57 protein-coding genes and 1 tRNA gene (1 of these 58 running past the window's edge) are annotated in these 57,671 nt (G+C 35.6%); 31 read left to right on the plus strand and 27 right to left on the minus strand.

The window, feature by feature from the left end; genetic code table 11:
• Positions 1–232: 232 nt before the first annotated feature.
• Together H0X48_01025 and H0X48_01030 are read left to right on the plus strand one after the other, a co-directional pair.
• Positions 233–1,309 (plus strand): ankyrin repeat domain-containing protein, encoded by a 1,077-nt coding sequence (locus tag H0X48_01025; protein ID MBA3953891.1) that lies wholly within the window; start codon positions 233–235, stop codon positions 1,307–1,309.
• 162 nt (positions 1,310–1,471) lie between these two features.
• Positions 1,472–2,293: an undecaprenyl-diphosphate phosphatase gene (locus H0X48_01030; GenBank protein MBA3953892.1), complete on the plus strand. Its 822-nt coding sequence runs from the start codon at positions 1,472–1,474 to the stop codon at positions 2,291–2,293.
• 97 nt (positions 2,294–2,390) lie between these two features.
• Here H0X48_01030 and H0X48_01035 read toward each other — a convergent pair whose 3' ends face one another.
• The 3 genes from H0X48_01035 to H0X48_01045 all read right to left on the minus strand — a co-directional run bounded on the left by H0X48_01035 (position 2,391) and on the right by H0X48_01045 (position 4,979).
• The gene (locus H0X48_01035) at positions 2,391–3,251 is read right to left on the minus strand and encodes an ankyrin repeat domain-containing protein (GenBank protein ID MBA3953893.1); all 861 of its coding nucleotides are present in this window, start codon (positions 3,249–3,251) and stop codon (positions 2,391–2,393) included.
• 116 nt (positions 3,252–3,367) lie between these two features.
• Positions 3,368–3,952: a hypothetical protein gene (locus H0X48_01040; GenBank protein MBA3953894.1), complete on the minus strand. Its 585-nt coding sequence runs from the start codon at positions 3,950–3,952 to the stop codon at positions 3,368–3,370.
• 169 nt (positions 3,953–4,121) lie between these two features.
• A complete protein-coding gene (locus tag H0X48_01045; protein MBA3953895.1) occupies positions 4,122–4,979 on the minus strand; it encodes a prolyl oligopeptidase family serine peptidase in 858 nt (285 codons plus the stop codon).
• Positions 4,980–5,070: 91 nt separating this feature from the next.
• Between H0X48_01045 and H0X48_01050 the strand changes: the two genes are divergently transcribed.
• From H0X48_01050 to rsmH, 3 genes are all read left to right on the plus strand, one after another.
• A complete protein-coding gene (locus tag H0X48_01050) occupies positions 5,071–7,266 on the plus strand; it encodes a DNA translocase FtsK (GenBank protein MBA3953896.1) in 2,196 nt (731 codons plus the stop codon).
• A 147-nt stretch (positions 7,267–7,413) separates the two neighbouring features.
• On the plus strand, positions 7,414–8,811 hold the full coding sequence (gene murF / locus H0X48_01055) for a UDP-N-acetylmuramoyl-tripeptide--D-alanyl-D-alanine ligase (GenBank protein ID MBA3953897.1): 1,398 nt from the start codon (positions 7,414–7,416) through the stop codon (positions 8,809–8,811).
• Complete coding sequence (gene rsmH / locus H0X48_01060; GenBank protein MBA3953898.1) at positions 8,808–9,692, plus strand: 16S rRNA (cytosine(1402)-N(4))-methyltransferase RsmH; 885 nt, start codon at positions 8,808–8,810, stop codon at positions 9,690–9,692. Before murF ends, rsmH begins: the two co-directional genes overlap by 4 nt.
• Positions 9,693–9,780: 88 nt before the next feature.
• Here rsmH and H0X48_01065 read toward each other — a convergent pair whose 3' ends face one another.
• A complete protein-coding gene (locus H0X48_01065; protein ID MBA3953899.1) occupies positions 9,781–10,662 on the minus strand; it encodes an ankyrin repeat domain-containing protein in 882 nt (293 codons plus the stop codon).
• Between the two features lie 552 nt (positions 10,663–11,214).
• Here H0X48_01065 and H0X48_01070 point away from each other — a divergent pair.
• Positions 11,215–16,182 (plus strand): hypothetical protein, encoded by a 4,968-nt coding sequence (locus H0X48_01070; protein MBA3953900.1) that lies wholly within the window; start codon positions 11,215–11,217, stop codon positions 16,180–16,182.
• Between the two features lie 335 nt (positions 16,183–16,517).
• Here H0X48_01070 and H0X48_01075 read toward each other — a convergent pair whose 3' ends face one another.
• The 7 genes from H0X48_01075 to H0X48_01105 all read right to left on the minus strand — a co-directional run bounded on the left by H0X48_01075 (position 16,518) and on the right by H0X48_01105 (position 24,411).
• Positions 16,518–17,813, minus strand: coding sequence for an ankyrin repeat domain-containing protein (locus tag H0X48_01075; protein ID MBA3953901.1), 1,296 nt, complete (start codon positions 17,811–17,813; stop codon positions 16,518–16,520).
• 270 nt (positions 17,814–18,083) lie between these two features.
• Complete coding sequence (locus tag H0X48_01080; GenBank protein ID MBA3953902.1) at positions 18,084–19,937, minus strand: ankyrin repeat domain-containing protein; 1,854 nt, start codon at positions 19,935–19,937, stop codon at positions 18,084–18,086.
• A 59-nt stretch (positions 19,938–19,996) separates the two neighbouring features.
• Complete coding sequence (locus H0X48_01085) at positions 19,997–20,566, minus strand: hypothetical protein (GenBank protein ID MBA3953903.1); 570 nt, start codon at positions 20,564–20,566, stop codon at positions 19,997–19,999.
• On the minus strand, positions 20,536–21,552 hold the full coding sequence (locus H0X48_01090; GenBank protein ID MBA3953904.1) for an ankyrin repeat domain-containing protein: 1,017 nt from the start codon (positions 21,550–21,552) through the stop codon (positions 20,536–20,538). The genes H0X48_01085 and H0X48_01090 overlap by 31 nt, the downstream gene beginning before the upstream one ends.
• A 334-nt stretch (positions 21,553–21,886) precedes the next feature.
• Positions 21,887–23,035 (minus strand): ankyrin repeat domain-containing protein, encoded by a 1,149-nt coding sequence (locus H0X48_01095; GenBank protein ID MBA3953905.1) that lies wholly within the window; start codon positions 23,033–23,035, stop codon positions 21,887–21,889.
• A 14-nt stretch (positions 23,036–23,049) separates the two neighbouring features.
• Positions 23,050–23,382, minus strand: coding sequence for an ankyrin repeat domain-containing protein (locus H0X48_01100; GenBank protein ID MBA3953906.1), 333 nt, complete (start codon positions 23,380–23,382; stop codon positions 23,050–23,052).
• A gap of 291 nt (positions 23,383–23,673) precedes the next feature.
• On the minus strand, positions 23,674–24,411 hold the full coding sequence (locus tag H0X48_01105) for an ankyrin repeat domain-containing protein (GenBank protein MBA3953907.1): 738 nt from the start codon (positions 24,409–24,411) through the stop codon (positions 23,674–23,676).
• Between the two features lie 229 nt (positions 24,412–24,640).
• On the opposite strand from H0X48_01105, the gene spoVG reads away from it, so the two are divergent.
• Together spoVG and H0X48_01115 are read left to right on the plus strand one after the other, a co-directional pair.
• Positions 24,641–24,907: a septation regulator SpoVG gene (gene spoVG / locus H0X48_01110; protein ID MBA3953908.1), complete on the plus strand. Its 267-nt coding sequence runs from the start codon at positions 24,641–24,643 to the stop codon at positions 24,905–24,907.
• 9 nt (positions 24,908–24,916) lie between these two features.
• Positions 24,917–24,991: transfer RNA gene (locus H0X48_01115), tRNA-Gln, on the plus strand.
• 72 nt (positions 24,992–25,063) lie between these two features.
• Here H0X48_01115 and H0X48_01120 read toward each other — a convergent pair.
• The gene (locus H0X48_01120; protein MBA3953909.1) at positions 25,064–26,176 is read right to left on the minus strand and encodes a Fic family protein; all 1,113 of its coding nucleotides are present in this window, start codon (positions 26,174–26,176) and stop codon (positions 25,064–25,066) included.
• A gap of 328 nt (positions 26,177–26,504) precedes the next feature.
• Here H0X48_01120 and H0X48_01125 point away from each other — a divergent pair, with 328 nt between their 5' ends.
• Positions 26,505–27,128 (plus strand): Maf family protein, encoded by a 624-nt coding sequence (locus tag H0X48_01125; protein ID MBA3953910.1) that lies wholly within the window; start codon positions 26,505–26,507, stop codon positions 27,126–27,128.
• On the opposite strand, the gene H0X48_01130 is transcribed toward H0X48_01125, so the two are convergent.
• The gene (locus H0X48_01130) at positions 27,049–27,276 is read right to left on the minus strand and encodes a hypothetical protein (protein MBA3953911.1); all 228 of its coding nucleotides are present in this window, start codon (positions 27,274–27,276) and stop codon (positions 27,049–27,051) included. The genes H0X48_01125 and H0X48_01130 overlap by 80 nt on opposite strands.
• Positions 27,277–27,453: 177 nt before the next feature.
• On the opposite strand from H0X48_01130, the gene H0X48_01135 reads away from it, so the two are divergent.
• The 6 genes from H0X48_01135 to H0X48_01160 all read left to right on the plus strand — a co-directional run bounded on the left by H0X48_01135 (position 27,454) and on the right by H0X48_01160 (position 32,215).
• Positions 27,454–28,404, plus strand: a complete 951-nt coding sequence (locus H0X48_01135; protein ID MBA3953912.1) for an ATP-binding cassette domain-containing protein — start codon at positions 27,454–27,456, stop codon at positions 28,402–28,404.
• Between the two features lie 7 nt (positions 28,405–28,411).
• Positions 28,412–29,173 carry an ABC transporter permease gene (locus tag H0X48_01140; protein MBA3953913.1) on the plus strand — a complete coding sequence of 254 codons (762 nt, stop codon included), beginning with the start codon at positions 28,412–28,414 and terminating at the stop codon, positions 29,171–29,173.
• 96 nt (positions 29,174–29,269) lie between these two features.
• A complete protein-coding gene (locus tag H0X48_01145; protein ID MBA3953914.1) occupies positions 29,270–30,082 on the plus strand; it encodes an ankyrin repeat domain-containing protein in 813 nt (270 codons plus the stop codon).
• Between the two features lie 22 nt (positions 30,083–30,104).
• The gene (locus H0X48_01150) at positions 30,105–31,031 is read left to right on the plus strand and encodes an ABC transporter ATP-binding protein (GenBank protein MBA3953915.1); all 927 of its coding nucleotides are present in this window, start codon (positions 30,105–30,107) and stop codon (positions 31,029–31,031) included.
• Between the two features lie 13 nt (positions 31,032–31,044).
• The gene (locus H0X48_01155; GenBank protein ID MBA3953916.1) at positions 31,045–31,827 is read left to right on the plus strand and encodes an ABC transporter permease; all 783 of its coding nucleotides are present in this window, start codon (positions 31,045–31,047) and stop codon (positions 31,825–31,827) included.
• A 16-nt stretch (positions 31,828–31,843) separates the two neighbouring features.
• The gene (locus tag H0X48_01160) at positions 31,844–32,215 is read left to right on the plus strand and encodes a hypothetical protein (protein ID MBA3953917.1); all 372 of its coding nucleotides are present in this window, start codon (positions 31,844–31,846) and stop codon (positions 32,213–32,215) included.
• Between the two features lie 12 nt (positions 32,216–32,227).
• Here the strand turns inward: H0X48_01160 and H0X48_01165 are convergent, their stop codons facing one another.
• The 4 genes from H0X48_01165 to H0X48_01180 form a co-directional block, all read right to left on the minus strand.
• Positions 32,228–32,530 carry a hypothetical protein gene (locus H0X48_01165; GenBank protein ID MBA3953918.1) on the minus strand — a complete coding sequence of 101 codons (303 nt, stop codon included), beginning with the start codon at positions 32,528–32,530 and terminating at the stop codon, positions 32,228–32,230.
• Positions 32,531–32,644: 114 nt separating this feature from the next.
• A complete protein-coding gene (locus H0X48_01170) occupies positions 32,645–33,523 on the minus strand; it encodes an ankyrin repeat domain-containing protein (protein MBA3953919.1) in 879 nt (292 codons plus the stop codon).
• Positions 33,524–33,663: 140 nt separating this feature from the next.
• Positions 33,664–34,089 (minus strand): hypothetical protein, encoded by a 426-nt coding sequence (locus tag H0X48_01175; protein MBA3953920.1) that lies wholly within the window; start codon positions 34,087–34,089, stop codon positions 33,664–33,666.
• An 83-nt stretch (positions 34,090–34,172) separates the two neighbouring features.
• Positions 34,173–34,946, minus strand: coding sequence for a hypothetical protein (locus H0X48_01180; protein ID MBA3953921.1), 774 nt, complete (start codon positions 34,944–34,946; stop codon positions 34,173–34,175).
• 183 nt (positions 34,947–35,129) lie between these two features.
• On the opposite strand from H0X48_01180, the gene H0X48_01185 reads away from it, so the two are divergent.
• On the plus strand, positions 35,130–35,930 hold the full coding sequence (locus tag H0X48_01185; protein ID MBA3953922.1) for an ankyrin repeat domain-containing protein: 801 nt from the start codon (positions 35,130–35,132) through the stop codon (positions 35,928–35,930).
• Positions 35,931–36,032: 102 nt separating this feature from the next.
• Positions 36,033–36,797 (plus strand): rRNA pseudouridine synthase, encoded by a 765-nt coding sequence (locus H0X48_01190; protein MBA3953923.1) that lies wholly within the window; start codon positions 36,033–36,035, stop codon positions 36,795–36,797.
• 56 nt (positions 36,798–36,853) lie between these two features.
• On the opposite strand, the gene H0X48_01195 is transcribed toward H0X48_01190, so the two are convergent.
• The 4 genes from H0X48_01195 to H0X48_01210 form a co-directional block, all read right to left on the minus strand.
• Positions 36,854–37,315: a hypothetical protein gene (locus H0X48_01195; protein MBA3953924.1), complete on the minus strand. Its 462-nt coding sequence runs from the start codon at positions 37,313–37,315 to the stop codon at positions 36,854–36,856.
• A 27-nt stretch (positions 37,316–37,342) separates the two neighbouring features.
• Positions 37,343–38,233, minus strand: coding sequence for a zinc metalloprotease HtpX (locus tag H0X48_01200; protein ID MBA3953925.1), 891 nt, complete (start codon positions 38,231–38,233; stop codon positions 37,343–37,345).
• Between the two features lie 9 nt (positions 38,234–38,242).
• Entirely contained in the window at positions 38,243–38,677 is a 435-nt protein-coding gene (locus H0X48_01205) for a MerR family transcriptional regulator (GenBank protein MBA3953926.1), read from the minus strand.
• Between the two features lie 82 nt (positions 38,678–38,759).
• Positions 38,760–39,689, minus strand: coding sequence for a hypothetical protein (locus H0X48_01210; protein MBA3953927.1), 930 nt, complete (start codon positions 39,687–39,689; stop codon positions 38,760–38,762).
• A gap of 295 nt (positions 39,690–39,984) precedes the next feature.
• On the opposite strand from H0X48_01210, the gene H0X48_01215 reads away from it, so the two are divergent.
• Both H0X48_01215 and H0X48_01220 read left to right on the plus strand, forming a co-directional pair.
• Entirely contained in the window at positions 39,985–40,575 is a 591-nt protein-coding gene (locus H0X48_01215) for a hypothetical protein (protein MBA3953928.1), read from the plus strand.
• Positions 40,566–41,273, plus strand: a complete 708-nt coding sequence (locus tag H0X48_01220; GenBank protein ID MBA3953929.1) for a nucleotidyl transferase AbiEii/AbiGii toxin family protein — start codon at positions 40,566–40,568, stop codon at positions 41,271–41,273. Before H0X48_01215 ends, H0X48_01220 begins: the two co-directional genes overlap by 10 nt.
• A 155-nt stretch (positions 41,274–41,428) precedes the next feature.
• On the opposite strand, the gene H0X48_01225 is transcribed toward H0X48_01220, so the two are convergent.
• The 4 genes from H0X48_01225 to H0X48_01240 all read right to left on the minus strand — a co-directional run bounded on the left by H0X48_01225 (position 41,429) and on the right by H0X48_01240 (position 44,716).
• On the minus strand, positions 41,429–42,112 hold the full coding sequence (locus H0X48_01225) for a Bax inhibitor-1/YccA family protein (GenBank protein ID MBA3953930.1): 684 nt from the start codon (positions 42,110–42,112) through the stop codon (positions 41,429–41,431).
• Positions 42,113–42,170: 58 nt separating this feature from the next.
• Positions 42,171–42,971 (minus strand): ankyrin repeat domain-containing protein, encoded by an 801-nt coding sequence (locus H0X48_01230; GenBank protein MBA3953931.1) that lies wholly within the window; start codon positions 42,969–42,971, stop codon positions 42,171–42,173.
• Positions 42,972–43,099: 128 nt separating this feature from the next.
• Positions 43,100–43,549 (minus strand): NUDIX domain-containing protein, encoded by a 450-nt coding sequence (locus tag H0X48_01235; GenBank protein ID MBA3953932.1) that lies wholly within the window; start codon positions 43,547–43,549, stop codon positions 43,100–43,102.
• A gap of 120 nt (positions 43,550–43,669) precedes the next feature.
• A complete protein-coding gene (locus H0X48_01240; GenBank protein ID MBA3953933.1) occupies positions 43,670–44,716 on the minus strand; it encodes a M48 family metalloprotease in 1,047 nt (348 codons plus the stop codon).
• 214 nt (positions 44,717–44,930) lie between these two features.
• Here H0X48_01240 and H0X48_01245 point away from each other — a divergent pair, with 214 nt between their 5' ends.
• The 3 genes from H0X48_01245 to H0X48_01255 all read left to right on the plus strand — a co-directional run bounded on the left by H0X48_01245 (position 44,931) and on the right by H0X48_01255 (position 47,127).
• On the plus strand, positions 44,931–46,343 hold the full coding sequence (locus H0X48_01245) for a hypothetical protein (GenBank protein ID MBA3953934.1): 1,413 nt from the start codon (positions 44,931–44,933) through the stop codon (positions 46,341–46,343).
• Between the two features lie 88 nt (positions 46,344–46,431).
• Complete coding sequence (locus tag H0X48_01250; protein ID MBA3953935.1) at positions 46,432–46,845, plus strand: hypothetical protein; 414 nt, start codon at positions 46,432–46,434, stop codon at positions 46,843–46,845.
• A 135-nt stretch (positions 46,846–46,980) separates the two neighbouring features.
• Positions 46,981–47,127, plus strand: a complete 147-nt coding sequence (locus tag H0X48_01255) for a hypothetical protein (protein MBA3953936.1) — start codon at positions 46,981–46,983, stop codon at positions 47,125–47,127.
• A 71-nt stretch (positions 47,128–47,198) separates the two neighbouring features.
• Here H0X48_01255 and H0X48_01260 read toward each other — a convergent pair whose 3' ends face one another.
• Positions 47,199–47,432: a hypothetical protein gene (locus H0X48_01260; GenBank protein ID MBA3953937.1), complete on the minus strand. Its 234-nt coding sequence runs from the start codon at positions 47,430–47,432 to the stop codon at positions 47,199–47,201.
• Between the two features lie 227 nt (positions 47,433–47,659).
• Here H0X48_01260 and H0X48_01265 point away from each other — a divergent pair, with 227 nt between their 5' ends.
• From H0X48_01265 to H0X48_01295, 7 genes are all read left to right on the plus strand, one after another.
• Positions 47,660–48,556, plus strand: coding sequence for a DMT family transporter (locus H0X48_01265; GenBank protein ID MBA3953938.1), 897 nt, complete (start codon positions 47,660–47,662; stop codon positions 48,554–48,556).
• Positions 48,557–48,702: 146 nt separating this feature from the next.
• A complete protein-coding gene (locus H0X48_01270; GenBank protein MBA3953939.1) occupies positions 48,703–49,290 on the plus strand; it encodes an ankyrin repeat domain-containing protein in 588 nt (195 codons plus the stop codon).
• A gap of 15 nt (positions 49,291–49,305) precedes the next feature.
• Positions 49,306–50,688, plus strand: coding sequence for an ankyrin repeat domain-containing protein (locus H0X48_01275; GenBank protein MBA3953940.1), 1,383 nt, complete (start codon positions 49,306–49,308; stop codon positions 50,686–50,688).
• 27 nt (positions 50,689–50,715) lie between these two features.
• Positions 50,716–51,354 carry a macro domain-containing protein gene (locus H0X48_01280; protein MBA3953941.1) on the plus strand — a complete coding sequence of 213 codons (639 nt, stop codon included), beginning with the start codon at positions 50,716–50,718 and terminating at the stop codon, positions 51,352–51,354.
• A 41-nt stretch (positions 51,355–51,395) separates the two neighbouring features.
• Entirely contained in the window at positions 51,396–52,493 is a 1,098-nt protein-coding gene (locus H0X48_01285) for an SAM-dependent methyltransferase (GenBank protein MBA3953942.1), read from the plus strand.
• A gap of 130 nt (positions 52,494–52,623) precedes the next feature.
• Positions 52,624–53,175 (plus strand): DUF2975 domain-containing protein, encoded by a 552-nt coding sequence (locus H0X48_01290; protein ID MBA3953943.1) that lies wholly within the window; start codon positions 52,624–52,626, stop codon positions 53,173–53,175.
• A 14-nt stretch (positions 53,176–53,189) separates the two neighbouring features.
• Positions 53,190–53,396 carry a helix-turn-helix transcriptional regulator gene (locus H0X48_01295; protein ID MBA3953944.1) on the plus strand — a complete coding sequence of 69 codons (207 nt, stop codon included), beginning with the start codon at positions 53,190–53,192 and terminating at the stop codon, positions 53,394–53,396.
• A gap of 3 nt (positions 53,397–53,399) precedes the next feature.
• Here the strand turns inward: H0X48_01295 and H0X48_01300 are convergent, their stop codons facing one another.
• On the minus strand, positions 53,400–54,242 hold the full coding sequence (locus tag H0X48_01300) for an HAD-IA family hydrolase (protein MBA3953945.1): 843 nt from the start codon (positions 54,240–54,242) through the stop codon (positions 53,400–53,402).
• A 432-nt stretch (positions 54,243–54,674) separates the two neighbouring features.
• Between H0X48_01300 and H0X48_01305 the strand changes: the two genes are divergently transcribed.
• A complete protein-coding gene (locus tag H0X48_01305; protein MBA3953946.1) occupies positions 54,675–55,583 on the plus strand; it encodes a phosphotransferase in 909 nt (302 codons plus the stop codon).
• Positions 55,584–55,679: 96 nt separating this feature from the next.
• A protein-coding gene (locus tag H0X48_01310; protein MBA3953947.1) for a beta-propeller fold lactonase family protein crosses the window boundary here: on the plus strand, positions 55,680–57,671 show its 5' portion. 339 nt of this gene lie beyond the right edge of the window; 1,992 of the gene's 2,331 nt are visible here — the first part of the coding sequence; the start codon lies at positions 55,680–55,682; its stop codon lies off the right edge, out of view.

Raw genomic sequence — 57,671 nt, forward strand, 5'->3', positions numbered from 1 at the left:
CCCAAGCTCCCCTAAGGTTAAAATTCAACTATTTAGGCACTGCGAAGTATAGTCTGAAAACACATAGCTTGCAAGTTTTTTCTCTGTAAGAAGCAATAGCCCATGCTTACCTGCTAGAGTTTTTTAAGAATAATACTTTAATAATAATAAAAATTAATTATTGTATATCTGAAAATAATAGTGTAAGATTAACATAAAATACACATAAATCTCATAACAAGAGAGAGAACCTATGAAAAAATATATTTTAATCTTATTAACTGGTGTAGCATTTCAAAACTTAGTCGGTATGCAGAGAAAAAGCTGGGATGAAATGGCATTTGACGTTCTAGATTCAGATAGTACAGCTAATCCATTGTTTATTAATAGCCAGCAGGCTAAATCCTTGCCAGGCGCATCACTTGAAATACGTAAAAAACAAAAGGAATTACTAAAAAGTATGAGTCAAACTGAAGATAAGCAATATAAAGAAATGCTAGAAAAGCAAACAGTGGAAATAAAGAAGCTTTTAGAGCGGGGTGCTAGTGCCAACGCAGTAAGTAAAGATGGCTTTTCACTACTTGATGAAGCTGTTGCGTATAAAAATCTTCCTTTAGCAAAAGTGTTATTGGAAAAAGGTGCTAAAATTAATCAAGAGAATAAATACCATGATACCCCTTTAGTTAGGGCTCTAATGGTGGATGATATTCCTATGGTTAAATTTCTTATTGATAATGGAGCAGATATTAATGTATTAAGAACGAAAAGCCAAGGCGGCAAAGAAAGCTTACTTCATAGAGCTGTAAGACATGGTTATATATACCAGATTAAACCGTTATTGGCATTCGGTATAGATCCCACTATTAAAGATAGTAATGGCAAAACTGCCCTTGAACTAGCAAAAAGTGTTGCTCAAGCGGGTAGTCTGCCAGCTAATCCACTGCCCACTATTTCTTTAGAGGACCTAAAACAGATACCGCAAACTATAGAAGAATATATTAAAGTATTAGAGCAAGCTACTACTAAACCAACTAAAGATACTTTGCGTGAAGCTGTTAAGCAAGGGTATTTAGTTTTAGTTAAAAAGCTATTACAAAAAATGAATTTTACTTCTCAAGAGTTAAGTCAATATGGCTCATTGGCAGAACAACAATTTAAAAGGTCAGGTATAGGTATTTATCAGGATATAGCAGAGCTCTTAAGAAAATATCAAGAGGCATTAGATACTCTTGCACGAGCATCTTCTAAAACAGGCGATCAAATGCCTCCAGAAGTAGCTCGTCTAATTGCAAAAAAGGTTATAGGTTATACAGCTTCTTCTAAAAATTAGATAAAAGCTTTTCTAAAGTTAGATTCTATAAGAGAAGAGGTGGATACTAAAATATCCACCTCTTCTCTTATGAGCTTTAAAGTTCGACTATTTAAAAATAGGTAAGTATACTTTTTAACGTTAATGAGACCTGTTTTTCTAACCCCAAGATAGAGTATATTCATGAATTCTTTATTTTATTCACTTTGGTATATACAAATAATTTTTGAATCATTACCTATTAGCAGCTCTGGGCATTTAGAACTTATTCAGCGGTGGCTTGTCTGGTATAAGAAAATACAGAATAAATTAATCTTAACTGAGCAAGTGGAACATATAATGCATATTCCAACACTCTTTGTTGTTGGGGCTTATATGTTAGAAAAATGGGGCTATTTGCTTTTAGATATATCTAAATATGCTCATACAATTATATATATAAGTATTCTTGTTTTTACAGCTAATGCATGTACCGGACTAATGTATTATTTTTTTAAAATTCTCAAAGCTCGCGGTAAGTTGTTTATGCCTTTGTGGCTCGGCTTTCTTGTAACAGCACTTTTATTGCTTTCTCTCTACAGTGCACCATTAGGAGTAACTAGCATGCCGTCGTTACTACAAGCAGCGCTTATTGGTACAATTCAGGGCTTGGCCCTACTTCCAGGTATTTCTCGTCTTGCTAGCACTTGTGTAGCAGGTATATGGCTTGGTTTAACGCCACTGGCAGCCTTTGTCTTTTCATGTACTATACAGTTCCCCTTACTTCTAGTAGCTGTAGTCCGCGGCTTGTGGAGTGCGCGTAAAAGCAAAGATATTTCGCTGTTTTATCCAGTAACTTATTCGCGTACACTTTTGTTGATTTTATCTACTTTTCTGGCATACCTGCTATTGCAACTTATGGCCTATTCAATGGAATATGGCCTTTTTGCTCAATGGGGTTGGTATATGCTTAGTATAACCATACTTGCTTTTGCAAACAGAAAATACTTAAAGAGTATACTCTAGCTAAAGTTTATCTGGTACCCGTGGAGGCCTGTGTAAGACTTCATCTGAAGCTGCGGCCTATGAAGCGAGAAGCCTCCTCCTTTAGCTCGAGGAGATATCACAGAGTGTGTTTAGCTATAACACTAGCGACATTTAGATTTAATGGTTGCACAGTTGCTATTCTAGCATCTGTAAGAGATAGCGCTAGAGCATAGTTTTTTAATACCCTAACTATAGTGCTATAAGGTGCATTGAATTGTACCGATAATCTACCACAAAAAAGAATTTCTTGGAGCGTTGGTTGTAATATAACTAATAAAGACTTAATGAGTGCAAGATCGCTGATTATAATAGCTGCCTGAAGAGTATTAAGTGTAGGTTGTGTTTGAGCTTCGTGCATAATAAGATTTTTATACTGATTCATTCTGATTTCTAATAACTCAGCAGCTCGTTTTTTGTTTCCTCGAGGACTTGCTATCTCTTCAAAGTTTATTATTTGAGCTAAGCTTAAAGCAGCTTGATAACTTTTATTTTTTAAAAAAGGATTAGCTTTGTAGTTTAATAGAGTTTGTATCATACCATCGGCACCTTGGGCTGCAGCTAAATGCAGTGGTGTTTGGCCGCCCTGTGTAGAGCTATTTACGTTAGCACCTTTAAGAATTAAGAGCTGTGCTATGTCGCAACGACCTTGCTCTGCAGCTACGTGAAGAGGAGTATAGCCATAGCTATTGACGGCATCTACAAGCGCACCATATTCTATTAATAATTCGGCTATTTTTAAAGGTCCACGACTGTGAGCAGCTGCATGGAGGGCGGTCCATCCTGTACTGTCAGTTGCTTTGGGATCTACGCCTTGTTTTAAAAGACATTCAACCTCTTGGGTTTTTGATTGGATAGCAGCAGCGCGCAGTTGACTCTCCAAATCCATTGCATTGCAATTAAGAGTATAGGCAAGTAACAATAACAAATAATTTTTCATTGAGTTCCTTAAGCACGGGATTAGGTTTTTTTAACTAGGTAATCAGTTTGCCAGTTAATGGTATATTAGTCAAAAAACATCAATAGCTAAGAAATGACTATAAAAAATTAAATAAATTAAATAACATACTGAGTAATAATTTTGGCTATATCAGCAGGAAATGGCCTATCGCCTTTATGCCCTTGAATAAACATAAGAACATAAACATAATTAGTTAACATTGTGTATATTTTTTTGTAATTGGTTTTTTGAGTAAGAATATACTTTTGTTGAGCTAAAGTATTGAGCTCACGTATTTGTTCAAGGCTTGGTAGTAATTTTAGAATAAGCTCTTTTACAAGGCTACAATAGCATTTTTCAATTGCTGTATGGAGCATATCAAAAGTAGCGGGTTTAGTTTTAATAGCAGTAAGAAATTGAGTATAGTCTTCCAGAGCGTTTAATTTTTCTCCAGTTAGTTCAGCATTGTTATTTAGTAATAATTCTTGCATTTCTGGATGATTTTGTAGAGCAGTATAACAAGATGGTAAACAAGAAGGACTAGGTACTTTAGTAGCCTGTGCGTTACTGTTATTTAATTTTGCGCTGTTGAGAAGTTTATTTGATGAGCTTAACAGTTGTGGCTTAAGCATCTGCTGATTGTCGTGCATGGTAAAGATAAAAGAGGGAAGCAGCGTAAGAGCACACAAAAATAATTTCATAGCTGTATCCTTAAATAAATAGACTTAATATTTTTTTAACATAGTATTAATTCTACTTATTTATTTTATATTTGTCAATAATGTTGTGCCAAAATATACCAGGTAAAAACTATTATGTGCTCTAGTAAGAACTATTAATAACTATTTTTTTGTTAAATTTTTAAGCTCTTTATGGTTGTGCAGCATCAAGAAATATGTGGCCTTGAAGAGCTAGTTGCTCATTATGCGTAATGCCGTATCTTTTATAAAAAGCATGCACCGTAGCTTGATATTTAAAAGCATCTTTGCCTGATTGGTAATTAGCATGTTCGCCGTGATCGAGTTCAAGTAAATACACCTGTGTGCGGCCAGATTTTTTAAGCTTTGTATATAAATTACGGCAACTTTCTAGCGAAATTAATTTGTCTTGTTTGGAATGAATAAATAATACAGGTAGATTTTTATCTAATTTATCTATAACGTCTATAGGTTTAATGCCGTGTTTATTATAGGCAGCAAAGTGCCATTGCAATTCAATTGCTTCTTGCATGCTTGTATTGTTATGAGCGTATTGGGCTTTTAGGTACTCTACAATATGTTCTAGGCTATCAAAAGGTGCTTCAAGTATCAGTGCTTGTATATGTTTAGGCTGCTCAAGGGCAGTAAAGGTAATAGTAACTGCTGCGCCACGAGAAACGCCCATAAGCACTATGCCCGATGAAGTGGAGCTTTTTAATACTTGTTGGTAAGCTTGTTTAAGCGCATGAATATCAGCTTCTTGTGCTAAATTTACTTTAGCCTCATCCATAGGAAGCGGTAATCGTTTGCCGTTAACTACTTGGTAGCGCATCTCAGGAAAATCAAAGGTATGAGTGTGATTGTCTAAAATAAACCAATGAGCAGGATTGCCCGGCTTGTACCAATAGACTTGCTCTGCGCCACCACCAAGACCATGAGAAAATATAAAATGTGTTGGTTGCGTTTGGCTGTAAGAAAAACGTGTAGTAACTACAAGTAACATAAAAAGTATAAAGCTTACGCCGTACATAGGATCTCCGCGGTTAAGATTTTTGAGCGATTCTTGAATAGCATAGAATTTTTAGTATAGATTTGAAAGTATATTACCAAGGAGATCTGCAATGGTTACTCTACTTAAACTACTTAAACACTGGTTATTCAGTTTTGGTCTGCTGGCTAGCACCGTGTTTATGATGCTTGCGCTTATATCTTATAGTCCATATGATAGTTCTCTTATTTACGATACCACTCAGCCAACGGTTATCCATAATTATATGGGACCGTTTGGTGCCCAGTGCGCGGGGTTGCTTTTTTACGTATTTGGGCAATCAGCCTTTCTTATAATTTACCTTTTTGGTATGCTTACGTATAGTTTTTTTCGCTATCACACTATGAGGGTTTTGCAATTTCGTGCTTTAGCTCTTATAGGCCTTTTGTGTATAAGCAGTTGTATTGAATACACTTATACCTTAGGTGTAATTAAGCGTATATATCCAGGAGGTGTGTGTGGTGTTGCGGGTACCTATCTGTTATCAAAGTGTCTTGAGTCATGGCAGGTATCTTTATTTTTATATACCGCTTGCTTGTCACTGGTAGTGCTTATTGTTCAGTTCTCTTGGATAAGTCTCTGGTACCCACTAGGTAATTATATAGCGAGTGGTAGATTATTTGTTTGGCTGCAGCAGCTTGTTGTAAGTTGTATCGAGCACATAGTAGCTGTTAAAAAAGTGGCTAAAGAGTGGGTTTATAGTGGTTTTTATACGCAAGAAAAAGCAGTAATATACGATGATCCTTTTTGGGATCTGTTTATTCACCCAGCACAACAGTATAAAGAAGAGCCAAAAACAGCGCACATTAAAGCGGCTGCCAGTAAAAAAGAGGCTCTTGAAGACGTTGTGTTTGAAGATGAAGAAGTGGTATTTGATGTGTATAGGCTCCCTCAGCTTAAAATGTCTGCTAAAGATAAAGCTGTTCGGCCTGAGCGTATGGGCAAAGATGATAGTGCTCAACAAGCACGTGCACTTGAGTTTAAACTTGAGCAATTTGGTATTGAGGGAAAAGTAGTTCATATTATGAATGGCCCTGTAGTAACTCTTTTTGAGTACCAGCCTTCAGCAACCACCAAAATAAGTACTATTATTGCTCGCGAAGATGATTTGGCTTTAGCACTGCAAGCATTAAGTTTACGTATTATTGCCCCTATACCAGGCAAATCAGTTGTTGGCTTTGAAGTTGCTCAAATTATAAGAGAAACGGTCTACTTTTTTCAACTTGCTGAAAGCAAGCAGCTGAGTGAATTTAAAGGTGAATTGCCTCTTGTTTTAGGTAAAGATACCCAAGGCCGCGACAGTATTATAGATTTAGCCTCTACCCCACATTTACTTGTAGCAGGATCGACTGGTTCAGGAAAATCCGTAGGGCTCAACAGCATGCTTGTTAGTTTGCTTCTTACAAGAACACCTGATGAGGTGCGATTGATTTTAATAGATCCTAAACGTTTAGAATTTGCTGGTTACAACGACATAGCACATCTGGTATTTCCTGTTATTGTTGAACCGCAACGTGCTATTTTGGCTCTTAAGTGGGCACTAAAAACTATGGAAGATCGGTATACTCATATGGCTAAAGTGGGTGTGCGTAATATAAAAGAATATAAAGCAATACGTGTTCAAAAGCAGCTTGAACCTATGCCGTTTATTGTTATCATGATCGATGAACTTGCTGATCTTATGATTACTGCTGGCAAAGAAGTAGAACAACTTATTACACGGCTGGCGCAGATGTCTCGTGCAGCAGGCATACATCTAGTTATAGCAACTCAGCGTCCTTCAGTTGATGTTATTACCGGGCTTATTAAAGCAAACTTGCCTAGTCGAATAGCATTTAAAGTTGCTTCAAAAATAGATTCACGCACCATACTTGATGCACAAGGAGCTGAAAAGTTACTTGGTCGTGGTGACATGTTATATTTAGATTCTCAGGGAACTCTTAAGCGTATTCACGGAGCCTATGTAACTGATGAAGAAGTAACAGCAGTAGTAAACCAAGTTAAAAAGCAGCGTTCAACCGATTACTGTTCTTTAGAAACATTTGGTGGTCATAACGTAAGCCAAGATGTTGAAGATACCTTACTTCCAGAAATAGTAGCATTTGCGCAACAAAAAGACGAAATATCTATTTCCCTTGTACAACGAGTGTTTAAAATTGGGTACAATCGCTCGGCACGCATTGTAGATCAGTTAGAGACTAAGGGCTATATTTTTCCTGCAAATGGTAGTAAAATGCGTAAAGTTAATAAGACCCTTCTAGACAGATAAGATGCCAGTTGCAAGTATTGAAAATAAAAGCTATCTTGGATAGGAGTTATATTTTAAATTTAATTATTGACAAATGTTAAAAATCAAGCCGCTTTGGCCTCAATTAATTTTTGTTTCATGTTAGTTGTAAAGCATGGAGTTTGAGCAATGCATTTAGACCAGAATTTCTTAAAAACCGTTTTAACTAATGGTACCTTTTCCGATGTAGCAATACCAGCTGATGCTGAGTTTAGCGTTGATTCGCGCTTAGTAACGCCTGGATCTATTTTTATTGCACTTAAAGGTACACGTGTTGATGGTCACGATTTTATCAAAGACGCACTTAGTCGTGGAGCTGCAGGTATAATTATTAGTAATGATCGCAAAGATGTTATTAAAACTCTTGGCGCAACAGCTCTTAAAAAAATAGCGCTTATACAAGTACCGTCTCCACAAGAGGCCTTACTGCAACTAGCTACTGCATGGCGTGAAAAGTTTTCATGCCCTATTATTGGCATTACCGGTTCTATTGGTAAAACATCAACCAAAGAGATGCTTGCTAATATTTTACGTATACAAGGCTTACCCTTTATAGCGTCTTATGGTAACCAAAATACCACTATTGGTATGTCTCTTAATATCTTACGTATGCGCAGTGAGCATAAGGTAGCTATTTTTGAAATGGGCGTAAGCCGTCGTGGCGAAATGGCACGTATGGCAGCTATAGTAAGGCCAACAACGGGTATTATAACCTCTATTGGTCATAGCCATATGGAAGGTTTAGGATCACTTGCTGATATTGCTAACGAAAAACGGGATATTTTTAAGTATTTCAAAGAAGACAATATCGGTATTATAAACGGTGATCAACCAGTTCTTGCAACTATTTCGTATATGCATCCAATTGTAAAATTTGGTTGTAAAACAACAAATCAGGTACAAGCACGTAAAATACAAGCTAATAACTTAAATAGTTATTTTATGCTTAAGCTCTATAAAGAGCGCTATAAAATTATGCTTGATACTAACCATGCTGGACGTGTAATTAACGCCCTAGCTGCTTCAGCTGCAGCCTATTTGTTAAATATACCGCATGACACTATTGTTAAAGGTGTTGAAGTACCGTTAACAATAACAGGGCGCTTTGAACAAGCACAGTTAAAAGCTGCCAAAGGCATTTTAATTAACGATTGCTATAACGCAAGCCCTGAAAGTGTAAAAGCTGCATTACTTGCTTTTGAAAAAGTTGAATCAAAAGGTCAAAAGATTGCCGTTATTGGTGATATGCTTGAGCTTGGTGTTAATAGCGCATTTTGGCATCGTCAAGTAGGTCGCTTTTTGCGTAAAGTGCCTTCATTGCATCATGTAATTTTAGTAGGTGACTTAGTGCAATGGACCAAAAAAACATTGCCTGTAGGGCTTACTCATGAGCATGTAGCTAGCTGGCAAGAGGCCGTTGACTGTGTAAAAGTAAGACTTGATCGTGAGGCTGTTATTTTAGTTAAGGGCTCTCGTGGTGTAGGACTTACTAACCTTGTTACTCAATTGGTTGATGCTTCACTATGACAAAAATCTATCATAAAACGGTATTGATTAACGAAGTACTGCAGTATTTAAACCCACAACCAAACAAAGTATACATCGACGCTACATTTGGTGGTGGCGGTCATACGCGTGCTATTTTAGATGCTGAACCTAACTGTAAGGTTATTGCAATCGATTGGGATAAAAACGCTATAGAGATTAATGCTCCTGCTTTAGAGGCAGAATATGGCGACCGTTTTACTATTTTGTTTGGTGGCTTTGGTAATCTTACTCAAGTGCTTAAAAAAGCAAAAATAGGTAAAGTTGACGGTATCCTGGCCGATTTTGGTACATCACAGTATCAGATAGCAGAGCTTCCTGGTTTTTCATTTAACGTTGATACTCCTTTAGATATGCGTATGTCTCCTGGTTTTTATAAAACTACAGCAGCTCACATTATTAATCATGGTCAAGAAGAAGAAATAGCACAGATTTTATTTGAGTATGGTGAAGAATATAGTTCTCGCAAAATTGCCCGTACTATTGTTGCTTACCGCAAAGAGCAAGGCCCAATACGAACAACCAAGCAGCTTGCTGAAGTTATTACCAGTATTATCCCGCGCTTTAGCAGACCGGTGCATCCAGCAACTAAAACCTTTCAGGCATTACGTATTTTTGTTAATGATGAGCTAAGTCACATAAAATCGCTGCTTTCTCATTCAGCTGAATTGCTTCATGATCATGGTCGCATTGTGTGTATTAGTTTCCATTCACTTGAAGATCGTATAGTCAAACAGTTTTTTAGAGATCATAAAGATACCTATACTATTTTGACACCCAAAGTAGTAACAGCAACTCAAGAAGAGCTTGATTTAAATGCATCAGCACGATCTGCTAAACTGCGTGCAGCTGAAAAGAAATAGTAACTTAGTTTTTTTATAACTCTAGATTTTAAAGCAGAAAGAGGCTCACGATATAGTGTGAGCCTCTTTTTTATTGCTTATTTTGGGTTTACTGAACAGCGCAGTAAGATAGAATCTTATTGATATTTTCCATAACTGTTGATTGCTGAGGTCCTTTGTCTAAACCAGCTAATAGTTCTTGTAGAAATTCAGCATAATCAATGTGTGTAGTAATAGTTAGTTCTATTGGCGTTAGGCCTAACTTGTTTTTAGCACCTAAATTATCAGTGCCACCAGTAATATGCCACAAGAGAAGTTCTAATACGTTTCTGCTTTTGTGATAAAAAGCTTTATGAAGTAAAGTATTACCTGCTTCATCGGTGATATTTAAACTAAAACCCATTTTTAAAAATTGTTTTACCGCGTCGCTGTCATCAGCAGCTACTGTATCAAACAGTTCTTGGGCTTTAGCAGAAAGATACTGTCTTGCAGTGGCGTTTGCGTAAGCTTTGTTTTGTAATAGTTTCATTACAGCAGGCGTGTTATTGGTAGCCACTGCTTTAAGTAAGGCTTGTTGATTTTCTTGAGCTTTTTTAAGGTTACGCATATGGGCTATATCGTAATGTATAGAAGCGCCATGAGCAAGTAACTGTTCTATTACATTTGCATTCTTAGAATATGCAGCTAGAGCAAGTGCTGTCTCGCCATTTCCTCTTTGAGCATCAATAAGAGCACCATATTTAAGAAGTATTTCTATTACCTGTGTATTGCCTTTGAACACAGCATAACAGAGTGGTGTGTTACCATTACCTAAAATATCTTTGATATTAACATCAGCATTTTGCTGAACTATAAGATTTTCAATTCTCGTTATATTGCCACTTTTAACAGCTGCTAGTAGTTGTTGGTCTACTGTCCTAAGAGTCATGCCCTGACTAACAGAGGCAACGCTTATAATAAGAGCTAAAGGTATAAACTTAAATATCTTCATGAAAAGATCTTTCTTTTTTATAAATTATTATTAATATATAATTAAATATACAATAAATAACATATTTGTCAATTAATTAAGTGGTTAAGAGCGCTGGTAAATGCTGGAAATAAAATTTTAGTTGCTTATTAAGTTGAATTACTGGTAAGTGTAATATAGCAAAACAGTGACTTTTAATTGTGATGGATTAATATACTTAGCTAACAAGCAAAGTCTGCTCATCATGTAGCATAGAGTAAGACATGCCAGTTAAGCTTAGAACATATTGTAATTCGTGCTCTCTAGTAATTGATAGAGATCTTAATGCAAGTAAAAATACTAGATTATTACGGGGTAATCTGGCGACTAGAATATCCATCCTAAAAGTATGTCGAGCCAATACCATTATCTTACGCAATTAAGTTAAGTATTACTAGCTTAAAAGCCGGTTGAGGTTTACTATTTGATAAGTACTTAGATATGCTTTAAATAATTGACAATTTGACAAATCTGCGCAATATAGTACAATTTATTAAGTAATATAGTAAAACTAAAAAATAATTGGATGTAGAAATGAAAAAAATATTACTATTTTTAGTCCTAGGTAGTACTTGTCTAACCTATAGCATGTCTCTCTTTCAGATAACAGTTGATCACATAGAGCATAAAACTAGTTTTCAAAATTATTTACTAAATATATGTAATGATCTTAATGCACAGTTTCTAACTCAAGAGTATGCTTATGATTCTGATTATTGGATACTGCTTACAGCCATTAATCAATTAACAAGTAATATAGACTTTATAGTGCAACAGTATGGTAGTGTAGACTCCTTAATTACTATAGAAACAGCATCTACTTTAGAAAAAGCTCATTTATTAGTTGAAAAGTTAAGAAATATTGAACCATTACAAGCTATTTTTAATTCAACGCATACAAAAATAGCATATGATCAGTCGTTTAGAGCTTTAGGTATAACTACTCAATTGAGTGATAACTTACTAGATACTATGCCTTTACCTAGTCAAGATCAAACATTTGAAATGTTAAATATCAATGAAACTATGCATGATACAGAACTAGAAGATATACTGTCTGCATTAAGTAATTCTTTAAATGAAGATCAAGCTATTAATTACAGTGAATTGCCAACTCAAGCTGCTTCTTATAGTGAGTTAGACGAAAATAATTACTTAGGGATTAACGAAGATAGTAGTAGTATGACTATAACCGATAGCTCTAAAAAACGTTTATCAGAAAATAGTGACCTTGGACCAACTTTGCGTAAAAGAAGAATCCGGCGTAAAAGCAGCACTATTACACCCCATAGTGGTATTAGTATTGACAGTAATAGTAACAGTAACTCTAGTGATAGTAGTATGCAAGATTTAGGTATACTACAACAGCTATTACAAGTAAACTCTGCTTTAGTAGAGCAGCTTATAAAAAAAATGTTTGAGCATTCGAATGTAAAAGAAGCTTGTATAGCTGGTAGTGGTTCAGAACAGCAGTACAAACAAAAACTACTTGCACGAAACTATTCATCAGATGAATTACGTAAGTGGTTAGAAATAATGGACGCAAAAACATCAAAATGGTGTACTGAGGCTCATAATAATACTCATGGTAAACCTGCTTATCTTTTCAGTAAAAATCCATCTTTTAATAGTACAAATAATTATATAATTGTAGCTTGTATACTTCCTTATTTAACTAAAGAAGACAAAGATTTTCTTTTTGCTCAATATTACACCCAATACACTAACAATGAACTAAAAAATAAAGCATTAGTGACACTGTATAATAAAATTAGAACTCATAAGAGTAGTTTTCGCAATATGTATAGCTCTTATTTACCTGATAAACTGAAACAAGTGAAAAGTATATTGAGCAATAAAGCAGTAAATACAACAGCTATAGGTGAGCAAGCTCAGGAGATGGCATTAGTAAATGCTTATGATGACAGTAATAGTAATAGCAACTCTATTGATAGTAGTGTACAAGATTTAGCAGCAATACAACAGCTGTTACAAGTAAACTCTACTTTAGTAGAGGAGCTTATAAAAAAAATGTTTATGCATTTAAATGTAAAAGAAGCTTGTATAGCTGGTAGTGGTTCAGAACAGCAGTACAAACAAAAACTACTTGCACGAAACTACTCAGATGATGAATTACGTAAGTGGTTGGAAATAATGGATGTAACAACATCAAAATGGTGTACTGAAGCTCATAAAGATAACCAAGGTAATTCAGCCTATGTTTTAAGTAAAAATCCATCTTTTAATAGTACAAATAATTATATAATTGTATCTTGTATACTTCCTTATTTAACTAAAGAAGACAAAGATTTTCTTTTTGCTAAATATTACACCCAATACACTAACAATGAACTAAAAAATAAAGCATTAGTGACACTGTATAATAAAATTAGAGGTCGGAGTAATAGTTTTCGCAACATGTATAGCTCTTATTTACCTAATAAACTCAAACAAGTAAAAAGTATAGTGAACAATAAAGCAGTAAATACAACAGCTATAGCTGAGCAAGCTCAGGAAATGAAAGTAGTAAATACTCATGAGGAAACTACTAATTTACAGTTGGCTTCTCAATCTCCGACAGAAGCAGAAGATATAGTAAGCTTATTGAGAACCTATGGCAATATTAATAATAGTGCTAGTAATAACAGTAACAGTAATGGTACTGGCCAAGAAATAACTCCAAGACAAGAAGCATGTAATACATATCCTGATGCTCTATTGCAAACAGCTTATGATGAAAGTAATAGTAACAGCAACTCTGTTGATAATAGTGTGCAAGATTTAGGTGTAGCACAACAGCCGCTACAAATAAATTCTAATTTGTTAGAGCAACTTATAAATAAAATGTTTCAGCATCCAACTGTAAAAAGAGCATGTATAGCTGGCAGTGGTTCAGAACAACAGTACAAACAAAAACTACTTGCACGAAACTATTCAGCAGATGAGTTAGATAAGTGGTTGGAAATAATGGATGTAAAAACATCAAAGTGGTGTACTGAGGCTTATACTAGTTGTCAAGGTCAAGTAGTCTATGTTTTAGGTAAAAATCCATCTCTTAACGCGACAAATAATTATATAATTTTAGCTTGTATAATTCCTTATTTAACTGAAAAAGATACAAGTACTTTGCTTGATTGGTATTATGAGTCTTACCTTAATAATGATGACAGAAACAGAAAACTACGGGTTGTTTATAATAAAATCAAAGTGATCACTAATAGCTTTCGGAAAATATATAGTTCTTATTTACCTAGTGAATTAAAACAAGCAAAAAAAAAATTGGGCAATGTAGCTAAACGAGCTAAGTCTATACCAGTGGTAAATGCTCATGATGAAACTACCAACTTACAGTTGGCTTCTCAATCTCCGACAGAAGCAGAAGATCTAGTAAGCTTAGTGAGAACCTATGGTAATGTTAATAATAATGCCAGTAGTGGTACTGGCCAAGAAATAAATCAAAGACAAGAGGCATGTAATACATATCCTGATGCTTTATTGCAAACAGCTTGTGATGAAAGTAATAGTAATAGCAACTCTGTTGATAAGAGTATGCAAGATTTAGCAGCAATGAAACAGCCGCTACAAATAAACTCTAATTTGTTAGAGCAACTTATAAACAAGATGTTTGAGCATCAAGCTGTAAAAATAGCGTGTATAACTGGCAGCGGCTCAGAGGAGCACTATAAGCAAAAATTACTTGAACGCAACTATTCAGTAGATGAATTAAGTAAGTGGTTGGAAATAATGGATGTAAAAACATCAAAGTGGTGTACTGAGTTCTATAAGGATAGTCATGGAGACAAGGCCTATGTTTTAAGTAAAAGGACATCTACTAATAGTACAAGTAACTATATAATTGTAGCTTGTATACTTCCTTACTTAACTAAAGAAGATAAAGATTTTATTTTTACTAAATATTACACCCAATACACTGATAGTGAATTGAAAAATAAAGCATCACTGGCACTGTATAATAAAATTAGAACTGGTAATAATAGTCTTCGCAACAGGTATAGCTCTTATTTACCTGATAAGCTGAAGCCAGTAAAAAGTGTATTGAGCAATAAAGCAGTAAATACAACAGCTGTAGGTGAGCAAACTCAGGTAGCGCCAGTAGTAAATACTCATGATGAAAGTATTGTTTCTCAATCTCAGAGAGCAGGAGAGGACTTGTCAAACTTATTAATAGACTGTGATGCTGTTAATAGTGGTATTAGTTTGGATAGTAACAGTAATGGTACTGACCAAGAGATAAATGAATGGCAAGAAATGTGTAACATGCAGCCAGAGGCTTTATTGCAAACAGACTTTAGTGAAAGTAATAGTAACAGTAATTCTATTTATAATACAATGCAACATTCAAATTTAGTACAACAGCCGTTACAGGTAAGTGCTCCTTTAGAAGAGCAGATTATAAACAAGATGTTTGAGCATCCAACTGTAAAAACAGCGTGTATAGCTGGTAGTTGTTCAGAAGAGCAGTACAAGCAAAAGTTGCTTGCACGAAACTATTCATCAGATGAATTACGTAAGTGGTTAGAAGTAATGGATGTAAAAACATCAAAGTGGTGTACTGACGCTTATACAGGTTATCGGAGTAAGCTTGCTTATGTTTTAGGTAAAAAGCCATCTAGTAATAGTACAAATAACTATATAATTTTAGCTTGTATCCTTCCTTATTTAACTAAAGAGGATAAAGATTTTATTTTTGATAAATATTACACCCAATACACTGACAGTGAACTAAAAAATAAAGAATTAGAGGCACTGTATCATAAAATTAGAGATCGTCGTAATACTAGTTTTCGCAACAGGTATAGCTCTTATTTACCTGATAAGCTGAAGGGAGTAAAAAGTGTATTGAGCAATAAAGCAGTAAACACAACGGCTATAGCTAAGCAAGCTAAGCCAATGCAAGTAGTAAGTGTTTATGATCAACAACCTATAAGCACTGCTCAAGATCAGGCAGCAGAGGGGCTTTCAAGTTTATTAAGAGGCTATAATACAGTTAATAGTAGTGTTGATTCTGATAGTAACAGTAATGGTACTGGTCAAGATATAAATCACGGGCAAGAAACGTCTAATATGCAAACTGATGTTCTATTGCAGAGAACTTCTGGTGAAAGTAACAGCAACAGCAACTCTGCTTATAAGAGCTTGCAAGGCTTAAGCGTAGTACAATCACCCTTACAGATAAACTCTGCTTTAATAGAACAAGTTGTAAAAAAGATGTTTGAGCATTCAATTGTAAAAGCAGCATGTATAGCAGGTAATGGCTCAGAAGCGCAATACAAGCAAAGTTTACTTGCACAAAACCATTCAGCAGAATACCTACTAAACTTATTAAGAATATATAGTACATCTATTACTAGTGATAGTAATCGTACTGGTCAAGAGATAGACCAAGCGCAAGAAGTCTTTAATGTAGAGTCTAATCCTCTATTTAAGACAGCTGCTAGTGAAAGTAATAGTAACAGCAATTCTATCGATAAGACTACGTAACATTCAAATTTAGCAACAGTTATTACAGATAAATTCTATTTATGAATCTTGTGTTAATAATTATGATAGAAACAGAAAACTAGGGACTGTTTATAATAAAATAAGAGCAGACAGTACTAGCTTTCGGAACATTTGTGATATCTCCTCGACCTAAAGGAGGAGGCTTCTCGCTTCATAGGTCGTAGCTTCAGCTGAAGTCTTACACAGGCCTCGACGAGCAGAGACGGTATATCCAGCCGCCTTTAACTTTTCTATACCTTGCTTTTTTATATTTAACGCAGCATTAGTATCTCTTGATGCTTTCCAACCACAACTGCAACTGTATATTCTTTAACTTACTGAACGGCACAATAGCATAGGATCTTTTCTATGATTGTTAACTGCTGAGTGTCTTTGTTTAGACTAGTTAAAATTACTTGTAAAAATTCAGCATAATCAAGACTTGTGGTAACCATAAGTTCTATTGGTGTAAGACCTTGGTTGTTTTTAGCATCTAAATTATCAGTTCCCTGGGTAATGCTTAGTAACAGTTTAAGCACATTCTTGCTTTTATGATAGAAAGCTTTATGAAGTAATGTATTACCTGCTCTATCAGTGATATTGAGACTAAAGCCCATTTTTAAAAACTGTTTGACTAGTACGCTATCATCCTTAGCAATCGCATCAAAAAGCTCTTCAGTTTTAGTAGAAAGATACTGCTTTACAGTAGTATCTGCATAAGCATTATTTCTCAATAGCTTTATCACAGCAAAAGCATCGTTGTTATTTACTGCTTTAAGTAAAGATTCCCGATTTGCTTGAGCTTTTTTAATTTCAGGTCTATGGGCAATATCAGGTGCTATAACACAGCCAAAAGCAATGAGCTGCTCTATCACCACATTTGCAGTGCCATTTATTGCAGCATGATGGAGTGGTGTCTGTTGGGTAGTATCTTCAGCATTAATGTCAGCGCCGTGTTTAAGAAGTAGCTCTATTGTATGAGTATAGTTACTTGTGTAGTTGCTGTACGCAGCAAAATGTGCAGCAGAATGCAGTGCTGTACATTCTTTGTTATCTTGAGCATTAACATCGCTAGGATGCTTAAGATGTTTAAGAAGTAACTCTGTTGCATTTGAGTGCCCTTTTATTGCAGCAGAGTGTAGAGGTGTCTTTTGACTAACACTTTGAGCATTAATATCAGCACCATGCTTAAGAAGTAGTTCTATGACTTTTCTATGGCCATATTCTGCAGCAAGACGCAGTGGTGTAGATTTATCATTAGATTGAGCATCAATGTTAGCACCGTGTTTAAGAAGCAGCTCTATTACATCTACATGTCCCTCTAATGCAGCAACATGTAATGGTGTATCCTTGTTAAAATCTTGAGCATTAATATCAGCACCATAACTAAGAAGGATCTCTACTGCATTTGTGCTTCCACCTGCTGCAGTAAGATGCAATGGTGTTCGGTTATCCATATCTTGAGTGTTAATATCAGCATCGGGCTCTGTTATAAGGCTTTCAATTTTAGCTCTATCACCATTTCTTGCAGCTTTTAATAGTTGTTGGTTTATTGTTCTAGGAGTCATGCTTTGACTAAGAGGGGTAATGCTTATAGTAAGAGCTAAGGCTATAAAAGTAAGTATTTTCATAAGAACAGCTTTCAATTTTTTATAAATTATTGATATATATAAAAAAAATATAACATAATTAATATATTTGTCAATTAAAATAGAGATGGTGAAGGTCAGTAAATGCTAGAGGCAAAAGTCTGTATAGAGCTATATAATAAGAAGGTAGCCTGGTTGCAGCAGCATATTAAGATAAGCTATGTATGGCTAAAAAGAAGTTTTAACTTATACTAGATTAAAAAAAAGAGGTTCAAATTATATTGAGCCTCTTTTTGTTATGTTCAATTTAATTTATTGAATAGTGCAAGAAGATAACATACTGTTATTAGTGGTTAACTGTTGAGGCCCTTTGTCTAGATTAGCTAAAATATCATGTAAAAACTCAGCATAATCTGAGCTTGTAGCAATAGTCAGTTCTATTGGAGTTAAGCCTTGTTTATTTTTAGCACCTAAATTATCAGTACCACCAGGAATGTGCCAAAAAAGAAGTTCTAGTACTTTTTTGCTTCTATGAGAAAAAGCTTTATGCAGTAATGTATTGCCAGCTTCATCAGTAATATTTAAGCTAAAGCCCATTTTAAGAAATTGTTTTACGACATTACTGTTATCAGCAGCAACTGCTTCAAAGAGCTCTTTAATTTTAGCAGAAAGATGCTTTTTTACAGGACCATTTGCATAAGCTTTGTTTCTTAATAGCTTAATTACAGCAGAAGAGTTATTGCAAGCTACTGCTTTAAGTAAAGACTGCTGACGTTCTTGAGCTTTTTTGATGGTAGGAAAATTAGCTATATTAGAGGGTACCTGACAGCTAAGAGCAATTAATTGTTCTATTACATTTGTATGGTCATTACTCGCAGCCATACTGAGTGGTGTCCAACCATTTTTATCTTGGGCATCAATGAAAGCACCATTTTCAAGAAGGATTTCTGTTGTATTTGTATGTCCATGTACCGCAGCATAATGAAGTGGTGCATGACCATTTTTATCTTGAGCATTAATAAGAGCCTCATGCCTAAGAAGCACTTTTATTGAATTTGTATGCCCCTGACCCGCAGCTATATGGAGTGGTGTGCAACCATTTTTATTTTGAGCATCAATAAGAGCGCCATGCTTAAGAAAGGTTTCTATTACATTTGCATGATCTTTAGTCGCAGCATAATGGAGTGGTGTGCAACCATTTTTATCTTGAGCATCAATAAGAGCACCATGTTTAAGAAGGGTTTCTATTACATTTGTATGTCCCAGGCTCGCAGCTATATGGAGGGGTGTACTTCCATTTTTATTTTGAGCATCAATGAGAGCATCATTTTCAAGAAGAGTTTCTATTGCATTTATATGTCCCAGGCTCGCAGCTAGATGGAGTGGTGTCCAACCATTTTTATCTTGGGCATCAATGAGAGCATCATTTTTAAGAAGGGTTTCTATTGCATTTGTATGCCCCTCTATTGCAGCAGAATGTAGTGGTGTTTTGCTATTTTTATCTTGAGCATCAATAAGAGCGTCATGTTTAAGAAGCACTTTTATTACATCTGTATGGTTTTTACTCGCAGCTAGATGGAGTGGTGTTGCGCCACCTTCACCTTGAGTATCAATAAGAGCACCATTATTAAGAAGGATTTCTGTTGTATTTGTATGTTTATGTCCCGCAGCATAATGAAGTGGTGCATTACCTTTTTTATCTTGAGCATTAATAAGAGCTCGATGGTTAAGAAGCACTTTTATTGAATTTGTATGTCCCTGACCTGCAGCTAGATGGAGTGGTGTGCAACCATATTTATTTTGAGCATCAATAAAAGTACCATGTTTAAGAAGGGTTTCTATTATATTTGCATGGTCTTTAATCGCAGCTAGATGGAGTGGTGTGCAACCATATTTATCTTGAGGATCAATAAGAGCATTATGGTTAAGAAGGATTTCTATTGCATTTATATGGTCATTACTCGCAGCCACATGGAGTGCCGTCCAGCCATTCTCATTTTGAGCATTAATATCAGCATGTTGTTCTGTTATAAGACTTTCAATTTTAGCTCTATCACCACTTTGTATAGCTATTAATAGTTGTTGATCTACTGTATGAGAATCAATACTGTGACTAAGATATGTAAGGCTTATCAATGATAAAACTATAAAGCTAATTATTTTCATAACATTGTCTTTCTGATTATTTTTTTATTTTAATTATTGTGAGTTTTTATTATAAGTATTTATTGAATAGAACAAGAAGATTTCGCGCTTTGTGCCGCTTGTATCTGTTGAGGCCCTTTGCCTAGATTAGCTAAAATATCATGTAAAAACTCAGCATAATCTGAACTTGTAGCAATAGTCAGTTCTATTGGAGTTAAGCCTTGTTTATTTTTAGCACCTAAATTATCAGTACCGCCAGGAATGTACCAAAAAAGAAGTTCTAGTACTTTTCTGCTTTTGTGATAAAAAGCTTTATGCAGCAATGTATTGCCAGCTTCATCAGTAACATTTAAGCTAAAGCCCATTTTAAGAAATTGTTTTACAGCACTGCTGTTATCTTTAGCAACTGCTTCAAAGAGCTCGTTGATTTTAGCAAAAAGATACTTTTTTACAGTAGCATTTGCATAAGCTTTGTCTCTTAATAGCTTAATTATAGCAGAAGAGTTCTTGCGCCCTAGTTCTTTAAGTAAAGACTGCTGATTTTGTTGGGCTTTTTTAATAGTAGGGTAATTAACTATATTAGATGGTACAGAGCAGCCAAGAGCGATTAATTGTTCTATTACATTTGTATGGTCATTACTCGCAGCCATACGGAGTGGTGTCCAACCATTTTTATCTTGGGCATCAATGAAAGCATCATTTTTAAGAAGGATTTCTGTTGTATTTGTATGTCCTGACCCGCAGCTAGATGGAGGGGTGTACTTCCATGTTTATCTTGAGCATCAATAAGAGCGCCATGCTTAAGAAGGGTTTCTATTACATTTGCATGGTCTTTAGTCGCAGCTAGATGGAGTGGTGTCCAACCATTTTTATTTTGGGCATCAATGAGAGCATCATGTTTAAGAAGGGTTTCTATTACATTTGTATGTCCCAGGCTCGCAGCTAGATGGAGTGGTGTTGCGCCACCTTGATCTTGAGCATCAATGAGAGCATCATGGGCAAGGAGCGTTTTTATTGCATTTGTATGGCCCTCAATCGCAGCTATATGGAGTGGTGTGCTGCCATATGTATTTTCAGCCTCAATAAGAGCACCATTATTAAGAAGGATTTCTGTTGTAGTTGTATGTTTACATCCCGCAGCATAATGAAGTGGTGCATGACCATTTTTATCTTGAGCATCAATAAGAGCGCCATGTTTAAGAAGCACTTTTATTGAATTTGTATGCCCCAGGCTTGTAGCTAGATGGAGTGGTGTGAAACCATTTTTATCTTGAGGATCAATAAGAGCGCCATGGCTAAGAAGGGTTTCTATTACATTTGCATGGTCTTTATTCGCAGCTAGGTGGAGTGGTGTGCAACCATATTTATTTTGAGGATCAATAAGAGCACCATGGTTAAGAAGGATTTCTATTACATTTGTATGCCCATTTATTGCAGCATAATGGAGTAGTGTCATTCCATTCTCATTTTGAGTATTAATATTAGTATGTCGCTCTGTTATAAGACTTTCAATTTTAGCTAGGTCACCATTTTTTGCTGCTTCTAGTAGTTGCTGATCCATTGTAGGAGAATCCATACTGTGACTAAGATAGGTAAGGCTCATCAATGATAAAGTTACCAATTTAATTATCTTCATAAGATTATCTTTCTAATTATTGCTCTAAGTTATTATTGCTATTATGCACTATAAAGCGTAGCATATATAGTGCAATTGTCAATTATAAAATCAGAAGCATAGAGTATGTGTTTAATCATTAATCAAATGGGCAGGGTGCCGCTATGTTTTGGGCCTTTGGTGCATTTAATCGGTTTGTTTTGATGAAACAAGAGCTTTAAAGTGATAGTAGAGAAGTTCAAGTACATTGTCTTTATCTCTTGCAGACTCGCCAGTATTGTTTTTTGTGCGTGGATTGGCGCCATGTACCATTAGTAATGTATTGTATGGGATCCACTATATTTTGGGTCTCTTTTTATACAATTTCGCACATACACTCTCTTGAATTGCTCGGTTGCGGTGGTCCTTTTAGCAATTTAAAGATAAATTCTTTTAAAAACTCAAGATGAGTAGTTGTAGCGACAGTGAGTTCTATAGGCGTTAAGCCAAGCTTGTTTTTTTTATCTAAAATAGTCGTACTGCCGGAAGTACTTAAAATAAACTCAAGCGCTTTTTTGCTTTTATACAAAAAGGCTATATGTAGCAATGTATTTTTATTTGCGTCAACTATATGTATACTAAAACCCTGTTTAAGAAGCTTTTTTAATTCGCTAATATCATCATGTTGTACGGCATAAAATAAATCTCTCACTTTAGAAGCCAAATATGCTTTAGCTGTTGGTGTTGCATAGACATTATTTTTTAAAAGGCTAATTATTTGAGCAGTATTATTTGAAATACAGGCTTTTACCAAGTTTTGTTGATTTTTTTTAGCCTGCTGGATACGAGGATTATTTAGTTCGTCAAGTAAAGGCTGTGGCATATAATTTACTAAAACTTCTAATATTTGATTAAATTTAGAGGTTAGGGCAACGTTTAAGAGAATTCTTTTGTTACTCTTACTTAAAACGTTTGACGCTCCTCTTTGTAGTAACAACTCAAGGACAGCTGTATGCCCATTGCGCATTGCACAACACATAGGTATTTCTCCATCAGTATCAACAGCATTCAGATGAGCACCTGCATTGAGTAATAATTCTGTTATCGCTACATATCCTAGGCTTACAGCACAATGTAAAGGTGTTTCTTTAAAAATAGTTCGTGTATTAACCTGAGCGTTAGAGCGTATAAGTAACTCTGCTACTTGAGTATTGCCCGATTCAGCAGCTAAGTGGAGTGGTGTAGTAAAGAATTGATCTTGGGCATTAACTTGTGCACCTTTATTAATAAGGAGCTCTGCGCCTACTAAAAACCCACTTTGTGCTGCCCAATGGAGAAGTGTTTGCTGATTTTCGTCTTGAGCATTAATGCAAGAGTTATCATGATTTATAAGATCTAAAAGGGTATCTGTTTGTTCAGTTCTAAGTGCTTTAATAAATGTATGTTTCAAAGAGCTTAAGTCCATGCTAGAAACTGTCGATCCTGTAAATAGTAAAAGATACACTAAATAGCCAGTTAATCTCATCAAAACTCCTAATATTATTGAATAGTGCAAAAAAGATTCCATTTGTTTTGAGGGTAAGCTGGCTGAGGCCCTGCTTGTAGCTGCTCTAAAAGCTCTTTTAAAAATTCAAAATGCTCCGTAGTAGACACAGCAATTTCTAAAGGGGTTAACCCATAGTTGTTTTTTGCATTTAAATTACAAGTGCCATGTGAAATACTTAAAAGAAGATGAATAACTTTTTTGCTTTTATAATAAAAAGCCTTATGAAGCAAAGTATTTCCTAACTTGTCTTTACAGTGCATGCTCAACCCGTTTTTAAGAAGCTTTTTTACAGCAATACTATCGTCTTGAGCCACTGCAGAGAACAATTCTTGTACTTTAAGGGCAAGAAAGTTTTTGACTTGTGCTGTTGCATAAACTTTGTTTTTTAAGAGCTTAAGTATTGTAATTATATTTTGTTTAGCTAGTGCTTGGGCAAGTTTCTGTTGATTTTGGCAAGCTTTTATAATGCTGCTGTTACTACTGTAAGAAGGTATGGCTGCACCATGGGCAATGAGGACCTCAAGAGCTTCTTTGTTATTTTGGTTTTCAGCTTCTTTTAGTGGTGTTATTTTTAAAGAGTCTTGAGCATTACTGTCTGCGCCATAATACAGTAGTAACTATAATGCTTTACTATAACCATTATAGGCTGCCCAATGCAAAGGTGTAGCTTTATTACTATCTAGAGCATCAATGTGAGCGCCATTTTTAAAAAGTACTTTTAGCACGCCAATTTGACCGTTATGTGCAGCTAAATGTAAAGGTGTAGCTTTGTCTTTATCTTGAGCATTACTCTCTGCTCCATAAGCTAAAAGCAGCTTTGCAATTTCTTTGTTTCCGTTGCGTGCTGCCCAATGTAAAGGGGTGAGTGATCGGTAATCTAAACTGCTACAATCTGCTCCATGAGCTAAAAGAAACTGCGCTGTTTGCATATGAGCATTCATAGCTGCCCAATGTAGCGGGGTGTACTGGTTGCTATCTTGACAGTTAATAAGAGTGCCATTGTTGCTCAGTAGAGCGAGTAAGCTCGTGTGGCCATTTGCTGCAGCGCAATGGAGAGGAATTTCATTTTGCTTATTGTGAGCATCGCTAAAAGCACCATGATGTATAAGCAGCTCTGCCACGTCTTTGTGTCCATTATAGGCAGCCCAATGAAGCAGGGTATTGCCCTCTGAATCTCTGCTATAAATATAATTAGAGTCTCTATTAATAGATTCTAAAATAAAGGGTATATCTGCGTGAATTACTGCTTCTCTAAGCTCTTGCTCATACCATTGCCGAGGTATATCAGGGTCCATAGAGTAACTGTATGTAGTGAGCAGCATGTATATAACTCTTAGAGCACTAAATGTTTTCATATTATCTCATAGATACTTTGTTTATGCAGTATTTATATTTATAATAGTATATTATATACAATGCTCAAGTCTACATTTTTAGCAATGAGTATTTTGATTAAAGTATATAAGTAAAAATAAAAAAATAGTTGACAACGGGTTTGAATATACGTAAAATAGTATTTGAGTTTATCTTGAAATGTATTTAACACGTAAAGCATGTCCATCATGCTTACCTTTAAGGACTCTCATGCGCATTACAGAAGTAAAGGTATACCCGGCAACAGAAAGTAGTAGACTCAAAGCCTATGCAACTATTGTCTTTGAAGATTGCTTTATTGTACGTGATTTGAAAGTAATTGAAGGTGCAAAAGGTCTTTTTGTTTCAATGCCTTCTCGTAGACGTAAAGATGGAACTTTTAGAGATATAGTCCATCCCTTAAATTCAGATACGCGCAAGATGATAGAAGATCGTGTTATAGAAGAGTTCAATCAAACTCATATTTTAGAAATTTAAAAATGTTATTGGGGTGTAGCCAAGCGGTAAGGCACTAGGTTTTGGTCCTGGCATGCGGAGGTTCGAATCCTTCCACCCCAGCCAAGTAAGTATAAGTCATTGCATGTAAGTGTAATGACTTATTTGTTTTTAAATAGTTGCCATTCTAGCTTTATTTTAAGCTAACTTAATTGTATAACTTATGCTTCTTCCGCCTGCTGGTAAACGTTCGATACAACCAGAAGCTAAAAGCTCCTGTAGGTCTCTTGTAGCAGTAGCTTTAGAGCAGTGTGCTATTTTTATATACTTTTGAGCTGTTATACCACCTTTAAAATCACCATCTTCTTCGTTAAGCATTCTTGCTAATACTTTAGATTGTCGTTCATTTAATTGTAAGCCATAGTCATTCCAGAATTGAGCCTGTTTAACTACCATAGTTATGTGCTCTTGCGTATCTAAAAGAGCATTGTGTATTGTTTTCACGAAGTATTCTATCCAACGCGTGATATCTATATCAGCTTTGCTAACTAGCGAAAGTTCTTGATAATATTCTTTTTTATGTTTTTGTATTCTGGTTGAAAGGCTAAATGCAATTGGCTTTTTTAGTTCTTGAGATAAAGCTTTTTCTGCAATAGCTCGGCCTATACGTCCATTACCATCATCAAATGGATGAATACTCTCAAAATAGAGATGAGCAATAGCTGCTCTTACTGGACCGGGAAGTTGGGACGCCTTTGCAGGATCTGTTGCGTTAAACCAAGAGATAAATTGCTCCATTTCATATTCAAGATTTGTACTAGGAGGAGCTACAAAATGAACAGTCTCTCTGTCTACAGGGCCTGAGGCTATGTGCATCGGTTCGCTACCTGTTCTCCATTTGCCTACTTCTAAGTTTTTGTAAGGCATGGGTAATATCATGGAGTGCCATGCAAAGAGCTCTTCTTTGGTAAGGGGTTGGGCATAATTTCCTCTAACGGCAATCATGAGTTGAGCTATACCTATTGCTCGAGGATCATTAACAGGTTCAGAATTTTTACTAAGCCCTAACTGGTTTCTAAGAGATGACCTTACTTCTTGTATATTTAACTTTTCACCTTCAATTTCTGATGTTTTTATCGCTTCTGAAGTCATTAAGTTAACTGTGGTGTCAACTTTTAAATTATATGGTAAGCAGCCTAGTTTATCTGATAAAGATACAGTTTCAATAGCATAGTGATAGAGCATATCTTGTATGTTAGTAAGGTTATACTTAAAATGTGGCCATTGTGGATGTTGCCAAATATATTTCATAGTTTTAATGTGCCTTTCTGTTATCTATAGTTATAAGACCATGAGCCGATTATACTACTTAATCGGCTCAAAAGAAAACAAAACTTGAGCCGATTGCTAGTAGATAGTGGAAATTAAAGTTGTTTATTGAATTTAAAATGGTTAGATCCTGCAATTCAGCTATGTGGTTTTTCTATTGATTGATAGTATCTAAAATCAAGAAGTAATTTACTTTACCTATTACTTGCTTATGGTATTCTAAAATAAGATTTAATTAAGTAAGCTATTAGTATATAAACAAGCCACTAGATAACTATAGTGGCTTGTATCTTTGGTAAAGGTATATATCATGAAGCATGTATTATTACTCGCCTCTCAATCAGCAACTCGTAAAGAGCTCCTTTCAAAAATAGAATTTCCTTTTACGGTTATAAAGCAAGATGCTAATGAGCATTCCATTGATTGGAGTTTGCCCTTAGAGCAATTAGTAACGCTTATTGCTGCATTAAAAATGGATAGCGTTGAAATGCCACAATTGCCTGAAGGTTCTATTGCTTTTGTGCTTACTGCTGACACTTTATGTCAAGATCAAGCAGGAGTAAATCATGGAAAGCCCGATGATTACCAAGATGCTGTTGCTAAAATCAAAGCATTACGTAAAGGCTCCATGGTTTCAACAGGATTCTGTATAGAAAAAAGAGAGCTTAAGGCAGGCATATGGTACACAGTTGAGCGTAAAATAAGCGTAGTAACTGCTGAGTGCATGTTTGTAGTGCCAGACAACTGGATAGAGCGTTATATTGCTCATTCTCCTGCGCTTGAAGTAGCAGGCGCTATAGCCATAGAAGGATATGGGCTGCAGTTTTTACATTCTTTAGCTGGGTCGTATACTGCTATTTTGGGACTACCGCTTTACGAGGTACGTGACGCCCTAGAAGAGCTCGGTTTCTTTGCGCCTGAGCTGTCCGCTTAACAGGAACTACTAACGCTGGCTTTGTGCCTAGTGCACCAAGAGCGGTAGTCGCTTTTTTAGCTGGAGCTACTAAGCTTTTAACTGCTGTTTTTACGTACCAGTGAAGCACTACTGAAAGTGCAAGCATTAGAATAACATATTTTTTCATACTACCCCTTTTTAAATACAAGCTTTGTGTAGTATCTATCCTACTATAATTTTAACTCAAATTGCAATATTATTTTTGTGATTAATCTCTCTTAAGGCGCTATAAGTAGTTAGCGATGATGTAAAAATAAAGTATACTACTAGTATAAGCTCTGACATTAGTAGATTAAGGACAGCTATGGCAATAATAAAAACAGATAAACTCAGCAAAGTGTTTATAACTTCAACGGGTAGTATAAATGCTGTTAAAGATATTTCGCTTTCAGTTAAAGCGGGTGAAATTTATGGATTTCTTGGACCTAATGGTGCAGGTAAGACAACAACACTCCGTATGCTTTGCACGTTAATGCAGCCTACTGGTGGTACTGCTTTTGTAGCAGAGTATAATTTAATTACGCAGCAAGACAAAGTACGTGAATCTATAGGGTATGTAAGCCAAATAGGCGGCCTTATAGAAAATCTGAGTGGTCGAGAAAACTTGGTTTTTCAAGGGCGTTTTTATGGGATGTCTAAAAAAAAATCGCAAGAACGTGCGCAAGAGCTTATACAGTTTTTTGAGCTGGAGCTTTTTATTGATCGCTTAGTGCAAACTTATTCAGGCGGTCAAAAGCGACGCGTAGAGCTTGCTGTTGGTATTATGCATAAGCCAAAGTTGCTCTTTTTAGATGAACCTACCTTAGGCTTGGATTCACAGAGCAGGATGCATTTATGGCAACAGGTTAAGCTTTTACAAAAACAAGGGACAACTATATTTTTAACTACCCATTATTTAGAAGAAGCAGATACTATTTGTGACCGCATTGGTATTATTGATCAAGGTACTATCATAATAGAAGGTACTCCTCAAAAATTAAAACAACAGATTGCTCAAGATACCATTACCGTAGCTATTAACCCTGAGCAGGTAGAACAAGCATATACGCTTTTAAAGCTAGAGCCTTATGTTGAGGCTATCGATAAGCATGATTCTGAGCTTAAAATAGGCGTAGCTGAAAGTGAAGAAATAGTACTGTTAGTTTTACGTACACTTGACGCTGCGGGAATAACAATTAAAACTATTTCTCAGTCTCGTCCTACACTTGATGATGTGTTTTTATATTATACTGGCCGCTCGTTAAGAGAAAAATAGAGGTTATATGAAATTGTTACGTGATATATGGATTGTATTTATCCAAAATTTGCTTATAGGATGGCGTAATCCTTTAAGGTCGTTAGTAGGTCTTTTTCAACCAATCTGTTTTTTAGTGTTGTTTGCACCGCTTCTTAACACTATTGCTGAGGTGCCTGGTTTTCCTCCCGGAGGTGCTCTTGCTGTATTTACTCCTGGATTATTGATTATGATGGCTCTTTATAGTTCCGCTTTTGTAGGCTTTACCTTGCTTGCTGATATACGACTTGGTGTTATTGAGCGCTTGCAAGTAGCGCCTATTAGTCGTAGTGCCCTTATTGTAGGCCGTGCACTACGTGATAGCACTGTGCTCTTTGGGCAAGCGCTTGTGCTTGTTGCCAGTGCTTGGTGTATAGGTTTAAAAGTATATATAGTTCCTGTAATGCTTGGTATTATCTTAGCGCTTTTAGTAGGTTTAATGGTAGCGGCATTTTCTTATGGTATAGCGCTGCGTGTAAAAGATGAGTATAGTTTAGCGCCAACGATAAACTTTTTTCTTATACCACTTCAATTGCTTTCGGGTATTACGTTGCCACTTACTCTTGCTCCTTCTTGGATACAATGGGTAGCAAAAGCTAATCCTCTTTCTTACGCAGTAACTGCTGCTCGCCTTTTATTTAATGGGGTTATTATGCATACCTCAGTTGCTCTTGCGTTTGGCATTATATTTTTTTTAGCTCTGTTTTTTTTATGGTGGGCAGTACGATCATTTAAGAGTATTATGGGTTAGCAAGGAGCTCGATTAATTATACTAAGTATTGCTTCTAAGTAATGCTCGTTTTATGCTCATTAAGCTAACAGTGTATTGTTTTATTAAAGGAATTATATGAATATCAATGAGCAGTTTATAGAAGCATGTTCTTCTGGTGACAGAGAAAAGGCACAAGAGCTTTTAGCCGCAGGTGCAGATATACATACCAGCCAAGATGATGCCTTACTTATAGCAGTAGAGCATGGTCACCTACCCATAGTTAAACTTTTGCTTGCTCATGGTGCAGATGTTCATGCTGATGAAGACTTTAGCATTCGTTGGGCGGCTCAAGCAGGCAGTAAAGAACTTATGGGACTACTACTTGCAGCAGGCGCTAATCCTCATGCACGCGCAGAAGAAGCATTAATACTTGCTTCTAAAAATGGTTATCTAGAGATCGTAGAGGTGCTCTTGGCAGCTGGTGCTGATATTCATGCTCAAGAAGATGCAGCTTTAAAGCAAGCAGCAGCTCATGGTCGTAATGATATAGTTGAGCTGCTTTTGCTTTCTGGTGCACATATACATATTGACAATAATACGCCCTTGTTGGGTGCTGCTCAAAGTGGTCATTTAGAAATAATAACAACGCTTATGGCTGCTGGAGCCGATAGTCATGCTGCTGATGATGCTGCGTTAATATTTGCTGCAGAACATGGTCATGCACATATAGTACGTTTTCTGCTTGAGCATGGAGCTGATGTGCATACTTATAAAGATTTGGCATTACTGCTTGGTATCCAATATGGCCATCAAGATGTAGTAAAACTATTACTTGAGTTTGGCAAAGATACGTATACTCAGGCATCACTGAGCAATGGTCATCAGCTAGCTCAAGAAATGGGTAACGTAGCCCTGATAGCTCAGTTAAGTGAGGCTTTAAAAAAATAAATAACGTATAAGGAAATAACATATGGCATCTATGCCTGTATTACAGGTTAAGCAACTGTATAAAGCCTTTGGCGACTACCGTGCGGTAAATTATATATCATTTGAGTTGCACCCAGGTGAAATAGTAGGCCTATTGGGTTCTAATGGTGCCGGCAAAACGACAACTATACAAATGCTTTTAGGTACTATGACGCCTACTTCTGGGTCTATTGTCTATTTTGATAAAGATTTAGCAACTCATAGATCAGAAGTATTGCAGCATGTATCATTTGCAAGTACGTATGTGCGGTTGCAGGGTAAGCTAAGTATTTATGAAAATCTTGATTTTTTTGGAAAAATCTACGGTCTTTCAGCACTTGATAGACGAGTGCGCATAGAGCAGTTTTTAAAGTTTTTTGATATGTGGCGTCTGAAAGATAGGTACGCTGGAGGACTGTCAGCTGGTGAAACTACTCGTGTAATGCTTGCTAAAGCTTTTGTTGCACGTCCTAAGGTGGTGCTTCTTGATGAACCTACGGCGTCGCTTGATCCTGATGTTGCTCATGATGTACGTGCTTTTGTAAAAGAGCAGCAACGCCAGCATGGAGTGTCTATTTTATTTACTTCACATAATATGGATGAAGTTGCTGCAGTGTGTAGTCGCGTGCTAGTACTTAAAAAAGGTACTATTATCGCAAATGATAGTCCCTCTAATTTAGCATGTAGTATAGCAGCGACTAAACTTAAACTTTCCATAAGTGAATCTCAAACACATCAAGTTGAACGGTTTATTGCTCAAAGAGGTCTTTTGTTTAGTCATGAGGGCTCTTTGTTTGAGATAGCTATTGATGAGCATGCAATAGGTGATTTTCTACTTGCATTAGCCCGTGAACAGATAACCTATTGTCAGATTACGGTAGAAAAACCAACATTAGAAAGCTACTTTTTACATATAGCCAAAAACAAGTAAAGTAGGGAAAGTTATGAAATTATATCGTATACAAGCGCTTGCGTTACGTACGCTTAAACTCACCTTTAGAGGTCTTGATCCTCTGGTCGATTTTTTTTATTGGCCGTTATTTGATATTGTCGTATGGGGGTTTACAAGTCGTTGGATTCAAGCACAAACCCATACAAGTTCTTTTGTTATACTTCTAGCTTTGGTTTTATGGCAAGCTGCCTATCGGTCAAATTTAGATATCTCATTTAATTTGTTATCAGAAATTTGGTCGCGTAATATTGTTAACCTTTTTTCAACGCCACTGACAATAGGCGAATGGATGATAGCATCTATGGCGGTAGGCGTATTAAACACCCTTATTAGTGTTTCTTTTGGTGCGTTAGCAATTTGGTTTTTATACGGAGTTTCACTTTTTAAAGTAGGCTGGTTGCTGCTACCGTTTTTCGTTTCACTTATGCTTTCTGGGTGGACCATAGGGTTTTTTACTGCATCTAGCTTAGTATACTGGGGTCAGTCAGTGCAAAAGCTTGTGTGGGTTATGGGTTGGTTTTTTGTACCGTTTAGTGCAGTGTATTACCCCATTGGATCACTACCGCATGGTGTCCAATTAGTTGCCTACTGTTTACCTATGACCTATATATTTGAGGGGTTGCGCTCGTATATGCAAACAGGTACAGTGCCCCTTAACTATATACTTATAAGCTATGTGCTTAATGGTGTCTATTTAACAAGTGCACTCGTATGGTTTAGATATATGTTTAATCAAAGTCGTGTTAAAGGTCTTGCCCGTCTTGAAAATGACTAATTATCGGTGTATGTCCATGAAAAATAACCCTAGTATTTTAATAGTATTACTAGCATGCATGGTGCTCTCTCACTCTCTTATATCGAGCAATGGGAGTAAGCACCCTATGCTGCATGAGCTGCTGGCAAATCCTCGCTATAAACAAAGTGGTACAGCTACTGAACGTGTTTTTGAGGGGCCATCCGAATTATATCGCACACTTTGGACTGTTCAAACAACAACTATACGTTATACGTTTAAAAATAGTTCCCCTGTTGCCACTCATATCTATAGATACACGTCTGTAGTACCTACTTTTTTAGGTTGGTGTATTGGAATGTTTTTTTGTTTAGGTATAGTTGTTGTTATGAGTTTATTAATAAGAAAACTTAAAAAGCGTCGCGTGTAATAAAACTAACAATCAAATAGTAATTGAAGGCAAACTAGTAATTATAGTCGGTTGTATACCGTGCTTAATTAAAAGATTAAGCAATGGAGCTGATTGTTGTTGAAAAGCTGTGTGAAAAGCATAATATTTATCAGCAGGGTTAAGTTCTTGCGCAGTAGTGCTTTCTAGCAGCGCCTGGGCTGCAGAATAGTTATTGGTTCTTATTGCTGTAAGCAACGGAAATGCTTTTTTATACTGTTCAGCATATTTGTAGTTCATAGAGTAAGTGCTGCATGGCAACAAGAGTATGCAGTATGCTAAAAAATAATTTTTCATACAAGTTCCTTAAGTATGTCTTTTGTTGTTTATAATTAAAAATAGCAAATAAACTAAAAAAAGTAAATTAATATTCTAGATTTAATAGCTAAAAGCGTGCATTTTAGACGGTTATTATTGGAGAATACAGCCTAAGCTTTTTGGTGAAGTATCTTCAATAACAGCTGGTACGAAAGACTTTAAAAGCGTAGTTTTAGTGTTAGAAATCTTGTGCGTATGGCTATCTGTAGAGTGGTGAGAGGAAGTTTTCTTTTTTCCGTAGGCATGATCTAAAAATAGCATGAGCATCTCTTGATTTAATGAATTTTTTTTGTCGCATAGTAAGTCTAGAGCAGTTTGTCTTTGATTATTGATTTTGGTAACATCGCAGCCTGCTGACAGTAAATAATCAACTACTTGTATGCTATTTGCTTGTACTGCTGTATGCAGTGGCGTATTGCCGTTTCTTGTATCTTTAAGGTGTAAACAAAGACCACGTTGATGTAATTTGCGTACTTGCTTAACAGTATCTTGTTCTAAAGCTGAAAAGAAATTTTTATAGATAAAGCTCAGTAAAATCTTAAAGTGTGGTGCAAAGTAATAACCTAAATTAATATAAGTACGTATTTGAGCTAGGTTGCTTTTACTTAAGGCTATTAATAATTGCTGGTGGCGCTCTAAAGCAGACTTAACATACGGTACCTGCGATATTTCTGCTTGTGCTGCTCCATGGGCAAGTAACAGGTGTGCTATCTCTATTTTTGTCCATAGGGAACCACCGGCGCTTTCCAGCAATAACTTTTTACCTTTTGCTTTTGCCGTAGGATCAGCTCCATGAGTAAGTAAGAGTTCAACTGCTTTTTTACAGCCATTTACAACAGCTTGTTCAAGAAGATAATTTTTGAAAGAGCTTCGTGGCTCATAGAAACATGCTTGAAGAGTGGTAAGTCTAAAAATTAAACAGCTTGAAAAAAGCAAAATAATATAAGGTGCGCCCATAAAAGCTATCTTCATTGTAATGCATATTAACTTATACGCACAGGTGCTAGTAAGTGAATATTTTCTTGTATTTAAGTATATATAAGAGATGCTACGAGTAGTTGGGTGTATAAAAACAGAAAAGTGCCCATAATAATTATAGGCACCCAAATACATTATTTTTTGTTGTTTATTTCTTCAATACATGTATCACATGAACTAATGCATAAGTTACACGCATCTACACATAGTTTGCATGCTTGGCTACAGCCTAAATTACTTGAGCACTTGTCTATAGTGTTTTCACATGCCTTTATACATTCACCACAATCTTTAATACATTGTTGCAGTATTTGTACGTAATCATCATGCCCTTGAGTACGTGCTTGTTCGAGCACCGTATTGCATTCTTTAATGCACACTCTGCACGCTTCAATGCACTCTTTGCATCTGTCAGTACAGTTGGACATTCGAGTAGCTTCGCACATTGTATCGTTAGGACATACTGAAGCGCTATGTTCGCAAGCTTTAATACATGCTTGACAAGAAAGAATACATGTATTACAGGCATCAACAAGTGATTGATAGTTTATTTTTGACATACTAACTCCAGATTTTAAAGATAATTTCTTTAAGTTTAGTATTATAAAAAATATGCCTCAATAGCAAGAGTACTCCTAAGCTATTACTTCCAGCTCATTGCCTTTAGTTGTTCTAACTTGTATTCTAATGAGTTTGTTACAAGTGCAAGTAGCCATTCCAGGTGCTCTTCATCTTTATTATTTAAGTCAAGAAAATTAGACCATTCTGTTGGAACTTGATAACTGTTATTTTTCTTTTTATGAGCGTCTATTCTTTCTTGAAGTGCTTCAGAGTGATCATAAAGTAGCTCAAGCTTAGAAGAGAGCATGTTGCTTAATTTACTAAGGGGATATTGGCCAAACGTTGGTGTATACATAGCTTGAAGATCGGTGATAATCTGTTGAGTATGTTCTAAAGATAGTGGGATATGAGTAAGATCACTTATTATATTGTGTGTTTGTGCCAATTGAGAGATTGTATTTTTATAAGTTGTTTGAGCATCTTGGTATACTTGATCATCAGTACGCGTATTCCATTCATTTAGTTGGTAATAACTATAGAGCAGATAAGGCATGAGCAACAGTTCACCATAAGCCCCACCGCGAAAAGCCCCATCGTGAAATCCGCCGGCAAACGCAGCGTTTTTAGGAGTAGTTGTAATAATATAATTATTGTTATTAGCAGGATCTTCTTTTTTAGAAACAATATTGCCTTTAAAATTACGCCATCCAACATAGTAGCCAGCTATTAGAAGTGATGCTAGTAGTAGTGAGCTTCGGTGGTCAACAGGCTTATTTTTATTTATAAATGAAGCATTACTGCTTAGCGGCAGCAGTAAGCCCAGTATAACACTGGTAGTTAATAATGCTTTTTTCATCTGTAGTGCTCTGTGTTTTTAATTTTACTAATTTATAATCCAAATGGATAGTATAGTTACTAAGGTACCCGTTTGAGCTAAAAAAGCAAAAGGGTGCAGAACTACCATTTTATTTAGACCGGTTTTTAAGGTAGTATAGATAGTATTGATAGTAATCTAGAATAATTAAATTTTGAGAAACATATGAAAAAATATATTTTAGCAGTAACGGTATTTTTTATTTTACCACTCTATAGCATGCACTATCTAAGAAGCTTGGCTGGTTATGATTCAGACTATTATTATGAACAACTTTTACAAGCTGCAGCAGGACAAAAAGATCAAGAAGCTCTAAGAAAAGTACTACGTTATGCTAACCTTAATGTAATAAATAAACCAGATGCAGCTGGTGATACTGCTTTGCATATAGCAGCGCATAATAATACAAAAACAGCAATAGAACTATTAGTTAATCATCCTGGCATTGCTATCAATAGTAAAAATAAGGCGCAAGAAACTCCCTTAAGTTGTGCTGTAGCACGCTGCAATATACAAGCAGTTAAAGCCCTGTTAGCAGTTGGAGCGGAGATTAATATAAAGAATGCTCTAGGTTTTACAGCTTTACATACAGCTATCGATGAAGGTAGTGCTGCACAGAAAGAAATAATACCGTTATTATTGCAAGCAGGTGCCTACCTTACTATTAGAGATAAACAAGACAGAACTCCCGCTACTTTAGCTGCTAATGTACATCGTGCACCTCCCACGGATGTTAACATAAGAAAAGCTATTAATGCTCTCATCATTAATCATATACTTACAGAGATTGTGCCTAAAAAGTGCAAAGCATGGGTTAAACTTTTAAGTACAAACAGGTCAAAACTTGATGAAACATCGGCTGTTCCCCTTCTTAATAAAGATGTACTGTATATTATTGCAGGGTATATTACTAAAGCAGAAGTTGCTAAAAAATTAAAGATAGATGAACTTACCTTATACTTGTAGCTACATGTTGTAAACCTATGAGCATTTTTGACAATAGTAGTGTATACTTAAAAATGCATACATTTTAAAATTATTTTACTTACTGTTATCACTATAAAAAATATGAAAAAAACTCCTCAGTCTCTAGGGACACAACTTAATAAATATATTGCTCATGCTGGATTATGCTCTCGTCGTAAAGCTGAATTACTTATAGAAAAGGGTGATATCTCAGTTAACGGTAAAGCTATGCTTAATAGTGGTTATCGTGTGCAACCAGGCGACGTAGTAAAATATGTAAGTCAGATTATTAAGCCTGAACATAAAATGTATATTTTGCTTAATAAGCCTAAAGGATATATTACAACAGTATCAGATGACAGAGACCGAAAAACTGTTATGAGTCTTGTTGAACTTGATACCAAAGAGCGTATTTATCCTGTAGGTCGTCTAGACAGAGCTACCACAGGCTTGCTTCTTATGACAAACGATGGTGAACTTGCTCAACAGCTTGCTCATCCACGTAACAGAGTAAGAAAAATATATCATGTGCAACTTGATAGACCATTAACCACTGAACATTATCATACAATAAAAGATGGCTTTAAATTAGAAGATGGCTCGGTTAAAGTTGATGCTGTAAGTGCTATAAATGGTGATCCTCATCACATTGCTCTTGAGCTGCATAGTGGCAAAAATCATATTGTACGCCGTATATTTGAGCATTTTGATTACAAAATAGCAAAATTAGACCGTGTTATGTACGCAGGTCTTACCAAGAAAAAACTTCCTCAAGGCCAATGGCGCTTTTTAACTGATTATGAAGTAGATACTTTATATAACTTATCACCAGAACATAGAACGCCAGAAAATAAAACTGGCATATAAAATAAAAGGGCCTAGAAAAATTTTCTAGGCCCTTTTATTTTTACACAAAAAGTATATTAGCTTACTACTCTTTTTGTTGGCTTCCAGCGCTTTAAAAGTTCTTTGCATAAAATTTGTTTAAGATCTTCTGCTGAATGGTTACCTGGTGTGGCTGCAGCTTTAGCAATGCTTTGAGCTACCGTAAGTTTATCGCATACTGTTGCATCTATATGATTAATTGCCGGTATCATACTACGATGAACGACCGTGGCTACTTGTTGCTCATGTACTGTTTCTGCCAGCAGTATTTCTGTAAGGGCTAAAAAGTCTACAACTATTTGCTGCAGATCTGGATCATTATCAGACACAGTAGTTGTCTTTTTTTGTAGATTTTCCTGAAGGCCATTGCGCACGCATTTATGTATCAGTTTTTTAAGTGATTCTTCTTCATGTTCAAAAATCCACTTAAACAGCTGTAAAAGATCATACGATACAACAAATGGATGAGCGTTATTGCCATCAAATGAGTCGGAGTTCATAGCTGTTTCCTTGTTTTTGTTCTCACACTATCTGTTTTCTTGTATCATCTCGTCGTTTATTTTGCGTAATCGTGCAATTCTTTCTTGCATGGGAGGATGCGTTGAAAAGAGAGAATTAAGCAGCCCGCCAGTAAAGGGATTTACAATAAACAGATGAGCTGTCGATGCTTTTTGTGTGTCATTATTATTAAAATGAGCTTTTGTAGTGCTCGCTTGTAGTTTTTCTAAAGCTGAAGCTAATGCCAGCGGATCATGACATACATGAGCACCTGTTTCATCAGCTAAGTACTCACGTGAGCGTGATATAGCAAGTTGAATAAGGGATGCTGCTATAGGCATTAAAAATGCTACTGCTAATAGTACAATAGGGTTAGATCTTTTTTGATTGCCTTGGTCGCTTCTGCCAAAAGAACCCCACATAGCCATATTTTGCATCATATTAGCTAAGAACCCAATAGAGGTTGCCAGGGTAGCAGCTACACTGCTTACTAAGATATCACGGTTTTTAATGTGAGATATTTCGTGTGCAAGTACACCACGCAACTCTTCTTTAGTTAAAATATCTAAAATGCCCGTAGTAACAGCAACGTGAGCATTTTTGGGGTTGCGTCCTGTGGCAAATGCGTTTGCTACTTGAGTATTGACAAGCCACAATTTAGGCATAGGTAAGTTATAATCTTGTATAAGCTCGCGCACCATGGAGTCAATCCAGCCATACTCATGTGCGTTAAGTGGTTGAGCTTTATACATGCTTAAAACCATTTTAGCAGAAAAAAAGTAGGCAAAGCCATTGACAAGGAGCGACACCACAAAGGCAGCAATAATACCATTATAGCCTCCTATGAGACTGCCAATAAGCATTAAAATGCCCGATAAACTTGCAAGTAAAATAGTAGTTTTTAATTGATTATACCACATAGCGTTACCTCATTCGTCTGTTAGGCTTTCCTCGTCGCTTACCTCAACCCAATCGGGTTCTATAGGCTCGTGTGCTTTGTCTTTTTTAAGCTGAGTTAAACGTTGAGCAGCAGCCTTGATTAGTTGTTTGCTTGTTTCACTTTCTCGCGTTAATTCGTTTTGAGCATTTTTGAAAAGTGCATTCATTTCTTTTTGCATCTTCTTGATTTGTCGTTGTAAACGCAAAATCATCTCTACTCCAGCTAAGTTTATACCAAGCTCATGCGTAAGATAAATGATTTCTTCTAAACGATCAACATCTTCTTCTGAAAACAGGCGCGTATTGCCCTCGGAGCGCTTCGGGGTAATGAGTCCTTCTTTTTCATAAAGACGAATAGTTTGCTGATGTATTGAAAACATTTTAGCTACAGCGGAGATAGAAAAGTATCCTTTTTTTCTTTTCATGATCTTTAACAAATACCTTAAGTTAGGTTAAGTACAGCATGCTTTTTTTATAAGTATACCATAATCTCGTTGAAAGTGTATGTTAGCGAGATGTTTTTAGGTGTCTTCTGCATACTTGTAGCGAGAGGAGCATTACCACAAGTATCATACAAATAAGCACGAGTGAAGCATCTACTGCTTGAGTGCTACCTAAAGCAGGCAAAGTAAATGCAGAAGTGCCATAAGTGGCTTTTTTACTGTTAATTAGTTTTTTAGAGCTTAGATGCTTGTTACTTAACGTTAAAAAAGGTGTTAACAAAGCAAGAGTAGGTTGATACTTGGGAGCAAGCACAGTATTGCAAGAATCTATCATGTATAACTTAACCCCTGAAGCAAGAGGTATAAAGGCATACAGAGTCCAATGCTTGTAGGCACCGCAAACAACGTAGGCTGCTTTTCTTTGCTTGGCAACTGTTTGAGCGAGATATTTAAGATCATCATATAATTTTTGGTCTCGTACAACTTGTATAAACTGTTTTTTTTCATGAGAGTTAAGGGAAGTGGGAAATTCAATAGTAACGTCACCCAGAAGCTTTACGGCTCTTTTATGTTGATGAATAATAACTAGTCTGTCACTAAACCCCAGGTTTTGAGCTATACGTTCAATATCAAAATTATTAAGCTCTTTTGGTCTCTTTAAGTGATTGTATACTGTCGTAAGGCTTGTGTGACAACATAACTCTTTTTTGAGACGTTTATTAAAAAGCGACGGTTTTTCTAAAGCACGTTCACAAGCAAGCGCATGGAAAAGAACACGGTATCCACATGACCATATGTCGTGCTGTTGCAAAAAAGCCCGTACTTGTACTACATTTTTAGGCAATGTATACTCAGCTTTTTTAGAACTAAGAAGTAAGGGTGCTTTATCTTCTATAACGCATGACACAGGGCCGTATGATCGTGCCTGTAGAATACTATAGGGGCCATAAGCAAAAAATAAAGATAAAAAAAGGGATAAAAATCTATTGTACATACATCACTTACTGGTTTTATAATTACTATTATTATAATTAATAATACCAATAGTGAAATATTTGTCAATTGATAGAGTTTAAGTCTTTTTTTAGAAAAGAGCTTTTAGTCTCTTCTTTTACCAGTAAAACTTAAAAGAAAGAATTCATGGATTGTCCTATTGTTTATCGACAAGGTTCTTGGTGGTTGCAAACTAGTTTAAACAATACCTTGCTTTAACAAACACTTATAAGTTAATATAAAGTTTAAAGGTAAGATTTTTTCTCACCTTTAGACTTTATATTAAGGCCTCTACTATGTCTAAAAACAATTTTAATTTATTAAAAGCATTACTAAAGTTACCTGCAACAGTCTTTTCTTTTAAAGAAGTTTTGTTGCTTTCTAAAGGGACCGATCCTGTGTTGCTTAAGTCACAGCTACACTATTATGTAAAAACAGGACAGCTTTACTCTGTTCGTCGTGGTTTATATGCCAAAAATGATCAGTATAATCGATTTGAAGTGGCAACCAAGATTTATATACCCTCATATATAAGCTTTGAAACAGTCCTTAGCCGTAGTGGTATTATTTTTCAATATTATAATCAAATTTTTGTAGCTACTTATACTTCTAAAACGGTTATATGTGATGAACAAACTTATACTTTTAAGACCATTAAAGATACTGTTTTAACAGAAAATAAGGGTATAATTACAGAAGGTGGCTATAGCATTGCATCTACTGAAAGAGCTTTTCTTGATATTCTTTATCTTCACCAAGACTATCAATTTGATAATCTTAAACCTTTAGACTGGGATCGCGTTTATGAACTTGTATTATTATATGATAATAAGCGTATGGCAAAAAAGGTAAACAATTATTATAAAAAGGTTAATGAATGTCTATAGATACAGCACAGCATAAAAGTATCCTTGTTCGCATTCTAAAAGATATATTTACTGATAAAGCTATAGCTCCTTTTTTAGGTTTTAAAGGTGGAACTGCTGCTCTTCTTTTTTATAATCTACCACGTTTTTCAGTTGATTTAGATTTTGATCTTTTAAATGACGGCAAAGCAACACTAGTATTTGATCATGTAAAGACACTATTAGAAAAATATGGAATCGTTAAGCAGGCTGAACAAAAACGATATACCATTTTCTTTTTGCTAGCTTATAATGAAAAGCGTTCTGATGCTCAAAACATAAAGGTAGAAATCAACAAGCGTAATTTTGGATCATCGTATGAAGTAAGACACTACTTAGGTATACCTATGCAAGTGATGGTACAACAAGATATTATTGCTCATAAGTTGGTGGCAATGATCGAGCGAATAGGTAAAGCCAATCGTGATATTTTTGATAGTTGGTTTTTCTTAGATCAGAATTGGCCTATTAACAAAAGTATAATTGAGCTTAGAGCTCATGTATCTTATAAAGATTTTTTATCGAATGCTATTACGGTTTTGGAAAAGATGAACAACAGAAACATTTTGTCTGGGTTAGGCGAGCTTGTAGATGCAAAACAAAAGGCGTGGGTTAAGACCCACTTAAAGGAAGAAATACTATTTTTGCTTAGACTATTACATGCTCAGCAATTATCCTAAAAAACGTTCTGTAATTGTTCTTTTATCAAGTTCTTTTAATGACTGATCTCAGCACTTTGTATTACCTATAATTACTAGTTCTAGCCCATTTCAGAATGGCGACTTGATGCTTTTGACACTACTGGACTTGAAAAACTTTTTTTTAGAAAGAGCTTTTAGTCTCTTCTTTTACCAGTAAAACTTAAAAGACTAAGAAAAAGATTAAGAAAATCTAAATATAAAGTAAGTGCTCCTAGGATACTTACTCTTTGTGCCATATCGCCTTGATTGAGTAAACTATAACTCATTTGTTTGATACGTTGTACATCGTAAGCAGTCAGGCCTGCAAAAATTAATACACCAAAAGCTGAAAGAGCCGTATTAAAAGCAGAGCTTTTTAAAAATATATTAACAACAAAGCCAATAATTAAACCAATAAGTGCCATAAAGAGTATGCTACCCATAGTAGTAAGATCAGCTTTAGTAAAATAGCCATATACTGCCATAGCTGCAAACATACCTGCAGCAATAATAAAAGTACCGACCAGTGATGCTTGCGTATAGATTAAAAATAAAGATGACAAAGTAACACCTGTTAAAAGCGAATATGCCATAAATCCTAGTGCGGCCATACTGTAAGACATACGATCTATAAAAAAAGAAAGACCAATTACTAGTCCTAGCTGAACAAGCATAAGTATTAAAAATAGACCAGAGTTAGTTATAAGCTTTGTAGCAAGCGTAGTGGTGCTGACCCAGTAAGCAGTACTTGCTGTTAGTCCGAGGCCTGCCGCCATCCAGCCATAGACGCGGTACATGAAATTTGTACCAATTTCTTGTAAGGAGTACGTAGTGTTCATAGTAGGACTCTTTCTCTAATAAAGAAGAGTATTAGCTCTTCTTTATTAATTGTTTTAATTATTTTTTAGATACACTTTTATCAAATGCTTGATTTGCTATAATCCTTCTAACATCTAAAGGTAGATCTGGTAGTGCATATCCTTCAGGTGATTGAGCTTTTTCAAGAGCTATAGCTGAGTATGCTTTCTTATAGTTTGGATTTTTAAGTAATTGTGCGATTCTAGTGTATTTACTTACATTAGTAGGCTTAAAAAGTTTCTCTGCTAGGGTAAAAGCTGTTATGCCATTTTTATCTTTATATAAAGGATTAGCTCCTGCTTCCATAAGTAGATCTATCATAGTCATATCAGCTGATCGTACAGCCAGGTGTAGAGGTGTTCGGCCTATTTTATTAGGCACATTAATATTAGCGCCTGCTGTAATTAACATGCGAGCGACTTTCAGCGGAAATGTATCCTGAGGATTAGGTTCTAGCGAAACAACCAAGTGTAAAGGCGTAGCATCTTCATCTCTGGTTTTATTAACGTTAACCTTGGCATCGATTAGTTCTTGTATTTTTTTGGAATCTTTATTTAAAATTGCGTTAAACAAAGCCTGTGTTTTTTGGTCTTCAGTCATAGTGTTGACAGCAAGATTTTGCAGTAAGCGTGTAGACAACATGGTTTGAACTGTTTGGTCTTTTAGCGTGGTATTGGGACTAGTATGATAATAGAGAAGCGCCTCACTGTATGCTTGTTGTTCTTCTTTCTTCTTTTTATTATAATCAGCCTGCTGGCGAAGAAATTCTTCATTTTTGTTCATACTAAAACAATTATGTATTGTTCCAGCAAAAAGTAGTAATAGTAAGTATTTTTTCATAAAAACCTCGTGTCTTAATAGTTAAAAAGAAATTTAATTATACTGTATATTATATTTAATTCACAAGGCAATAGTCAACAATATTACAAATATAAATAAAATATATAATTTCTTATGAATCTATTAACTTACCAGTTTGTCTGATCAAAATAGGTGCCTTGGATACGGTTAGAAAGAGCTTTACGTACCATAGGAATAAGATTTTCAGGTAAAGCTTTAAGGGAAAAGAATGCTAGATCATCGCATTTATGAGGTTCATTATTTATAGGTGTATTTTCCCATTGGTGTGCTACAAAGAAAAAATCTATACATTCGCTGTCTCGTTCACCTTGTGGTGCTTGAATAACACAGCTCATAGTGAGCCACTCTGGTTTTAATATAATACCAGCTTCTTCGTATGCTTCTCGTATCATGGCTGTTGTTATAGATTCATTTTCGTCAACGCATCCAGCTATTAAGCCATACTGTCCATCAGCGTATCCAGTATTAAAACGACGCAATAGTAATACGCTATCATCTTTAAGTAGTATAAGGCCAACTGTTATGGTTGCTTTTAGTTTTTGTGGCTTAGAGAGCATGAAGAGTCTTATTTATAGATGCTTTTTCTATTTAGTATACTAAGTTAACAGATAATAAAAAGAGATTACCAAAGACTCAAAAAAGCAGCAGGCTCCCTTTTTGAGTCTTTAAACCTTAGTTTATTTTCTGCTATTTTCAAGTTCTTGAGCAGCTTTGTAAAATTTGTGTGCACGTGAATAGTGGCTTGGATGATTATCGCCTGCTGAAAGATGATATAATTCATAGAGAACTGGATAGTGTTTTGCGTAATTACCTATAAGAGTAGTTAAATAACCTTGATTGGGCAGTTTTGTTTTTATAAAAGAAGTGTTATTTGTTAGCATAGTATGCTGATTATTAAAAAAGATGGCAGCAGCTAATAATTCTTCTGTAGATCTTGTGTGAGCAATGGCAAAATCATCAGCTTTTGTTTCCCTATACCTTGCATACAGTGGATCGGTTATCTTTGCATTACCATACACACCTGCAACAGTGAGGGCAAAATTAACCCATTTATTTTTCATTCCTACTTTAGGTAATGTTTTTCTAAGTAATTCAGAAGTTAATAGGCTAGATCCAAGTAGAAATACTATGCGTCCTGCTGTTGAGTCATTTTGAAGATGACCTAATTCATGACGTAATAGTACAGCATTGGCATTATTTAAAGTGTTTATGTAACTTGTTTTAAATAATAGTTTAAAAATACTATCAGTGATATTAGAAGTCAGTAATACAGAGCTTGGACAAAGACCTAGGGTCTTAAAATTATTATAATGAGCAGTTAAGCAATTGGCACTTCCACTAATTTGACGAGATAATAATGAGTAACCAAAATTAGGTGTTATGTTAATTGTACCTGGATTATTAGTTTGTATACACCAACGAGGCAACAGTGGAAAAAGACATGATACTTCATTGCTAAAATTAAGGTTAACTTTACATTGTTCTAGACTTATGCCACAATTTTCAGCTTCTTTTTTAATAAGATTTGAAACTCCCTCAATAAAATTTTTAGTCGTGGTGGTGTATGGTACAAATTTCTCCGCAAAAAAGCTAAGTTTTAACGCTAGTGGTGTATTTTTATCAAGTTCCGCTTGTATATCCGCAGGATCAGTTTTACTTAAGTCCATAGTATAGATAGGAAATAGGGCTATCAAATTTAATGACAAGAAAAGTAGTTTTTTCATAAAGATCCTTTAAATAATTTAATTAATTTTATATTTTAAATTATAACATATCGTAAAACATAGTCAACTAGAATTTAAAAAGCTGCTTTATAGGGGTAAGTCTAAAAGATTTTTAGTGAAAAAATAAGAATTAGATAATTGATTTTACTGACGTTTTAATTAAGCTAGTCAGTGGTTACCAAAACTATACTAACTTTATACCCTTTGAGCATGTATGAAACAAATACCCACTTTATTGATACTTGTTACCTGTTTTATAGTATACCTATCGGCAGATAGCGTTATTACTCAAGAAGCACGAGCTAATAAACCCTCTGCTGAAGAGCTAGAAGATCAAGATGTGGCCTGTTGCCCTAAGCCATTTATAAAGAGAGAGAGTATATGTATTTGTATGCCTTCAACAGGTAGGCCATTGCTAAGTCGGCCGTTAGAGTATACACGCGTAGCTTTTAAACCTTACGGGTACATAAAGCTTGACGCTTTTTATGATACGCGCCAAATAATTGGCGATAGAGAAGAGCATTTTTTGCTTTTTCCGGCACCTTATTTTCCAGATGTTTTAGGTAAAGATATTAATGCGCATGGTCAGTATCATATGAATGCTATTGAAACTCGTGCTGGAGTAAATATTGAGGGCCCTCAATGGGGACCCTGTGTAATTGATGGTGGTATAGAAGCTGATTTTAGAGGATCGAGCGAAGTGTCAGTTAACTGTTTTAGAATGAGATTAGCTTATGGTTTTGTTGATTGGAAATCAGGCCGATTTTTATTTGGTGAATTTTCGCATCCTTTATATATAACCGATTGTTATCCTGATACCGTGAGTTTTAATGGTGGTGCTCCTCTAGATCCTCAAGCGCGTATGCCTCAATTAAGAGTAGTGCAGCGATGGAATCAGAGTGAATTGCTTGTTGCCGTTTCGAGTCAACGTGGATTTAACAGTCCTGGCCCTAAGGGGCTTAATGCAGAATATATAGCTCGTAGTAAAAGGCCAGATCTCACGGCTGGGCTACGGTATTATTTTGGAGATAATTTTGTTGGTTTTGTAGTGGATCATAAATGGTTAACACCACGATTAGTAAGTGAAACTGGGTATAAAGTAGATGAAATTTTAGGTAGTACCATAGCTGAAGTATATGGCTCTTACCGCTACGCTCCTGTAAGCTTGCGAGCGAAAAGTTTTTATGCTCAAAATGGTGCTGAGCAAATTTTAATTAGCGGGTACGGTGTTTCTACTCGCGATGAAATAACAGATAAGCGTACCTATGCAAATACTGTTGCTGTAGGTGGTTGGCTTGATGCTTCATATATATTTTATTGTAACCGAATGGAACTGGGCTTTTTTGCGGGATACACTAAAAACAAGGGGTCCAGTAAGTCTTTGTACATCGATCCTAAGTCAGATGAGCCTATTATTTACAGTCTTGTGCCAGGGGTAAGCAATAAAATAGACTCTGTTGCTCGTTTTTCACCTCGTTGGGTATGGTCTTTGGATCCTCTACGTATAGGTGTAGAAGTTGAGTGGACACGAGCTGCCTTTGGAACACCCAATAAGTTTGGACGTATTTGTAATGCACGGCCCGTTGATAACGTGCGTATTTTAGGCGCTTTTTATTACGTCTTTTAGAACTATACTCGTTGACTTTTTGCCTCTACTCATGATACAACTAAAAAATCTAGAGTATTTCTTTTTTTATATATTTAAAAGGGTTTTTATGAATATTTCCACTGCTACTTATCAAAAGCTTAATCATACATTACAGATATTACGCGGTTCTTATAGTCTCTTCTTTTTATTAATTGGCCTTGATAAGTTTGTTAATTGGATGGCGCATTGGCAAACCTATATTAGCCCTCTAGCATTACAACATGTAACTTTTACTCCAGCAATTTTAGCAGTAATAGCAGGAATTTTAGAAATAGGTATTGCTGTACTTATTATAACGCAATGGGCTCGTACGGGAGCGTATTGCGGCTTTGCTTGGTTGCTTCTGCTTACAGCCAATGTACTAGCTTTACATGCTTACTTACATATTGCGTTGTTTTTTGCCATTGCAGCTATAGGAGCATTTACCTTAGGCCGTTTAGTTACTATTACTGAGCGTATTGCAAACGAAGACGTAGTTTAGTTTCTAGTCTTATAAGGTGTGGCAAGAAAAGTTATAATAGAACGATAAAAAATATTGACTATTATAAATTTTATAAGTTATTATAAACTATATGTTAAAATATTATTTAAATAATTTATAATAAGGGAGTTTTTTATGAAAGTTAATTATTTTTTATTTGTTACAGCTTTAGTCTTTTCAAGCTTTATCCATATTGGAGCATGTGATACTTGTGGTAAAAAAAAGCCTTATGCTGCTGAAGTTGTAGAGCCTCAAGGCGATATGCAAGAGGATATGGCATAATTACTTAGTTCTAGGTTTACAAAAAAAGGAGTAAGAAATTCTTACTCCTTTTTTTAGTGGATATATTTTAATTACGTTGTAGGCTGGTTGAGAATAGCTAGAGCTCCACCAGTGTAGTCATTACCTAAATCAATTACCTTATTAGTACCTTTAATAATAGTTAAGGTGGTAGTTCTATCAGTTGCTTTAACCGGTATAATTTGTATTTGTATATCAGTAGCAGTGTTATTGTAGAGAGTCCATTTATAGCTAAGTGATAAGTGAGATGTGCTTAGTAGTAGTATGATTACAAGCAACCTTTTCATTGATGACTTTCTGGTTAATAATTTTTTAAATACTATAATATTATTATCTCATATTTTAAATAAAAAAATCAACTAAAGACCTTATCGAGCCAAAAGCACTTTGATTTTACTCTCATTTAGTATAAACTAATACTTATAACTTATAATTAGTTAAGTATTTTGTATTTTAATGTACTTGTTTATACTATTAGTGTATTAAATAGCTGTTTTAAAGCAGGGAGGTTGCTATGTTCCTTATTTTTCTCAATTATGCTTTGTTAGCGTCAACTTTTTTATGTAATAAATTACTTGTAGGTTCGATACCTCCATTTTCACTTACAGGATTGAGTAATATTCTAGGTGGTAGTATTTTGTGTAGTTATGCCTATTTTAAACAACGTAGTGGCATAAAAGATTTTTTTAACGCGTCATCACTTATCTATTTGCTTCCTGTAGCTTTGTGTGTAACTTTTGGTGCAACTGCACTGCGTATGTATGCGCTTTCAAATTTAAGTTCGTTTAAAGTAACTTTTTTTTCAACACTAGATCCTTTTATTACTGCGCTTTTATGTTATATTTTGCGCTCAGAAAAACTAAGTTGGATGCAGTTGTTGGGTATGACAGTAGCAGCTGGCGGATCAGCATGCTTGTTTGCTGACTCTCTTATGGCTGAAGGTGGGTTTGCAACTGCTGCCTTGATACCGTTACTTGCCGCTTTTGGTGCAATTGTGGTAAACCGATATGGTTGGATTCTAGCTCAGGATTTTATGAATACGCGTGGTTGGAATATGCCTAAGGTTATTGCTATCAGTATGCTCATGGGTGGTTCTTTATCCTTGGGATCTGCTTTACTCATGAAAGAGTTGCCTTTATCGCTGGCTTGGCCTACAGTGCTTCCTATGCTTGCCTACGCAGTGATAGTTAATAACGTTATTTGCTCAAGTACCTATGGATTTTTACTTAAAAAATATAGTGTAACTTTTTTGTCCCTGGCAGAGTTTTTAGGGCCTCTCTTTGTAGCTCTGTATGGTTGGCTATTTTTAGGTGAATCGGTATCAACTTCATTTTTTATATCAATAGCATTAGTTGCACTAGGGTTATTTATGTTCTCTAAAAGTGCAGCAAAGCAGCTTCTAGCTGAGTAGCCTTTCTGCAACGATTTGTTTTAATTATTAATTGAGTCCTTTTTAAGAGGACTCTTTTTGTTAACTCAATTTGAAATATTAAATAATGTCTGTATACTGAGCTAAGTAACTATAATAATAATATACTTAAAAAGAAAGCTCTATAAATGAATAAAAAATTTAGACAACTAACAGCACTCAGCGGATTACTTGTTTTTTCAGCATTAGGTATGCAAAAATCTTCAGCTGATGATCAATTATTTGAAGGAGTATCCAGAGAGTTATTTGATACGGTTCTCTTAGCTCTTGATAGAGGAGCAGACGTTAACAATAAAGATAATTTAGGATGGACTCCCTTACATATGGCTGCTTACAAGGGCAATAGACGTTTGGTAGATCTTCTTTTAAAACGTGGTGCCAATAGGCTTGCCTACGATAATGGTAATCATTTACCAGCCGATTATGCATTAGGTGATACAGAGTTGGGTAAAGAGTTAAAACAAATAACCGATCATACAAAAGAATTGATTACTCTACTTACTATCTTGAAAATAAGAGGTAGCTTTAATTTATTGCCTCGAGAAATTATAATGGCTATTGTACATAAAGCATATACTCCTTCTTTAGTATCCCTTAAAAACGTATTTAGAAGAAAAGCGTTAAGTAAAGTATTTGTGGGAATTCTTCCCCCTGATCTAATAAATAAAATAATAGACTACAGCTTCAATCAAGATAAAGTCTTAACTACAAGATAACTATAAAGAGATAGTATGTATACCTTAAAAACAATTATTTTAGCTTTTTTAATACTACCTGCTCTAGCAATGGACGAGCCTTTGGCTAAAAGGCAAAGAAAAGATACTAAAGCCCAAATAGAACAAGCAAATCAAAAACTTCTAGAGGGTGCTGAATCTCGTAACATTCATGCTGTAGATCAAGCATTGCGTGAGGGTGCCCAAGTTGACACTACTAGTCCAGAGGGATTTGCTGCGCTTCATTATAGTGCCTGTAATGGTGATATTCAAATAGCAAAACTATTAATTGGTGCTCAAGCTAACCTTAATGCTCAAGATAAAGAATCATATTCACCTCTGCATAGAGCTGTTAAAAAGGGGCATGTGGAAATAGTAAGGTTGCTATTAAAAGCAGGTGCTTTAGTTGATACCGAAGACGCCTCTCATAGGACACCCCTTCATCTTGCTGCTACCAAAGGTTCTTTTGAAATTGCCTCACTTTTAATGGAATATAAAGCTAATCCTAATAGTGCAGATAATGACTATTACTCACCTTTACATAATGCTCTTTCAAATAAGCATACTGATATGGTAAAACTACTTTTACAGGCTAAGCCACTGTTAAATTTACGTGATGAAAATGGTCATAGGCCCTTAAATATAGCGGTAGAAAAAAGAGATTTAGCATCAATTCAAGCACTTATAGATGCTGGAGCAGATATTAATGCGCATACGTTTGATGTTAATACACCATTGTATGAAGCTATAGACAATGATTACACAGAAATAGCCCAACTGCTTCTTATGAAAGGAGCTGATTACACTCTTGCTGGCGATAGACCTTTTGATGAGGTATATAACCCCAATAGCTCTGAAGATTCAGAAGGATTTTTAAATAATAGAACATATAGTGGAAGTGGTTTTACTTGTATGCAGAGAGCTGTTTTGCGTAATAATAGTGTGCTAGTAAAGTTGCTTCTTGCGGTAGGTGCTGATGCAACAGTTAAAGATCAGGCTGATCGGACAGCGCTTGATCATGCTCGTGAATCTGGAAATGCTCAAATAGTTGAACTACTAGAAGAGTATAATGACCTTGCTCAAAATGTATCTTTAGAAACGGGTCAAAAAGCGGTTGATTTAGGTTATTATGCTTTAGTACAAATAATGCTTAAAAAAATGTTTATTACACGAGTTCAATTACGCACTTTAGCAAAAAGAGCTCAAGATGCTTATGCTGTTTCTGGTAATAGTATGTATGAAAAAATCAATCAATTACTTAAGGTTGAATTTTTTAAGCAAGCCAAACTAAGTATAGTATTAAATAAAGCTACAGCGAGGGATGCTAATGGCAATGCTGTAGTAAGTCCAGAACTTCCTAAAGAAATTGCTGATACTATTGCAGTTTACGCAGTACAGTAAGCCTTAATTGAATAGAAAGCAATCTATATGAATAGTAAATCTTTAATAGTAGTCTCTTTTGCTTGTTTTTTTACATCGAGAATTTTAACACAAGAACTTTCTAAAAAGTACGCACATGGCAGAGAAATACAAGTAATAAAAGATGATATAAATCAGCAGTCGGTAGACTGTATTGTAAATGCTGCTAACAAGGAATTGCTTTCAGGTGGAGGAGTTTGTGGCGCAATTTTTAGAGCTGCAGGTATTGATGCTTTGCAAAAAGCCTGTTTTGCTTTTCCAAAAACAGCAGATGGCGTACGTTGCCCTGTAGGTGAAGCACGTGTTACACCAAGTTTTAATCTTGCTACTAGAGGAATTAAACATATTATTCATGCGGTAGGCCCCGATTGCCGGAGTATAATTGATCCAGTAATACGTAAAAATTTGCTTGTCTCTACTTATATTAATAGTCTTCGAGAAGCTGAACATCTAGGTGCTGAAAGTATTGCCTTTCCTTGTATTAGCACTTCTATTTATGCTTATCCAAAAAAAGAAGCTAGTGTTATTGCTTTTCAAACAGTAAGTGATTTTATAACTAATCAGGCTTCTAGCCTTAAAAAAGTATGTTTTATGGTATTTGAGCAAGAAGATTATGTGCTGTATAAGCAGTTAGTAAAAACGAAATAGTTAAGCAAAGTTTTTAAAATAAAAAATAATTGAAAGTAACCATGCAATTAAACACTGTACGTATAGCTTTATTAGCCATACTTTTTTCTAATGCTGCTCTTAGTATGGACAGGTATACTACTTCGAAAGATCAATTTATAGCTCAAAGAGCTAGATTGATACAGTTATCAGGAGGCTTTTTGGTGTCTCGAGCACTACAGGTGTTTGCAGAACTGCGTATTGCAGATCACTTAAAAGAGGGCCCTCATGTTATAGATGATGCTTTTGCTTTACAAGTTGGTGCTGACAGAACTATGCTCTATAGACTTCTAAGAATGCTTGCAGGCCATGGTATTGTGCAACAACAGGAAGATAATACGTTTTCCCTTACTCCGTTAGGTGAGTTGATTAAATCTGATCATCCAGCTACCGTAGCTAATTTTTTAAGAATGGAAGATGAAACCCGTTGGCGTTCATATGGCAATCTGCTTGATACACTAAAAACGGGCATTCCAGCTTTTACTAGCACTTTTGGTGAAAACTATTTTGATTATATAGCAAAAGATGCTGGATTGCAGCAAAGGTTTGATGATGGTATGCATGATATATCATCAGAAGAAAACATGTTTATTGCGCAATCTTTGAATTTTAAAGATGCTACAACTATAGTTGATGTTGGTGGAGGAACAGGCGGGCTATTGCTTGCTTTAAAACAACAATATTCTTCTTTAGGTACTACTATTCTTTTTGATTATACTAACTTAACACCAGAACAGCACAAACTTTTAAAAACTCAAACTATTACCTTTGTTCAAGGTAGCTTTTTTGATGAACAAGCTATTCCTGCAGGAAAAGATATCTATATCTTAAAACGGGTGTTACATGATTGGGATACAGCTAAATGCATACGCATTGTAAAACGATGCCGAGAAGCTATGGCTCCTAACAGCAAGCTGTATATTATTGATGCACTTATACTTGCAGGCAATAACTATCACGTAAGTAAAGATATCGACCTTATGATGATGACGTTATTTGGTGGTCAAGAGCGTACGCAAGTTGAGTTTGAAGAGATCCTTAAAGCTGCTGATATGCGTTTAGTAGCTACAAAGCCCATAGAGTCCTCAATGTTATCTATTTTAGAGGCACGTTTAGCCTAGCTCTACGCTCCAATACTAGTAAAATTAAAAAAATAATCGAATATCGATATATAATTATTGATATTCGATTATTTTTTTGGTACTATTGCTTTTGATAATTTGTTTGTTTTATCTAAATCAGGAGTTTTTTATGGTTTCTATTACAAAATACACACGATTAATTCAAATTACGAGTATTGCCTGTGCGGTTATAGTAACAGTAGTAACCTGTTTGAGTTGGGTAAGTGATCTCTTTCCTACTATTACAGCACTCTTTCAAAATAGCGGTGAAGGGACTAATGCGTTAACACGATTTAAAGAGTTATCTGCTATACCATTTAGTCATAGATGTATAGGTTTTATTGTTGATGGTATTGCTCTAAGTATACTTTGGGTAGGTATTGTTTTTTTAAACCGCGTTCTGAAGCGTTTTCAAGCGGGTGATTTCTTTTCTCTTGAAAATATTCACTTATTTACTCTTTTAAGCCGAGTAGCATTAGCATGGGCGTTATATATGCCTCTAAGAGTAACCTTGCTCTCTCTTATAACAACACTTCATAAAGGTGTTGGCCATAGAATGCTTACTCTACAGTTAAGTATCCAAGATAGTATAAATATAGGGATATTCTTAGGACTTGCTCTTTTAACAAGCCTTATAGAAGAAAGTAGCAAATTAAAAAAAGAACACGACTTAACAATATAAGTTGGTATACCATTATGAAAATTATTGTAAAATTGGATGAACTATTAGCTCGTCGCAAAATGAGGCTTAATGAGCTTTCACAATTAGTTGATATTACCGAAGTAAATCTTTCTATTTTAAAGACAGGAAAAGCCAAAGCTATACGGTTTTCTACGCTAACTTCATTATGCCAAGCACTTAACTGCCAACCGGGAGATTTATTAGAGTTTGCAAAAGAATAAACGTTAAAGAACATTAAGCTCTTTAAGCTGTTCTCTTAGTGCTGTATAGTTGCCATTAACTAAAAGTATACCGGTAATACCACAAGTTGCAGCTGCACGAACATTGACTGATTGATCATCAATAAAAATACAGTCAGCAGGGTTAAGTTTGCAGGTATTAATAATATACTCAAAAGCAGCAACATGAGGTTTAATAAGACCTATAGCGCCTGAAATAACAATGTGATGTGTGTTAAAATAATTAAAAATATCTGGGTAATGCTGTTGTACTAAATTAAAAGAAACAGCATCCCAGTTGGAAAGAATCATAAGTGTATTTTTTAGCTCACCGTTTGTATCTTTGGCTTCAGCACAATCGCGCAGTAATTGTATTCCTTTTGCCAGTGGATAAGTATAACGTGCTAAAATTTGGGGATTAAACATAACTTCAAATGCTCTTTTGAGTAAGTTTTTTTCACGTTCACTTACAAAGTAGTGCTGCGCATCAAGTTTTTCAAGATAATCGTTAATAGAAACGAGTAACTCTTTTTCTTCAATTTTTCCTGCAAGCCATTTGTGCATAACAATAGGCAGTGGATTTCCTTTAAAATCTGTAGCTTTTTCGTGTGGATAAGAGTCTGAAGGATCCATTTTTTCTAAAATATCAAAAATAATAGGATAAATATTGGGATTGCGCCAATCAAGAAGCATGTAGGCGATAAAATGTGTAAAACCTATACTATAGGCAACACCTAGTTTACTTGTTGTAAATAGTGTATCACCTACATCCCAGATAATGGTTTTGCCAAAACAGGTAGTGCTAGTCATAAGAAGCAGACAAAATAAAAATTTTTTACTAACATGCATAGAGCTCCTTGATGCTATGTGCTTACTATAAGTAGCTTAGCTTAAGCTTTTGTGTAGAGCAATAGTTATCCTAACTTATTTTTTTACTCACTCAAGTATGCTTTTCTTTGCTTTTCTGACGGTTTCTCGCTGCACATTTCTTGGTACCAATGAGTAAGGGACCAGTGTTTTTTGGTATAAGTAAAAAAACTCAAACTGGCCAGTAGCTGTAAGTGTGTTTTATGTGATAGTTTATACTGCTGTACACTAAGCATAATTCTCCTGATTGCTAGCTAACTTACTCTCTATACTAATTCTCAGTATACCAGCAAAATAGCAGTACTTTAATGTATAAGTAAAAATAAGTATATTTTAGGCTTAATTTTGTGCATAATGGGTAGTCTAAAGCACAAGTATTTAAGAGCTTATTTTTTTCTTTACTAGTATGAACCTATGAGCAATGTACCTAAAAGATTTAAAGAGATTATAATAAACACGTATGGTCAAGCAGGTGTGCTTTGGCTTGAGCAACTTGAGAGTATCATAGCCAGTTGTGCCCACAAGTGGGGTCTTGAGCAGGTGCAGCCATTTCATACATTATCGTATAACTACGTAGTTCAAGCCTATAGTCAGGTATATAAAGCTCATGTAGCACTTAAGCTTGCAGTAGAAGATTCTGCTTTTTCTAATGAGCAACAAGCTCTAGAATTTTATAATGGTCAAGGATGTGTTGCATTACTCGACTCTGACGCCACCTATAAAGCACTATTACTGCAAAAAATAACTCCTGGCACTGCACTTGATACATTGTTTGCTATTGCTGATAATCGTGCTGTTATATATACAGTTGAAATAATAAAAAAGCTTCATAGCAACAAACAGTTGCCTGCTTGTCACCAGTATTTTGGCATACAAAAATGGCTTAATGTCCTGTACTCATTTACTGACGAGCGTGTTCCTAGGGCTTCTATTATTTTTGCGCGGCAGCTTGCTGAACAGTTACTGCAAACTGCTCAAGAAAGCTACTTATTGCATGGCGACTTACATCATGGCAATATACTGTTTAGTAATCAAAAAGGGTGGATAGCAATAGACCCAAAAGGAATAGCGGGTGAATTAGCTTATGAAGTTGGCGCATTTATACGCAATCCTTTTCCTGAATTAATACTGCAAGCACATGCTCAAGAAATTATAGCTCGTCGGTTAAACCAATTTTCTGAACTTTTACACATTGATCGCACACGATTAGCCCGTTGGGCATATGTGCAAGCTATTATTGCTACATGCTGGGCATGTGAAGATCAAGATCCAAGTTGGCAAAATTTGCTCTCTATAGCCACGTTAATCCAAAATCAACTATAAAATATTCTCTTTTAGCTTTTTATTGAAACAGTGCGATCAAAAGTGTTATGTCTCAGTAAAGAGTTTTTATAATCAGTTACTCAAAAGAGAGGTTTTATGACAATACGTTTAGTTGCATTACTAAGTATTTTAGCAGTGCCTTTTAGTGCCCAACCCATGTGTAATCCGTGTATTGTGCAACAGTCTTCCTCTATTGCAAGTGCGACATTTCCTTCCTCAGTAGCATTTTCTAAAGATGGATGCCTTGCTATAGCTAACGCTAATCCTGGAAATAATACAGTAACTATTTATAAACCAAATTCTGATTGTACTGTACCAACTAACCCGATTGCCACTTTAACAAGTTTGAGTGGTGTTAATCAACCAGGACAAGTAGCATTTTCACCAACAGGATGTTTAGCTGTTTTAAATATTGATACAGTAACTCTCTATAAAGTAGATCCTACAACATGCACAGCTCAAGATGTTGCTGTAACAACTTTAACAAATGCTAATGGTCTTGATAGTCCTGTTGCACTAGCATTTTCTCCAAATGGCTGCTTAGCAGTTGCTAATAGAGGTAATGATACAGTAACTATCTATAAAGTTGATCCAGCCACTTGTTCTGTAGATGTTACTCCTGTAGCTACACTTGATACTACCAATGGTATTAACTCTCCAGTAGCTGTAGCATTTTCATCAACTGGATGTCTTGCTGTTGCTAATACAGGTATTTTAAGTGATGGTACTGATAGTACAGTTACTCTCTATAAAGTAAATGCTGATTGTACCGTAGATGATACTCCTGCTTTTACCTTTGATACTACTTATGGTATTGTAAACCCAACTGCTTTAGCATTTTCCACTTCTAGTGCCTGTTTAGCAGTTGCTAATAAAGGAGTTATTGGTGATGGCACCGATAGTACAGTAACTGTGTACATTATAGATATAGCTACTTGTTCATTTGGGGGATCATCTGAAAATGATCACTCTACGTTGACTAATGCTAGTGGCATTAGTAATCCTACTTCAGTAGTATTTTCACCTAATGAATGTCTTGCTGTAGCTAATGCAGGCAGTTTAAATGATGGTAGTGATAGTACGGTAACTATATATACTGTCAATACGGGATTCTGCACAGTTGCTGACAGTGCTAACTCTACTCTTACTAATGCTAGTGGTATTAGTAATCCTGCTTCAGTAGCATTTTCACCTAGTGGCTGTCTTGCTGTTGCTAATAGTGGAACTCAAAATAACGATGATTCAGTAACTCTTTACACTGTTGATCCTAGCACTTGCAGTACACCAGATGCGGCTACAGCAACTATTGCCAATAAAAGTAGTTTAATATCTGCAAGTGATCTAGCATTTTCACCTAGTGGCTGCCTTGCTGTACCTCAAGGAGGTTTTGGCATAGTTAGTATTTATACTATTAGCTCTGATTGTACTACTACAGCTACACCGGCTGTAGATCTAAGATCTTTTTCGCCTAATGTTATAGCTTCTGCATTTTCATCTAATGGGTGTCTTGCTGTTGCTGATGAAGGAGGAGTCGCTAATGGAACTGATAGTACTGTTAAAATATATAAAGTAGATCCTGCTACTTGTACAACACAAGATAATCCTGTATCAACACTTACTAATGCTAGTGGTATTAGTAATCCTAGAGCACTAGCATATTCTGCTAGTGGGTGTCTTGTTGTAGCAAATACGGGTGTTATAGGCGATGGTAGCGATAGTACTGTAACGTTTTATAAAACCAACACTGCTGATTGTACAACACCTGATACCGCATTATTTACTCTTACAAGTGCTGATGGTATAAACTTACCTACAGCAATAGCTTTTTCGACTACCGATTGTCTTGCGATAGCTAATAGTGGTAATAATACAGTAAATTTATATACTATTGATCCTGTAACATGTAAACCTACTGCAACAGGTACTATTACTAATGGCGTAGTAAGTCCTCTATCGCTAGCATTTTCTTCTACTGATTGTTTAGCTGTAGGTAATCTAGTTATGAATAGTACTAACACTGTAACTTTATACAAAGTAGATACTGCAACTTGTTCAGCGCAAAATAATCCACTCGTTACTCTTACTGAT

The sequence above is a fragment of the Candidatus Dependentiae bacterium genome (assembly GCA_013821315.1).
GTDB lineage: Bacteria > Babelota > Babeliae > Babelales > Babelaceae > JACDHA01.

Bases quoted from the DNA above. Each gene is read 5' to 3' on its own strand.
- H0X48_01280 (MBA3953941.1), top strand. From the start codon at position 50,716: ATGAATAGTAAATCTTTAATAGTAGTCTCTTTTGCTTGTTTTTTTACA.
- H0X48_01090 (MBA3953904.1), bottom strand. From the start codon at position 21,552: ATGAAGATAATTAAATTGGTAACTTTATCATTGATGAGCCTTACCTAT.
- H0X48_01205 (MBA3953926.1), bottom strand. From the start codon at position 38,677: ATGAAAAGAAAAAAAGGATACTTTTCTATCTCCGCTGTAGCTAAAATG.
- H0X48_01080 (MBA3953902.1), bottom strand. From the start codon at position 19,937: ATGAAAATAATTAGCTTTATAGTTTTATCATTGATAAGCCTTACATAT.
- H0X48_01165 (MBA3953918.1), bottom strand. From the start codon at position 32,530: ATGAAAAATTATTTTTTAGCATACTGCATACTCTTGTTGCCATGCAGC.
- H0X48_01065 (MBA3953899.1), bottom strand. From the start codon at position 10,662: ATGAAGATATTTAAGTTTATACCTTTAGCTCTTATTATAAGCGTTGCC.
- H0X48_01175 (MBA3953920.1), bottom strand. From the start codon at position 34,089: ATGTCAAAAATAAACTATCAATCACTTGTTGATGCCTGTAATACATGT.
- H0X48_01285 (MBA3953942.1), top strand. From the start codon at position 51,396: ATGCAATTAAACACTGTACGTATAGCTTTATTAGCCATACTTTTTTCT.
- H0X48_01290 (MBA3953943.1), top strand. From the start codon at position 52,624: ATGGTTTCTATTACAAAATACACACGATTAATTCAAATTACGAGTATT.
- spoVG (MBA3953908.1), top strand. From the start codon at position 24,641: ATGCGCATTACAGAAGTAAAGGTATACCCGGCAACAGAAAGTAGTAGA.
- H0X48_01045 (MBA3953895.1), bottom strand. From the start codon at position 4,979: ATGTACGGCGTAAGCTTTATACTTTTTATGTTACTTGTAGTTACTACA.
- H0X48_01260 (MBA3953937.1), bottom strand. From the start codon at position 47,432: ATGAAAAGGTTGCTTGTAATCATACTACTACTAAGCACATCTCACTTA.
- H0X48_01240 (MBA3953933.1), bottom strand. From the start codon at position 44,716: ATGAAAAAACTACTTTTCTTGTCATTAAATTTGATAGCCCTATTTCCT.
- H0X48_01050 (MBA3953896.1), top strand. From the start codon at position 5,071: ATGGTTACTCTACTTAAACTACTTAAACACTGGTTATTCAGTTTTGGT.
- H0X48_01265 (MBA3953938.1), top strand. From the start codon at position 47,660: ATGTTCCTTATTTTTCTCAATTATGCTTTGTTAGCGTCAACTTTTTTA.
- H0X48_01135 (MBA3953912.1), top strand. From the start codon at position 27,454: ATGGCAATAATAAAAACAGATAAACTCAGCAAAGTGTTTATAACTTCA.
- H0X48_01275 (MBA3953940.1), top strand. From the start codon at position 49,306: ATGTATACCTTAAAAACAATTATTTTAGCTTTTTTAATACTACCTGCT.
- H0X48_01025 (MBA3953891.1), top strand. From the start codon at position 233: ATGAAAAAATATATTTTAATCTTATTAACTGGTGTAGCATTTCAAAAC.
- H0X48_01125 (MBA3953910.1), top strand. From the start codon at position 26,505: ATGAAGCATGTATTATTACTCGCCTCTCAATCAGCAACTCGTAAAGAG.
- H0X48_01070 (MBA3953900.1), top strand. From the start codon at position 11,215: ATGAAAAAAATATTACTATTTTTAGTCCTAGGTAGTACTTGTCTAACC.
- H0X48_01040 (MBA3953894.1), bottom strand. From the start codon at position 3,952: ATGAAATTATTTTTGTGTGCTCTTACGCTGCTTCCCTCTTTTATCTTT.
- H0X48_01305 (MBA3953946.1), top strand. From the start codon at position 54,675: ATGAGCAATGTACCTAAAAGATTTAAAGAGATTATAATAAACACGTAT.
- H0X48_01300 (MBA3953945.1), bottom strand. From the start codon at position 54,242: ATGCATGTTAGTAAAAAATTTTTATTTTGTCTGCTTCTTATGACTAGC.
- H0X48_01085 (MBA3953903.1), bottom strand. From the start codon at position 20,566: ATGGCTGCGAGTAATGACCATACAAATGTAATAGAACAATTAATCGCT.
- H0X48_01270 (MBA3953939.1), top strand. From the start codon at position 48,703: ATGAATAAAAAATTTAGACAACTAACAGCACTCAGCGGATTACTTGTT.
- rsmH (MBA3953898.1), top strand. From the start codon at position 8,808: ATGACAAAAATCTATCATAAAACGGTATTGATTAACGAAGTACTGCAG.
- H0X48_01140 (MBA3953913.1), top strand. From the start codon at position 28,412: ATGAAATTGTTACGTGATATATGGATTGTATTTATCCAAAATTTGCTT.
- H0X48_01030 (MBA3953892.1), top strand. From the start codon at position 1,472: ATGAATTCTTTATTTTATTCACTTTGGTATATACAAATAATTTTTGAA.
- H0X48_01245 (MBA3953934.1), top strand. From the start codon at position 44,931: ATGAAACAAATACCCACTTTATTGATACTTGTTACCTGTTTTATAGTA.
- murF (MBA3953897.1), top strand. From the start codon at position 7,414: ATGCATTTAGACCAGAATTTCTTAAAAACCGTTTTAACTAATGGTACC.
- H0X48_01195 (MBA3953924.1), bottom strand. From the start codon at position 37,315: ATGAACTCCGACTCATTTGATGGCAATAACGCTCATCCATTTGTTGTA.
- H0X48_01035 (MBA3953893.1), bottom strand. From the start codon at position 3,251: ATGAAAAATTATTTGTTATTGTTACTTGCCTATACTCTTAATTGCAAT.
- H0X48_01095 (MBA3953905.1), bottom strand. From the start codon at position 23,035: ATGAGATTAACTGGCTATTTAGTGTATCTTTTACTATTTACAGGATCG.
- H0X48_01220 (MBA3953929.1), top strand. From the start codon at position 40,566: ATGTCTATAGATACAGCACAGCATAAAAGTATCCTTGTTCGCATTCTA.
- H0X48_01225 (MBA3953930.1), bottom strand. From the start codon at position 42,112: ATGAACACTACGTACTCCTTACAAGAAATTGGTACAAATTTCATGTAC.
- H0X48_01235 (MBA3953932.1), bottom strand. From the start codon at position 43,549: ATGCTCTCTAAGCCACAAAAACTAAAAGCAACCATAACAGTTGGCCTT.
- H0X48_01075 (MBA3953901.1), bottom strand. From the start codon at position 17,813: ATGAAAATACTTACTTTTATAGCCTTAGCTCTTACTATAAGCATTACC.
- H0X48_01170 (MBA3953919.1), bottom strand. From the start codon at position 33,523: ATGAAGATAGCTTTTATGGGCGCACCTTATATTATTTTGCTTTTTTCA.
- H0X48_01250 (MBA3953935.1), top strand. From the start codon at position 46,432: ATGAATATTTCCACTGCTACTTATCAAAAGCTTAATCATACATTACAG.
- H0X48_01180 (MBA3953921.1), bottom strand. From the start codon at position 34,946: ATGAAAAAAGCATTATTAACTACCAGTGTTATACTGGGCTTACTGCTG.
- H0X48_01210 (MBA3953927.1), bottom strand. From the start codon at position 39,689: ATGTACAATAGATTTTTATCCCTTTTTTTATCTTTATTTTTTGCTTAT.
- H0X48_01255 (MBA3953936.1), top strand. From the start codon at position 46,981: ATGAAAGTTAATTATTTTTTATTTGTTACAGCTTTAGTCTTTTCAAGC.
- H0X48_01150 (MBA3953915.1), top strand. From the start codon at position 30,105: ATGGCATCTATGCCTGTATTACAGGTTAAGCAACTGTATAAAGCCTTT.
- H0X48_01145 (MBA3953914.1), top strand. From the start codon at position 29,270: ATGAATATCAATGAGCAGTTTATAGAAGCATGTTCTTCTGGTGACAGA.
- H0X48_01105 (MBA3953907.1), bottom strand. From the start codon at position 24,411: ATGAAAACATTTAGTGCTCTAAGAGTTATATACATGCTGCTCACTACA.
- H0X48_01230 (MBA3953931.1), bottom strand. From the start codon at position 42,971: ATGAAAAAATACTTACTATTACTACTTTTTGCTGGAACAATACATAAT.
- H0X48_01200 (MBA3953925.1), bottom strand. From the start codon at position 38,233: ATGTGGTATAATCAATTAAAAACTACTATTTTACTTGCAAGTTTATCG.
- H0X48_01185 (MBA3953922.1), top strand. From the start codon at position 35,130: ATGAAAAAATATATTTTAGCAGTAACGGTATTTTTTATTTTACCACTC.
- H0X48_01190 (MBA3953923.1), top strand. From the start codon at position 36,033: ATGAAAAAAACTCCTCAGTCTCTAGGGACACAACTTAATAAATATATT.
- H0X48_01120 (MBA3953909.1), bottom strand. From the start codon at position 26,176: ATGAAATATATTTGGCAACATCCACAATGGCCACATTTTAAGTATAAC.
- H0X48_01155 (MBA3953916.1), top strand. From the start codon at position 31,045: ATGAAATTATATCGTATACAAGCGCTTGCGTTACGTACGCTTAAACTC.
- H0X48_01295 (MBA3953944.1), top strand. From the start codon at position 53,190: ATGAAAATTATTGTAAAATTGGATGAACTATTAGCTCGTCGCAAAATG.
- H0X48_01160 (MBA3953917.1), top strand. From the start codon at position 31,844: ATGAAAAATAACCCTAGTATTTTAATAGTATTACTAGCATGCATGGTG.
- H0X48_01130 (MBA3953911.1), bottom strand. From the start codon at position 27,276: ATGAAAAAATATGTTATTCTAATGCTTGCACTTTCAGTAGTGCTTCAC.
- H0X48_01215 (MBA3953928.1), top strand. From the start codon at position 39,985: ATGTCTAAAAACAATTTTAATTTATTAAAAGCATTACTAAAGTTACCT.